Source organism: Fischerella muscicola PCC 7414, assembly GCF_000317205.1.
Classification (GTDB): Bacteria; Cyanobacteriota; Cyanobacteriia; order Cyanobacteriales; family Nostocaceae; genus Fischerella; species Fischerella muscicola.
Genome location: NZ_AJLK01000127.1, coordinates 1 through 53,944, shown reverse-complemented (window position 1 = coordinate 53,944; position 53,944 = coordinate 1). Strand labels below are relative to the sequence as shown.

49 protein-coding genes and 1 pseudogene are annotated in these 53,944 nt (G+C 40.4%); 28 read left to right on the top strand and 22 right to left on the bottom strand.

The annotated features are described in order from the left end of the window. Positions 1–143: 143 nt before the first annotated feature. A complete protein-coding gene (gene gloB / locus UYI_RS0120840; protein ID WP_016868608.1) occupies positions 144–917 on the bottom strand; it encodes a hydroxyacylglutathione hydrolase in 774 nt (257 codons plus the stop codon). Positions 918–1,320: 403 nt separating this feature from the next. On the opposite strand from gloB, the gene UYI_RS0120835 reads away from it, so the two are divergent. From UYI_RS0120835 to UYI_RS0120800, 8 genes are all read left to right on the top strand, one after another. Next, entirely contained in the window at positions 1,321–1,548 is a 228-nt protein-coding gene (locus UYI_RS0120835; protein ID WP_016868607.1) for a hypothetical protein, read from the top strand. Between the two features lie 141 nt (positions 1,549–1,689). Next, positions 1,690–2,532, top strand: coding sequence for a putative nucleotide-diphospho-sugar transferase (locus UYI_RS0120830; protein ID WP_016868606.1), 843 nt, complete (start codon positions 1,690–1,692; stop codon positions 2,530–2,532). Between the two features lie 191 nt (positions 2,533–2,723). Then, the gene (locus UYI_RS0120825) at positions 2,724–3,896 is read left to right on the top strand and encodes a glycosyltransferase family 4 protein (RefSeq protein ID WP_016868605.1); all 1,173 of its coding nucleotides are present in this window, start codon (positions 2,724–2,726) and stop codon (positions 3,894–3,896) included. A 199-nt stretch (positions 3,897–4,095) separates the two neighbouring features. Continuing rightward, a complete protein-coding gene (locus UYI_RS0120820; protein WP_016868604.1) occupies positions 4,096–6,312 on the top strand; it encodes an ATP-binding cassette domain-containing protein in 2,217 nt (738 codons plus the stop codon). A 2-nt stretch (positions 6,313–6,314) separates the two neighbouring features. Next, complete coding sequence (locus UYI_RS0120815; RefSeq protein ID WP_016868603.1) at positions 6,315–7,523, top strand: glycosyltransferase; 1,209 nt, start codon at positions 6,315–6,317, stop codon at positions 7,521–7,523. 108 nt (positions 7,524–7,631) lie between these two features. Then, positions 7,632–8,582, top strand: coding sequence for a glycosyltransferase family 10 domain-containing protein (locus tag UYI_RS0120810; RefSeq protein ID WP_016868602.1), 951 nt, complete (start codon positions 7,632–7,634; stop codon positions 8,580–8,582). Positions 8,583–8,586: 4 nt separating this feature from the next. Beyond that, positions 8,587–9,597, top strand: coding sequence for an Npun_R2821/Npun_R2822 family protein (locus UYI_RS0120805; protein ID WP_016868601.1), 1,011 nt, complete (start codon positions 8,587–8,589; stop codon positions 9,595–9,597). 4 nt (positions 9,598–9,601) lie between these two features. Beyond that, positions 9,602–10,534: an Npun_R2821/Npun_R2822 family protein gene (locus UYI_RS0120800; protein ID WP_016868600.1), complete on the top strand. Its 933-nt coding sequence runs from the start codon at positions 9,602–9,604 to the stop codon at positions 10,532–10,534. A 202-nt stretch (positions 10,535–10,736) separates the two neighbouring features. Here the strand turns inward: UYI_RS0120800 and UYI_RS0120795 are convergent, their stop codons facing one another. The 5 genes from UYI_RS0120795 to leuS form a co-directional block, all read right to left on the bottom strand. Further along, positions 10,737–11,888, bottom strand: a complete 1,152-nt coding sequence (locus UYI_RS0120795) for a Gfo/Idh/MocA family protein (RefSeq protein ID WP_016868599.1) — start codon at positions 11,886–11,888, stop codon at positions 10,737–10,739. A 116-nt stretch (positions 11,889–12,004) separates the two neighbouring features. After that, positions 12,005–12,682 carry a hypothetical protein gene (locus UYI_RS0120790; RefSeq protein WP_016868598.1) on the bottom strand — a complete coding sequence of 226 codons (678 nt, stop codon included), beginning with the start codon at positions 12,680–12,682 and terminating at the stop codon, positions 12,005–12,007. Between the two features lie 21 nt (positions 12,683–12,703). Next, a complete protein-coding gene (locus UYI_RS0120785) occupies positions 12,704–13,591 on the bottom strand; it encodes a UTP--glucose-1-phosphate uridylyltransferase (RefSeq protein WP_016868597.1) in 888 nt (295 codons plus the stop codon). Next, positions 13,572–14,633, bottom strand: a complete 1,062-nt coding sequence (locus UYI_RS0120780) for a mevalonate kinase family protein (RefSeq protein WP_016868596.1) — start codon at positions 14,631–14,633, stop codon at positions 13,572–13,574. The genes UYI_RS0120785 and UYI_RS0120780 overlap by 20 nt, the downstream gene beginning before the upstream one ends. A gap of 994 nt (positions 14,634–15,627) precedes the next feature. After that, the gene (gene leuS / locus UYI_RS0120775) at positions 15,628–18,207 is read right to left on the bottom strand and encodes a leucine--tRNA ligase (RefSeq protein ID WP_016868595.1); all 2,580 of its coding nucleotides are present in this window, start codon (positions 18,205–18,207) and stop codon (positions 15,628–15,630) included. Between the two features lie 90 nt (positions 18,208–18,297). Here leuS and UYI_RS0120770 point away from each other — a divergent pair, with 90 nt between their 5' ends. Next, a complete protein-coding gene (locus tag UYI_RS0120770; protein WP_016868594.1) occupies positions 18,298–18,738 on the top strand; it encodes a gamma-glutamylcyclotransferase family protein in 441 nt (146 codons plus the stop codon). A 44-nt stretch (positions 18,739–18,782) separates the two neighbouring features. Here the strand turns inward: UYI_RS0120770 and UYI_RS0120765 are convergent, their stop codons facing one another. After that, on the bottom strand, positions 18,783–19,400 hold the full coding sequence (locus UYI_RS0120765; RefSeq protein WP_016868593.1) for an anti-sigma factor family protein: 618 nt from the start codon (positions 19,398–19,400) through the stop codon (positions 18,783–18,785). Positions 19,401–19,562: 162 nt separating this feature from the next. Next, positions 19,563–20,219 (bottom strand): sigma-70 family RNA polymerase sigma factor, encoded by a 657-nt coding sequence (locus UYI_RS0120760; RefSeq protein WP_016868592.1) that lies wholly within the window; start codon positions 20,217–20,219, stop codon positions 19,563–19,565. Positions 20,220–20,283: 64 nt separating this feature from the next. On the opposite strand from UYI_RS0120760, the gene UYI_RS37015 reads away from it, so the two are divergent. Next, positions 20,284–20,424: a hypothetical protein gene (locus UYI_RS37015; RefSeq protein ID WP_157226372.1), complete on the top strand. Its 141-nt coding sequence runs from the start codon at positions 20,284–20,286 to the stop codon at positions 20,422–20,424. A gap of 114 nt (positions 20,425–20,538) precedes the next feature. Here the strand turns inward: UYI_RS37015 and UYI_RS38080 are convergent, their stop codons facing one another. Then, positions 20,539–20,691, bottom strand: a complete 153-nt coding sequence (locus UYI_RS38080) for a hypothetical protein (RefSeq protein ID WP_167325074.1) — start codon at positions 20,689–20,691, stop codon at positions 20,539–20,541. Between the two features lie 462 nt (positions 20,692–21,153). Between UYI_RS38080 and UYI_RS33035 the strand changes: the two genes are divergently transcribed. Both UYI_RS33035 and UYI_RS0120745 read left to right on the top strand, forming a co-directional pair. Further along, positions 21,154–22,098: an RNA-guided endonuclease InsQ/TnpB family protein gene (locus UYI_RS33035; protein WP_162140412.1), complete on the top strand. Its 945-nt coding sequence runs from the start codon at positions 21,154–21,156 to the stop codon at positions 22,096–22,098. 152 nt (positions 22,099–22,250) lie between these two features. Next, positions 22,251–22,925: a L,D-transpeptidase gene (locus UYI_RS0120745; protein ID WP_026086076.1), complete on the top strand. Its 675-nt coding sequence runs from the start codon at positions 22,251–22,253 to the stop codon at positions 22,923–22,925. Positions 22,926–23,024: 99 nt separating this feature from the next. On the opposite strand, the gene UYI_RS0120740 is transcribed toward UYI_RS0120745, so the two are convergent. The 5 genes from UYI_RS0120740 to UYI_RS0120720 all read right to left on the bottom strand — a co-directional run bounded on the left by UYI_RS0120740 (position 23,025) and on the right by UYI_RS0120720 (position 28,111). Further along, positions 23,025–23,570, bottom strand: a complete 546-nt coding sequence (locus tag UYI_RS0120740; RefSeq protein WP_016868588.1) for a late competence development ComFB family protein — start codon at positions 23,568–23,570, stop codon at positions 23,025–23,027. A 92-nt stretch (positions 23,571–23,662) separates the two neighbouring features. After that, positions 23,663–24,586: a M23 family metallopeptidase gene (locus tag UYI_RS0120735; protein ID WP_016868587.1), complete on the bottom strand. Its 924-nt coding sequence runs from the start codon at positions 24,584–24,586 to the stop codon at positions 23,663–23,665. Positions 24,587–24,683: 97 nt separating this feature from the next. After that, on the bottom strand, positions 24,684–24,881 hold the full coding sequence (locus UYI_RS37725) for a hypothetical protein (RefSeq protein WP_162140411.1): 198 nt from the start codon (positions 24,879–24,881) through the stop codon (positions 24,684–24,686). 42 nt (positions 24,882–24,923) lie between these two features. Continuing rightward, a complete protein-coding gene (locus UYI_RS0120725; RefSeq protein ID WP_016868585.1) occupies positions 24,924–25,895 on the bottom strand; it encodes a glutathione S-transferase family protein in 972 nt (323 codons plus the stop codon). 131 nt (positions 25,896–26,026) lie between these two features. After that, positions 26,027–28,111: a HAMP domain-containing sensor histidine kinase gene (locus tag UYI_RS0120720; RefSeq protein ID WP_016868584.1), complete on the bottom strand. Its 2,085-nt coding sequence runs from the start codon at positions 28,109–28,111 to the stop codon at positions 26,027–26,029. Positions 28,112–28,759: 648 nt separating this feature from the next. Between UYI_RS0120720 and UYI_RS0120715 the strand changes: the two genes are divergently transcribed. The 7 genes from UYI_RS0120715 to UYI_RS0120685 all read left to right on the top strand — a co-directional run bounded on the left by UYI_RS0120715 (position 28,760) and on the right by UYI_RS0120685 (position 34,317). After that, positions 28,760–28,969 carry a hypothetical protein gene (locus UYI_RS0120715; RefSeq protein WP_016868583.1) on the top strand — a complete coding sequence of 70 codons (210 nt, stop codon included), beginning with the start codon at positions 28,760–28,762 and terminating at the stop codon, positions 28,967–28,969. A gap of 196 nt (positions 28,970–29,165) precedes the next feature. Then, entirely contained in the window at positions 29,166–30,428 is a 1,263-nt protein-coding gene (locus UYI_RS0120710) for a GNAT family N-acetyltransferase (protein WP_016868582.1), read from the top strand. A gap of 121 nt (positions 30,429–30,549) precedes the next feature. Beyond that, positions 30,550–31,017: a Holliday junction resolvase RuvX gene (ruvX, locus tag UYI_RS0120705; protein ID WP_016868581.1), complete on the top strand. Its 468-nt coding sequence runs from the start codon at positions 30,550–30,552 to the stop codon at positions 31,015–31,017. Between the two features lie 200 nt (positions 31,018–31,217). Next, positions 31,218–31,790, top strand: coding sequence for a DUF3727 domain-containing protein (locus UYI_RS0120700; protein WP_016868580.1), 573 nt, complete (start codon positions 31,218–31,220; stop codon positions 31,788–31,790). A gap of 252 nt (positions 31,791–32,042) precedes the next feature. After that, a complete protein-coding gene (locus UYI_RS0120695; protein WP_016868579.1) occupies positions 32,043–32,588 on the top strand; it encodes a YqeG family HAD IIIA-type phosphatase in 546 nt (181 codons plus the stop codon). A gap of 386 nt (positions 32,589–32,974) precedes the next feature. Beyond that, the gene (gene bluB / locus UYI_RS0120690) at positions 32,975–33,583 is read left to right on the top strand and encodes a 5,6-dimethylbenzimidazole synthase (protein WP_016868578.1); all 609 of its coding nucleotides are present in this window, start codon (positions 32,975–32,977) and stop codon (positions 33,581–33,583) included. 125 nt (positions 33,584–33,708) lie between these two features. Continuing rightward, positions 33,709–34,317 carry a class I SAM-dependent methyltransferase gene (locus UYI_RS0120685; protein WP_016868577.1) on the top strand — a complete coding sequence of 203 codons (609 nt, stop codon included), beginning with the start codon at positions 33,709–33,711 and terminating at the stop codon, positions 34,315–34,317. A gap of 106 nt (positions 34,318–34,423) precedes the next feature. Here UYI_RS0120685 and UYI_RS33030 read toward each other — a convergent pair. From UYI_RS33030 to topA, 5 genes and pseudogenes are all read right to left on the bottom strand, one after another. Next, positions 34,424–36,939: pseudogene (locus tag UYI_RS33030) on the bottom strand (HD family phosphohydrolase). Between the two features lie 301 nt (positions 36,940–37,240). Further along, complete coding sequence (locus tag UYI_RS0120675; protein ID WP_016868576.1) at positions 37,241–38,170, bottom strand: ADP-ribosylglycohydrolase family protein; 930 nt, start codon at positions 38,168–38,170, stop codon at positions 37,241–37,243. A gap of 122 nt (positions 38,171–38,292) precedes the next feature. Further along, positions 38,293–38,757, bottom strand: a complete 465-nt coding sequence (gene aroQ, locus UYI_RS0120670; RefSeq protein WP_016868575.1) for a type II 3-dehydroquinate dehydratase — start codon at positions 38,755–38,757, stop codon at positions 38,293–38,295. Between the two features lie 10 nt (positions 38,758–38,767). Continuing rightward, positions 38,768–38,905 (bottom strand): hypothetical protein, encoded by a 138-nt coding sequence (locus UYI_RS38075; RefSeq protein ID WP_016868574.1) that lies wholly within the window; start codon positions 38,903–38,905, stop codon positions 38,768–38,770. An 859-nt stretch (positions 38,906–39,764) separates the two neighbouring features. Continuing rightward, positions 39,765–42,425 carry a type I DNA topoisomerase gene (gene topA / locus UYI_RS0120660; protein WP_016868573.1) on the bottom strand — a complete coding sequence of 887 codons (2,661 nt, stop codon included), beginning with the start codon at positions 42,423–42,425 and terminating at the stop codon, positions 39,765–39,767. A gap of 482 nt (positions 42,426–42,907) precedes the next feature. Here topA and UYI_RS0120655 point away from each other — a divergent pair, with 482 nt between their 5' ends. The 5 genes from UYI_RS0120655 (at position 42,908) to rbsK (ending at position 47,285) form a co-directional block, all read left to right on the top strand. Beyond that, positions 42,908–43,222 carry an RNA recognition motif domain-containing protein gene (locus UYI_RS0120655; RefSeq protein WP_009459299.1) on the top strand — a complete coding sequence of 105 codons (315 nt, stop codon included), beginning with the start codon at positions 42,908–42,910 and terminating at the stop codon, positions 43,220–43,222. A 331-nt stretch (positions 43,223–43,553) separates the two neighbouring features. Continuing rightward, complete coding sequence (locus tag UYI_RS0120650; RefSeq protein WP_016868572.1) at positions 43,554–45,116, top strand: NAD(P)H-quinone oxidoreductase subunit N; 1,563 nt, start codon at positions 43,554–43,556, stop codon at positions 45,114–45,116. Between the two features lie 406 nt (positions 45,117–45,522). Beyond that, entirely contained in the window at positions 45,523–45,717 is a 195-nt protein-coding gene (locus tag UYI_RS39115) for a hypothetical protein (protein WP_235147985.1), read from the top strand. Continuing rightward, a complete protein-coding gene (locus tag UYI_RS33025; protein ID WP_016868571.1) occupies positions 45,653–46,234 on the top strand; it encodes a hypothetical protein in 582 nt (193 codons plus the stop codon). The genes UYI_RS39115 and UYI_RS33025 overlap by 65 nt, the downstream gene beginning before the upstream one ends. Before the next feature lie 127 nt (positions 46,235–46,361). After that, positions 46,362–47,285 carry a ribokinase gene (gene rbsK, locus UYI_RS0120640; RefSeq protein WP_016868570.1) on the top strand — a complete coding sequence of 308 codons (924 nt, stop codon included), beginning with the start codon at positions 46,362–46,364 and terminating at the stop codon, positions 47,283–47,285. Positions 47,286–47,400: 115 nt separating this feature from the next. On the opposite strand, the gene UYI_RS0120635 is transcribed toward rbsK, so the two are convergent. Next, complete coding sequence (locus UYI_RS0120635) at positions 47,401–48,018, bottom strand: methyltransferase domain-containing protein (RefSeq protein ID WP_016868569.1); 618 nt, start codon at positions 48,016–48,018, stop codon at positions 47,401–47,403. A 536-nt stretch (positions 48,019–48,554) separates the two neighbouring features. Between UYI_RS0120635 and UYI_RS0120630 the strand changes: the two genes are divergently transcribed. The 3 genes from UYI_RS0120630 to UYI_RS38360 all read left to right on the top strand — a co-directional run bounded on the left by UYI_RS0120630 (position 48,555) and on the right by UYI_RS38360 (position 50,954). Next, positions 48,555–48,947 (top strand): hypothetical protein, encoded by a 393-nt coding sequence (locus UYI_RS0120630; RefSeq protein ID WP_016868568.1) that lies wholly within the window; start codon positions 48,555–48,557, stop codon positions 48,945–48,947. Between the two features lie 591 nt (positions 48,948–49,538). Continuing rightward, complete coding sequence (locus UYI_RS0120625; protein ID WP_016868567.1) at positions 49,539–50,627, top strand: potassium channel family protein; 1,089 nt, start codon at positions 49,539–49,541, stop codon at positions 50,625–50,627. Between the two features lie 90 nt (positions 50,628–50,717). Further along, positions 50,718–50,954 (top strand): hypothetical protein, encoded by a 237-nt coding sequence (locus UYI_RS38360; RefSeq protein WP_016868566.1) that lies wholly within the window; start codon positions 50,718–50,720, stop codon positions 50,952–50,954. Between the two features lie 70 nt (positions 50,955–51,024). On the opposite strand, the gene UYI_RS0120615 is transcribed toward UYI_RS38360, so the two are convergent. Then, positions 51,025–51,573 carry a CAP domain-containing protein gene (locus UYI_RS0120615; RefSeq protein ID WP_016868565.1) on the bottom strand — a complete coding sequence of 183 codons (549 nt, stop codon included), beginning with the start codon at positions 51,571–51,573 and terminating at the stop codon, positions 51,025–51,027. 613 nt (positions 51,574–52,186) lie between these two features. On the opposite strand from UYI_RS0120615, the gene UYI_RS0120610 reads away from it, so the two are divergent. Then, positions 52,187–52,573 (top strand): hypothetical protein, encoded by a 387-nt coding sequence (locus tag UYI_RS0120610; RefSeq protein WP_026086075.1) that lies wholly within the window; start codon positions 52,187–52,189, stop codon positions 52,571–52,573. 125 nt (positions 52,574–52,698) lie between these two features. Here the strand turns inward: UYI_RS0120610 and UYI_RS0120605 are convergent, their stop codons facing one another. Continuing rightward, positions 52,699–53,817: a ferrochelatase gene (locus UYI_RS0120605; RefSeq protein ID WP_016868563.1), complete on the bottom strand. Its 1,119-nt coding sequence runs from the start codon at positions 53,815–53,817 to the stop codon at positions 52,699–52,701. Positions 53,818–53,944 lie beyond the last annotated feature (127 nt).

The following is a 53,944-nucleotide window of genomic DNA, read 5'->3' as shown; positions in this document are numbered from 1 at the left end:
AAACACAGATGGGTTATCGGTGTGAATCGGTGTTTATCGGTGGTCGAGTTTTTTTCAGATTGCGGGGAAGCCGGAGGAATAAGAATGACGAACACAGATGCACACAGATAAACACAGATGGATACAGATAGAATGACAATTGATTAAAATCTATCTTTCATACCTCGCAAACGTGCAAAGGTTTGTATCGAGTCGTGACTGTTAACTGCTAATTGTAATGCTGGCTGTTCCCAACGTAAAAAGGGATTTGTGCGTTTTTCGACTCCTAACAGGGAAGGAACTGTTGCTTGTCCTTTGCTGCGAGAGGTTTTTACTTGTTCGTAACGAGTTTGTAGATCGGGGTTGTCAGGATCTACGGTGAGAGCAAATTGTAAATTTTTTAAGGTGTATTCGTGGGCGCACCACACTCGCGTAGAATCTGGTAGAGAACGTAGTTTACTCAGCGAGTCTACCATCTGTGTAGGCGTACCTTCAAATAAGCGACCGCATCCACCCGCAAACAGGGTATCGCCGCAGAACAATTCCCCTGTATCGTCTGGGTGCTGAGGAGGAAAGTAGTAGGCGATATGTGCGCGGGTATGTCCGGGTACAAAGATTACTTCCCCTACTCTATCTGCAAACTGAACGCGATCGCCTGGTTGCAAAAATATCTGTTGTCCTGGAATTCTACCCTGGTCTTCGGCTCCGCCATATACTTTCACTTGTGGAAATGTTTGTATCAATTCTTTGTTACCACCGACGTGATCAGAATGATGGTGTGTATTAAAAATTGCTACGAGTTCTGCCTGTAATTCGTAAAGTTTTGTTAAAACTGGTTTTGCCTCGGCAGGATCGACAACGGCAGCGATATTTTGTTGGCGATCGTGTAATAGAAAGATGTAATTGTCTGAAAGTGCCTCTAGACGGATTACTTGCATTAACTGTGCCTCCCTCACAAATCGTTGTTAATATTCACTAGCAATTCTATGCCTAGCAAAAGCTTGAGGCGATCAGCACAAGATTTATATTTTTCTGATTATAGCTTGAAAATTTCTTGAAAAATAAAAGCTGACAACCGTACTTTTACGGTAATTAGTTTTTTTACTAGAAACCAGGTATCAATTTATCAGTAATTTTTCTCTGGGTAGAAAAGCAAATACAAAGTTAGATTTATTTTGGTTATTTTGCGTATTCAAAACACAAAAAGGTTTAGATAAAGCAAAAAAACATTTGCTTTATTTTATTTAGCACTATAGTTTTCTATGTTGATAATCGCTCTCTTTAATTAATAGAAGATAGAGCAAAGATTGACATGAAAATTTGCATCTACCAGAGAAAAAGATGATTAAATACAACCCCATCTACAAAACTCTTGGCAATCAATCTGAATTAGCTGTAGAGGCAATTGTAAATCGAATTATTACATCAGGAGAAATGAGTCGTCAAGACCATGCATTACTCACATCTACCGTACTTAATAACGGTGAAATAAATGAAGGAGGACGTCGTCAAATTAATCGTATTTTTGACCATATACAAACAGGACGGTTAAAATTAGTTAATTGGTAAATTGCACTAATTTTATTTTGGCATTTTATAGAATGCTTAATAGCCAAAAGCTAACTACTGTGCAGGGCAAGATTTGTACCAAAATATTGCTTATGTGCGAATCCTTAGCCCTTACTAAATATTATCTATTTTGGAAAAACAATGTCGAAAGAAACAAGAGGATTTATTACTATTTTAACAGGTCTATACTCATTTCAAGATTGCATTCATTTTTTGGCTGCTATCAGGAAGTTTCATCAAGAACCAATAATTATTTTGATAGACCAGGTTCCAAAAGTTTTTTATCCTTTATTGACAGCTTTTAAAAATGTAATTTTAAAATCAGCACCTGCTAATGAAAATACTGTTTTAGCATCACGTTTAGCAAAAGTTGCTTTATATTCATTCTCAGAATTTGATAGAACGATTTTTTTGGATTCGGATATTTGCTTACTTACTAATCTTAATGATGTATTTGAGTATTTAAATGAATTTGATTTGTTATTAACAGAAGATGTACAACCTGTTATTAGTAAAGCTACAAACTTATTGCGAGGTAATCAGCAAGAAAATTTACCAAAAGTTTTGCAGATTTTACAATCAGTAGGTCTACCATTACAAGAAAATAGTATTCAATATAATAGTGGCTTGATAGCTTTTCGTAAAAATGAGAAAATCAAAAGCTTTTTTAATGAATTTCAAAAGTATTTTGAAATTATTCAAAGTAATCAAGATAAGTTGTTATTAAGAGATCAAGGAGCTTTTGCAGCTGCGATTGAAACTGTACGTCCCAATTTGAAAGTTTTGCCACCCGCCTATAACTATTTAAGTAAATGGAAAGATTGCTACGAAATTGAAGAAGAAATTAAGGTTCTTCATTGTACTTATGCTTATAGACCTCAATATGCGAAAAATATTACTAGGTCATTATACACAAGGGTGTTTGATAAGTTTGCTCAAGTTTTTATGCCTAATCAAGTTACTAATCCTTGGCGGGGAAAATGAATATATTTACGTTGGTTCTGGATTTAATCTGTGATGAAAATTGTGTATATTTTATCGAACACAGATGGACACAGATGTAGACGTCCGTAAGGGCGGCTTCCCGCAGGGTAAACAGATGGACGCAGATGGATTATTCATGTGATGCTTATTCAAAAACAATTAATCGGTTGCTATAAGATGTGCTATTTATTATGAAGCAGAAAGATAAATTAAAAATATCAATACTAGTTTGGAATTTGTCAACTAATGATGGTTATATCCGAGCATCATTATTACAAAAATCATTAATACAGTTAGGATATGAGGTAGAAATTTTAGGTTTTTTATTTGGAAAGGAATTATATGCAGCTATTCCTCCTAATACTAAATTACAGGCTAGAGAGGGTGCTAATTATCCAAAGTTTTTTAAGTCCATTGGTGAATTAATAAAACGTATTGATGGAGATATTATTTACGCAATTAAGCCTCAACCTGCTAGTTATGGTGTTGCACTTTTAAAAAAACTCTATACTCGACGACCTGTAATTGTAGATATTGATGATTGGGAAATGAGTTGGCACGGTGGCGATAGTTGGCAATATCGTCCTACGCTCAAACAGTTTGCTAGAGATTTATTGAAATCAAATGGTGCTTTAAGATCACCTTATCATCCTTTGTATTTGAAATGGATGGAAGCTTTGATTAATCAGGCTGATGCTGTAACTGTACATAATCAATTTTTGCAGCAACGATTTGGAGGTACGTTTGTTCCTAATGGAAAAGATACCTCTTTATTTGATCCATCCCGATATGACAGTAATGCTAGTAGAAATCGTTATGGTTTATCAGGATATAAAATTTTGATGTTTCCTGGTGCGCCAAGACCTTATAAAGGTCTAGAAGATATTCTTATGGCACTAGAAAAAATCAATCAGTCTGATTTAAAACTTGTAATTGTGGGTGGTAGTCCCTACGATGATTACGATCGCCAACTTCAACAGCAATGGGGACGTTGGATGATTAAACTACCAAAATTTTCCGCAGATGTGATGCCAGATGTAGTAGCTGCTGCTGATATTGTGGTTGTTCCCCAACGAGATACTCCAGAAACTCGCGCTCAATTCCCTCTGAAAATAACAGATGGAATGGCAATGGCTAAACCAGTATTATCAACAAAAGTAGGAGATATTCCCAATATTTTAGGGGGAACAGGTTATTTAGCTGCGCCTGGTTCTCCCGAAGAAATTGCCGAGCAAATTCAATTGATATTTCAAGATTTAGATGCAGCAAATGAACGTGGAAAAAGAGCCAGACAAAGGTGTATAGAAAAATATAGTTTAGAGGCAATGGCATCTAGCTTAAAATCGGTAATTGCTCGGTTGTAGTTATTTATAGTAGGCATTTTAAAATTTGATGAGGTTTGGAATTATTCAATCCAAAATCTAAAATTGATTAGGGTGCAACCGTATAAATACGGAACAGCAACATCATAATTATTTTTTTGATTATTTTCACTTTTTAGCTGTTTCAAAAATTCAATCAGAAATCATGTTAAGAATGAGTATATTTTAATTTAAGTCCCCAATGTCTACTCGTAAACTACTACTCAGATTTGCTAAACCCTATCCAGGTCTGATTTTCCTAACAATAATATTAGGATTTTCTGGAGCTTTGTTTAACGGGGTAGGTACAGCTTTAATTGTGCCTGTAATTTTAAAAATTGTGGGACAAGAAGTAGACTTTAGCAGCGCTCCTCCCATTCTCAAAGCGATTACTTCTCCGTTTGATAACATGTCAGAAAATAATCGCTTGTGGCTAATGGCTGGGGTAATTATACTAATAATTTTTTTAAAAAATTTAGCTAGTTACGCTAGTTCCTTGACATCTAGCTATTTATCACGTCGCTTGACTTCTGACATGCGAGAAGCAGGTGTACAGCTATTACTAGAAATAGACATAGATTATTACGCCAAGATGAAAGTTGGTGATTTAATTAATCGACTTGGTGGAGAAATTGGTCGCGCTGCTACTACGATTAGCAATACAGTTAAGTTAGTGATTCTAGGAATTACTATTTTAGTTTTTGTCGCTTTACTAATCTCGATTTCTTGGCAATTAACTATTGCTGCTACGATTTTGTTGTCTTTTGTGACGTTGATTAATCAGTATGTAATTGCTCGTTCTCGAACTTTTGGTAAACTACTGAGTGAAATGTCAAAAGCGTATTCAATTGCGATTCTAGAAATTCTCAGTGGTATTAGATTAGTTAAAGCAACAGGTAATGAAAAAAGAGAATATCAACGCATTAAAGAATTTATTCGGGAACGTGAAAAAGCTGACTTTCGCTCTCAAATGAATTCCGAGGCGATCGCACCGATTAGTGAGGTGATGGGAGTTGTTGCTCTCTTGTTAATAGTGATTTTAAGTCGCACATTTTTTCAAGAAAAAATTGCTTCACTCTCAACTGTTTTACTCACTTATTTATTAATCTTACTGCGATTATTACCACTCATTTCTCAGTTAAATACTCTCCGCAATAGTTTTGCTAATGCAACCAGCAGCGTTGAAGTAACTGCCGATTTTCTCCGTCGGGATGATAAGCCTTTAATGAAAAATGGTAGTATTACTTATAAAAATTTAAATAAAGGTATTAGTTTTAACCATATTTCTTTTGCCTACCCTGGTCATGAAAAAATGGTACTCAAGGACGTAGATTTATATCTACCGCGTGGCACAACTTTAGCTTTAGTAGGTAGTTCTGGAGCAGGAAAATCAACTGTAGCAGACCTTTTACCGAGATTTTATGATCCGATTTCCGGTTCTATAACCATTGATGACATTGATATACGGGAATTTGAAATTACATCTCTACGCAAAGGGATGGGAATTGTTAGTCAAGACACGTTTTTGTTTAATGATTCGGTGCGAAACAACATTGCTTACGGACGTACTGATGCCACCGATGATGAAATTGTTACTGCCACTAAGCAGGCTAATGCTTACGAATTTATTAGTAAATTACCTCAAGGATTTGATACATTGATTGGTGATCGCGGTGTGATGTTATCAGGAGGACAAAAACAGCGTCTGGCGATCGCCAGGGCCTTATTACAAAATCCCGAAATACTCATTTTAGATGAAGCTACCAGCGCCTTAGATACAGTTTCTGAACGTTTAGTACAGGAAGCGATAGATGATTTAAGTCGCGATCGTACCACCTTGGTAATTGCACACCGCTTGTCTACCGTGCAAAAAGCTGATCAAATCGCCGTCTTAGATCAAGGACGAGTAGTAGAGGTGGGAACTCATGAAGAACTTTTACAAAAAAATGGTCATTACTCCCGCCTATACTCAATGCAGTTTGGTGAACAACAAGAATCTACCAGCAAACACCAAGAAGGTTTAATTCGCATCTCCCACGAAATTCGCACACGTCTCAATTCAATGATTGGGTTTCTGCTGTTATTGGTTGACAACTTAGCAGACAACCCCCAAGAAAGACAGGAATTAATTGCAGATGCTTATAAATCTGCTTTGAAAATTCTCAATATTATTGATGTGATTGACGATATGGTTAGCCTAGAAACAAAATGGCAAACCCAAGATGCAAATACCCAATATCCCAACATAGTTCATATTGCCAAAGAGTTTCATACAGATAGCGATCAAATAGTTAATTATTTGCGTTTACTAGACAATAATTCTCATAGAGAAAATGAATTTATTGAAAAAGCGCTGCAATCTGCCATACATTTTCTGAATAATTTAGAAAATTTTGAAAATACAATTAAAGTTAAATAATTATGGAAAATACTCAAAAATATTACGTCTTTTTTTTAGTAGATGAAATTCCCAAACCAGGAGCGAGTTTAGTTCAATCTACCAACGCAGCTAATGGAGCAGCTAATTTGGGTTATGCAACTGTTTTAGCTTATCCCTCTAAAGGATTATCTGCACTCAATCCTTTAAATTTAATTCGTCCTTTCCGACCCAGAAAAGCATCAGCAAAACTGATTAAATACTACAACCTACAAGAAAGGCTAAAAATAGCACCTTTGCCAATGCCTTGGCCTGTAGATCATATCAAAGGAAAATTAACTAATTCTAATACCATCGCCACCAAATACTATTTTCCATTTCATATTCTTTCCCAAACTAAACTTGTTCATGCTTGGAACTGGAATTTTATCAAAGCTGCCATCAAACATGGCATCCCAGTTATTTACGAACACCATCATCATGAGGATAAAAAATTTGAACCAGAAATCGTGAGTCATCCGTTATTTCAATTAGCCATCACAGTAGCCGATACCATCCGCGACGACATGATTGTCAAAGGAATGCCGCCAGAAAAAGTAATTAAATTACATAATGGCTATAACCGCTTTTTTATGGAAAGGCAACCAGAAAAAGCTGCTCTCTGGCGACAAAAACTACTCAAAAATGGGCGAAAACAACTAGTAGTTTATTCGGGAGCATTAAGACAATTTAAAGGCATTGATATTTTAATTGATGTTGCTAAAGAATTAACTAATATTGAATTTGTCTGTGCCGGAGGCGATGAAAAAGAAGTTGCTTACTATCAGCAATTAGCGCAACAAAAACAGGTAGATAACATTAGCTTTTTAGGTTATATTCTGCACAAAGATTTAGCATCCTTACTGCAAGCAGCTGATGTTTTAGCTCATCCCCACTGTTCTGGGCCTGCTGCAACTTTTACATCTCCAATGAAGTTATTTGATTATTTAGCCTCTGGCAATCCGATTGTGGCAACAGAAATTCCTTCATTAATGGAGTTTAAAAATACTAACGCGATCGCTGCTTGGTGTGAACCAGATAATCCAAGTAAATTTGCCGCAGCATTAAAGCAGGTACTAGAAACATATCCTCGCAAAGAAAAAGGATACCCAGAAATTATCGAGTTTGTTAAACAATTTTCCTGGGAAAATCGTGCTGCCAAAATCCTGAGTTACGTTGACGAATCTCTACACCCTGAATTAGTTACTCACTAACTCTTACCTCTGCGTTCTCTCTTGCCTCATGTGGTTCAATAAATAAATTTTAAACCGCAGAGAAACAGAGGACACAGAGAGAAAATATTTACTAATCTACTAACTACTATGAAAACAATTGGCATGATTAGCAGCTATCGCGCACTAGAAAAACAAGGCGATTGGCTATGGCAACAAACACCCCATCCATTTGGTGTTTGGGGAAATATACAAATGCAAGCACTGGCAACCCAACCAGATTTTTTATTAATGTATCAGTTTAATTTTCCCAAAACTCCCCCAAAAAAATCTTGGTTAGATAGATTTCGTAAACCACAAAAATCAGAAGTCAAAATCGAAACTTTTCTGCGTGGAGTTCCCAAAGAGCGAATCATTTATTTACTACGTGAACCACCTTTAGATGAAGTTGTAGAAAAACACAAATTAGCTTACCAAGAAGCGCAAAAGTATTGTGGTTACGTATCAGGGCCTGATGATTTTGCTCCAACTCCTGATTATATGCATGCTATTTGGTATCATGCCAATTCTTTTCGAGATTTGCATGAAATGCCACCACCAGAAAAAATATCTAGTTGCAGTTGGATTACTTCTGGAATTAGCCGTACTGCTAACCATCGCCAGCGCTTAGAATTTTTAAAGTCTTTACAATCAAGTGGAATTAAAGTAGATTTCTACGGACGAGATTTACCTAACTGGACAAAATCATCAGGCGAGTTAGGTAACAAATGGTATGGTATGGCTCCGTACTATTACAATCTGGCGATTGAAAATTATAGTGGCAATAATTGGTATGTAAGTGAAAAATTATGGGACGCACTTTTAGCGTGGTGTTTACCAATTTATTACGGTGGTTCAGCTGCCGATAAGTTATTACCACCCGGTAGTTTTTTACGCTTACCTAGCTTAGATGAAAAAGGTATTGCCTATATTCAAGAAATCACCGCAACTCCTGATGCTTGGTATGAAGCAAAAGAGGCTATCGCTGAGGCTCGTCAAATTATTTTACACGAATTAAATTTGCTCAATTGGATATCGAATTTTGTGAAACAACAAGGCTAAAAAAATGAAAAATGGAATTTATACTTTAGCTAATGATGTAGTTTATAACCAATTGGTGGCATTACTTAACAGCATAGAAGTTAACGCTGGTGCAGATGTGCCTGTATGTGTGATTGCTTATAATGATCAAGTAGATAAAGTCCGGAGCGAAGTTGCATCGCGAAAGAATGTTACTCTGCTAGAAGATCCTGATATTTTTGCTTGTTGGGAAGAATTTTCTTTGCAAGTATGGCAATCTCATCCAACTGCTATCCAAACTTGGCAAGAACGAGGGATTAAAAAGTTTTACAGAGTGGGAGAAAATCGCCGTTACTGTGCTTTTGATCCAGAGAGCATATTTGAAAAGTTTATCTATTTAGATGCTGATACGTTGGTCATGCAGCCTCTAGATTTTATTTTTGAGCAGTTGGATCATCATGATTTTGTTGTTTATGACTTTCAGTATAAAGACCCTGCTCATATCTACAACTTAAAATCTCCCAAACTTTTAGAGATATTTAGTCAACAGCAGATTGACTCAGAAATTTTCTGTTCTGGTTTTTACGCTTCTAAGCGAGGGATATTTCCCCCAGAACAAAGAGATTGGTTGCTGACTAAATTAAATGAAGGGGAATCAGATGTTTTATATATGGCTGCTCCCAATCAATCTGTTCTCAACTATATGAGAATGAGAGCAAATGTCTCATTTTATAACTTTTCGCTCAATTTACCTGCAACTCAAGCTACTGGCTGTTGCGTAACTTCTCCACAATTTGAGAATCGCAATAATGTTCTCTATGATCAGGGCAATAGATTAACTTATCTGCATTATATTGGTTTATCTTCCAAACTTTTTAATAGAGTTTGTGATGGTGAAAATATTGATTTTCCCTATCGGGATATTTTCTTACACTATCGCTATTTGCATGAGCCAGAACAACAACCCAAGTTTACTACTAAAGCCAGAGCTTACAATGCACCACCAAGTTTAACAACACGATTTTTAAGAAAGTTAGGTATAAAAGTTGAGGTGTAATTTCATGACTCGGGGAATTTATATTATTGCCAATGATAAGGTCATTGATTATGCGATCGCACTCCTCAATAGTATTAGATTATATGACCAAGAAACACCAATTATCATGATTCCTTATGATGAAAATTATCACAATATCGCTAACACTCTCAGCAAACATTATCAAGTTGGAATCTACGAAGATTTAGAGTTTATCGACCGACTTTCTAATAAATTACATGAAACCTTTGGAGATAAATTTTTTGCTCGTCCTAATCAATTCCGGAAGCAGGCTTGTTGGTTTGGTCCCTTTGATGAATTTTTGTACATTGATACAGATATTGTCGTCTTTGAAAAAATTATTGATAATCTCAAATATTTAAATCATGTAGATTTTATTTGTTGTGATTATCAACACTTGGGCGGTATTCAGAATGTCTTTACTTCCAAAGTAATAGAAGAAAAAGTATTTACTGAAAATGAACTAAAAGACATTTTTAATGGTGGTTTCTGGGGCGCTAAAAAAAATTTCATTTCCAAACAGGATTTATATGAAACTTTCGTTGAATGTGCAGTTCATCCAGAATACTTTGATTTCTCTCAAAAAACTTCTGATCAACCAATCATTAACTACATGCTCCTCAAGCGAATTCCTCGCCGTTTTAACATCGTCCGCCGTGAGGGCAAAGCACCAGGAAATTGGGCAGGAACTCCCAATTTTCAAATTAAGGAACACGTACTATTTGATCCGACATTAAATCAACCACTACAATATCTACATTGGGCAGGTATTCGCATCCAACCTGGTTGTCCTTATTGGGAAATTTGGCAATATTACCGCAACTTAAATCCAGCTTTACCCCTAGCAGATATCCCCGCACCTGTTAGGAAAAATCAATGGCAAAGTAGATTGGATCATTTGAAGAGTCAATTGCGCCAACTCAAGGCTAGTTTGTAACTAAAAATAGGCATTATAGGGTGGCAAGAAAATTTGATTTTTGTTGAAATCAAACACCGATAACCCATCTGTGTTTATCGCCTTGCACGGTGTTCGATAATTCTTATTCCTCCAACTTCCCCACAATCTGAAAAAACTCGAACACAGATAAACACCGATGAACACCGATAACCCATCTGTGTGAATCTGTGTTCGTAAGCCATCAAATCCCCAAAATCTCTTCCAAACTAGGCACATCAACCCAGTTTGATTTCATATTTGATTCATGGGATAAATCCATCAATAATTGAGAATAAACACCTTCTCGCAAGGACGGAACTACTTCTTCTCCTTGATCAATTCCTTGTACCCATTGATCTACAACTCTCAGGAATGCAGAAATCCGACCATCGGCATAATTTTTCGGAAAGATTAATCTATTAGGAATTTCGATTTCTGTTAATTGTTTACCAGGCTGAGATGCCCAAACACGAAAACCATGAATGTAGTCTTTTTGATTTTCGCTACCTAAAACTAGAGTACCGCGATCGCCATACACTTCCAACCAATGAGTACGGGGTGCATGTACAACCGCACTGATAGAAATTTGGCAAGGTGTCCCATCTGCTAATTCCAGCATCAACATGCAGGTGTCATCGCTATTTACTGGCTGTAATTCACCTGTATTGCTGTCTGGACGTTGGGGTATTGCAGTAGTCAAATGGGCGCTTAATCTGCGTACAGGGCCAAATAACCAGTTAATATAATCAAAAGTATGGGAACCCAAAGAACCTAACGCACCACCACCCTTATCTTTTTGTGAATACCAGTTCCAAGGACGAGAAGCATCAGCGCGGGAGGAACCCAACCAATCAATTCTAATTAAACGTTTGTTGCCAACATAGTCTTGTGATAACAGTTCCGAGAATAATTGCCAACCGGGTACAAACCGAAATTCAAAATCTACAGTGGCAATCACGCCTTTTGATTTTGCTAAAAAATAAAGTTCTTTAGCTTCGTCTACGTTTAAAGTTACAGGTTTTTCTAGTAATAAATGTTTCCCAGCTTGCAAAACTTCCTTAGCCATTTCGTAGTGGAGAAACGGTGGTGTCGCGATGCTGACTGCTTGGACTTCCTTTAAAGAAACAATATCTGCGATCGCATCACAAGCATAGGGGATATTTTGGGCTTGGGCGATCGCTTGGGCTTTTTCTGTATTTCGGTGATAAACAGCAACCACTTGGGTACGGGGATGTGCTTGGAATCCGGGGATATGAACTTTTTGACCGAACCCTGTACCGACAACTGCAATGCCAATGGTTTGCTGATTTGCTGGACTGGGGCTAAAAGGTGCAACTTGGGGTGTAGATGACATACGTTTATTTGAATAACTTCATTTGATAGTTTGCCTTGGACTTAAGTCAATACAAGCCTTTGAGGTCTATTTAGTATATTCGTACAGGGAGAAGTTCAATAGTAATGCCCTTGTATTTACCGAATCCACAACATTTCATTGCCACCTTTTTGTAGTTCGTATTCTACTTTGACAATTGAAACTGTATATCCTAGTTCTTGTAATTCTTGGGTGATGCGATCGAGATATGGCGAACGTTGCAACATCAGAGTCAGCAGAGGAAAAATCCGTACTTCTTGACTAACTCTCAACATCTCCTTAATGGCATCAAAGTGGAATTGGTAATCATGATGATCTGAGTACAAAAAGAGAAAATGTGAACATAAAGCTATATCATATTCTTTCTCTTGAAAATTCAGTTTTGGTAGTTCACCAACTTGATATCTTTTTTCTTGTTTTCCCTGCTCATAATCACTGATAAATTTATTGATTGCTCGTACTCGATTCCATCGTAAATCTTCAGGGGATTTGTGATAAGACCAAATCCAGTCATCAGGACTTGCTTTTACTTGGTCAATGATATTATCAACAACTTCATTAAATCTTTTTAGTATTTCATCACTACTAAATTGATATATTGGGTCAATAGAAGTGACGTGTACACCTATTTTTGTAGCTTCTGCATTGAAACTAGCTGGGCCATCGCCGACACCCAAAATTCGCTTGTGCAAATCTGATTTCGTGAGATTGAACATTTGCACATATTCATCAAGCGATCGCCCGAAGGGAACGACTTTTGCTAACTTCATTGCCATTGTTGATTACCACTTTTATTATTACCTATTTCTAAAATCAATTAGCGTCTGTAAATAAGCATCAGGCATCCCAATATCAAAACTTTTTCCTTGCACAACATATCCGATCATTCCCTCTACTTGACGTACTTTTTCTAGACAGGTTGTTAATTGAAATTCGCCACGTTCTCGAAAGTTATTATTAATATTATCTTCGAGAAAATCAAAAATCCTTGGTGTCAGTGCATACAACCCAAAAATAGATAAAAATTCATTCTCTGCTATTCCTTCCACACGCAAATGCTGACGCGCGTATTCAACAGTTGGTTTTTCGTAAACTTGTGTTAACGAAAGAATAGAATTATGTTTTTGCCAAACTCCTGTGACACAACCAGCTTTATGAATAATTTCTGCTGGTATTGTTGTTAAACCAACAACACTTTGATTTTGCTGTGCATAAACCTCTAAGACTTGACGCGCACAAGATTTCTTGATATCTGATGCGTAAATATGGTCGCCTAACATCAGTAAAAATGGTTGATCATTTACCCATTCTTTAGCACAATATACAGCATGTCCATAGCCTGCTTGTTCTTTTTGTGACAAAAATTTGATTCTGTCACCTAAATCTACAATGTGTTTACTATGTTTTTGATTTTCTGGTGATAGTTTTTCAAACAGTTCAGCTTTGGGTGGATATTTAAATAAATCAATAAAAACTCTTTTGTCTTCCGGTTGTACAACAATGCCAATTTCTTCGATTCCAGCACTAATTGCTTCTTCAACTATTAGCTGAATTACAGGTTTGGCCCTACCATCTTTATCAACTATAGGGAAAAGTTCTTTTTTCACAACTTTAGTAGCAGGAAATAAGCGAGTACCAAACCCAGCAGCAGGTATTACAGCTTTTTTAATTTGATTTTTCGGCATAAATAGTCAGTTGTAAACATTGCATGTGTGGGAAATATCTTTCAATGATTTCAATTACTTTTTGTTGATTTTCTTTGTCTTTGACAATAAATTGTGCTGTGCCATCACCTTGGGAACCAACACCTTTCCCACCTAAAATATAAGGTTGAATCGGTGCATAATTCAGCAATTGATGTAAGACTGGTGCTGTTAACTCCTCAGGACAAGCCGGAATCAAATGCTTGTCAAATTCTACCTGTGCTTGTCTCATTAGAGTACCAATTTGTTCTGCATCGCCTGTTTGTAAGGCGTTAATGGCGGCTTGAGTAATTTGATAGCTGATAGAACCCAGATATTTTTGCACATTCGCTTGCACTGTATTGGTGGCGAAAGGATAACACTGATTAAGTTTGCTAAGAATTACTTGAGTATTTTTGCTAGCACCAAGATCCACTATGACAAAAAACAAATCCTTGGGAACACTAAGTTCGATGATCTCTGTACGGGTACCATCAAAGATCATAGCAATGGGACGATTACCGTAAGCACAAGCTTGATCCATCCGTCCGCAACAAGAAGGGGTGGTAATCTCTCCGAGATAGGCAAACTCCATCTCTTCTTGGATCGACATCTTTAAGTCATATACCAGATTAAAAGCCCTCGCCACTAATACGCAAATAGCTGCACTCGATGACAGCCCTTTTTGAATCGGTAAATCAGTTAGGTAATTGTCAATTTCTATTCCCCCAGTACAGTTATGCGCCCCTACTAAAAATTGATAAGCAACACCAGCAGCATAACTAAAAAATCCACCCTTTCTAGCTTCTGCTAGCAAAGCCTGCGCTTCCATTGGTAGAGTTAGGGATTTACGAGTTCCATCACCAAGGGAGGTACCAAGAATTAATTGATTGGGATGAGGCTTCACTTGTGCATACAGCCCCTGATTCGTACCTACCAGCAACGTGTAGCCTATTTCCAATTCAGGGTTGAGATGGCGGTATCCTCCCGCCCAATCACTATGTTCACCAAATATACACAGGCGTCCTGGTACAAAAATTTTCATATGGGTTTCTGATCTTACTCACGAAGGCTCACACTTTTTGTAACAATTGACAATGGTTACGAGCATGTTCTTATACCATATTGTGCTGAGGGTCAAGCGGGGTAATGCCATACATTTGGCTTAATTTGCAATCATTTGCTGCTTAGTTATACTAGTGTCAGTTTAGAAACTGTCACTTACCCAAGACCGCGTTTTATACCAGAAAAGATATTCTTATTTTGTGCAAGGAGTGATACCACTTCACCATATGTTTGCCACAAGTCATTTTCGTAATACCCCTTAAATTAAAGGTTATTACGAATATCAAATGTTGCATCAAATAAGTGATTTGGTATAGAAATATATAAAAGGCGCTTGAGTTCGCAAAATTACTCAAGCGCTTTTACGTATCATAAATTGTTGGTTGTTGGTGAGACCAGCCCCCCAAAAAGGCGGTCTCCGTCACGTAGACGCGAAGCGGTGAGACAGCGACTCTTACGCAGGGGGTTCTCCCCCAATCCCCACTCCCTGTCGGTCGTGGGGGCCGGTGAGTCCCCCATGAGCCACTGCGAACCCGGAGGGCTTAAGGTAAGGGTAGGGGGACTGGCGAACCCGTAGACACGTAGACGCGAAGCGGTGAGGGGGTCGCAGTCTTGGCGGTTTCCGTCACGATTGCGAACCCCCGTAGACGGGCGAAGCCCGGCTTCTCGTAGAGTACCCGGAGGGCTTAAGGCAGGGTAGTGGCTTCCCGTCAGGGTAGGGTTGTTGGTTGTTAGGTATAGCAGTTTTGGATTGGATGCAATACAAGATCAAAAACGAACACAGATGAACACAGATACACACCGATTAAGCTGTACTTCACCAATACGAGAAAGCGCTATATCGATTTTTCCAAACAACCACCAACCATCAACGAAAAACTTAGTAGTTGATTGTTGATTTTTCCAAACAACCACCAACCATCAACGAAAAACTTAGTAGTTGATTGTTGATTTTTCCAAACAACCACCAACCATCAACTAAGAACAAAATTAATTAACTTACCAGGTACTACAATCACCTTTTTAATTTCTTTGCCTTCGAGGTAGCGCTTGCCAACTTCGGATTCCAGCGCATACTTTTCCAACTCTGCTTTGTCTGCTTGTGCAGGAACTGGAATCGCACCGCGAGTTTTACCCATAATCTGAATCACTAAGTTAATTTCATCGGCAACCAATGCTGCTGAATCATACTTAGGCCAGGTTTGGGTATGAACTGAGTTGGTGTTACCCAATAAATGCCATAATTCATCGGCGATGTGGGGTGCAAAAGGTGCCAGCAGGACAACTAAAGTCTGAATACCTTCTGTGTATACTGGCGAGTCTTTACAATTAGCATCAGTGAGGGCATTACTCAGCTTCATCAATTCTGAAATGGCGGTGTTGAATTGATACTCGTCCTCTACGTCTTCACTGACTTCTTTGATCGCCGTGTGAATTGCCCGTCGCAAGTCTTTTTCGATTTTGGATTTTGGATTTTGGATTTTTGATTGATCTATTTTTGCTGATGACTGATTGCCAGCAAACTCTGTCACCAAGCGCCAAACTCGATTCAAAAAACGGAATTGCCCTTCTACGTCTGCTTCATCCCACTCCAAGTCTTTTTCTGGTGGTGCTTTGAACAAGATGAACATCCGGGCGGTATCAACACCGTATTTATTAATCACATCTTCCGGCGCTACACCATTGCCTTTTGATTTGGACATAGTGGCGTAGATGCGTTGGAGTGGTTCACCGGTTTGGGGATCGCGGGGATCGTTAGGATCAACAAGATGGGAGGGAACCCATTTATCTTTACCAGATTTATTGGGATTGAAGTAAGTCAAACCCTGCACCATTCCTTGAGTTAACAAGCGTTGGAAGGGTTCGTCAAAGTTCAACAAGCCTCTATCCCGTAATACTTTGGTAAAGAACCGCGAATACAACAAATGCAAAATCGCGTGTTCAATTCCACCCACATATTGATCCACGGGCATTAAGTCGTTTACCTTAGCAGAGTCGAAAATTTGCTGTTCGTTCTTAGCATCAGTAAACCGCAAGAAATACCATGATGAATCAATAAACGTATCCATCGTGTCGGTTTCCCGCTTGGCTGGTGTACCGCAGTTGGGACAAGGTACATTCACCCAGCTTGACAATTTAGCCAAAGGCGAACCACCACGTCCGGTAAATTCTACATCTTCTGGTAATTTTACGGGCAAGTCTTGATCGGGAACAGGTACTGCACCACAGTTGGGACAGTGGATGATGGGGATGGGCGCGCCCCAGTAACGTTGTCGGGAAATCAACCAATCCCGCAAGCGATACTGTACCCGTTCTTTGCCAAAGCCTTGTTTTTCGGCATATTCTACTATTGCTTTTTTGCCATCGGTGGAATTCATGCCATTGAATTGACTAGAATTCACCAAAATTCCTGGTTCGGTGTAAGCTGCCTCTAATGGTGCTGATGCATCGCCTCCTTCTGGAACAATTACCACTTTGATGGGTAAATTCTGTTCCTTGGCAAATTTAAAATCTCGGGCATCGTGCGCTGGTACACCCATGACTGCACCTGTACCGTACTCGTACAGGACATAATCAGCGATCCAAATGGGAATTTCTTCCCCTGTAAAGGGGTTAATTGCTTTACCACCTGTAGGAATACCCCGCTTGGGCTTATCTTCAGCAGTGCGTTCCAATTCGCTTTGGTTGCTGACTTCCTTGACAAACGCTGCTACTGCTGCTTGCTGTTGAGCTGTTGTCACCAATTGTGTCAACGGGTGTTCTGGTGCTAATACTACGTAACTAACGCCGTAAACTGTATCTGGACGGGTAGTATACACACCAATTTTTTCGGAACTACCCACAATGGGAAATTCTAAATACGCGCCTGTAGATTTGCCAATCCAGTTGGCTTGCATCAATTTGACACGTTCCGGCCAACCTGGTAATTTTTCCAAGTCATTCAACAATTCTTCGGCGTAGTCAGTAATTTTGAAAAACCACTGCCGCAACAATTTGCGTTCAACTTTCGCCCCACTACGCCAGGAACGTCCTTCGCTGTCTACTTGTTCGTTTGCCAATACTGTTTGATCGATGGGGTCCCAATTCACGGCTGCTTCTTTTTGGTAAGCTAACCCTGCTTGGTAAAACTGTAAGAAAATCCACTGTGTCCATTTGTAATAGTCTGGTGAACAGGTGGCAACTTCACAATCCCAATCAATTGATAAACCCAGACATTGCAATTGCTGCCGCATCTGGTCAATATTTTGATAAGTCCACTTCAAGGGGGGAACACCCCGATCAATGGCGGCGTTTTCTGCGGGCAAACCAAAGGCATCCCAACCCATCGGATGCAATACCCGATACCCTTGCATTCGCTTGAGGCGGGCAATCACATCGGTAATTGTATAATTACGGACGTGACCCATATGCAGGCTGCCCGATGGATAGGGGAACATGGACAGGGCGTAGTATTTTGGCTTATTGGTGTCTGGGGAAGTTTTATCTAAGCCAAGTTCATTCCATGTCTTTTGCCATTTTTCCTCAATCGCGGTTGGGTTATATCGGGAATCCACAACAAAAACTCTCCTACTGGACTTTAACCATAGTCTGCCTACATATTTTAGATGATGGTAAGCAGACGAACAGGTTGGTTGAAATAAGCAATGATTGAATTAGAGGAAAAATCTTCTGATTTGCTACGGGTGTTTGTTTATGGCACCCTCAAACCAGGAGAAGCTAATTATAATATCTACTGCGATCGCAAAGTGGTAAATGCGACTAAAGCTTATGCACTAGGCAGATTGTTTGCTCTACCCCAAGGCTACCCAGCCATGACATCGGGGGATAATTATGTCTACGGGTATTTACTAGAATTTAATTGTCCAGATGTTCTAGTTGAACTAGATGAACTGGAAGATTACCACCCCACCAGACCTGTTTCGGAAAATTTATATAATCGCCAACAAATACAAATATATGATTTACAAGGACGCTTTCTTGGTTGGGCTTGGGTTTACTTGATGACACCAGAAATGGTTGATCAGTTGGGAGGTATTTACCAAGCCGATGGTTGGTGGACTAACCAAATAAATTATGAATTCTAAATTATGAATTTTTTTTATCATTCATAATTCATCATTCATAATTCTTAATGATATTCGTTTTCTATACTTAACGGTTGTAACTGCTTATCCAGGTTAGCTGGCTCTTCTGGAGCAGTTTCTGCTGCTTTTGGAATTGGCAGAATAGGATTGTTAATAGAAACAATTAATGGTGCAGCAGCAATATTTTCTGGCTTGGCTAGTTGCGCCTGTTCTGTTGCAGGCGCTTTTGCTAGTTGTGGGGTTAATTTCCCACCTGGTAATAACCCAGATACTGCACCAATCAGCATCGCAGCGATCGCTGTACCTCCCCAGATCAAGCCCAAACGCGCACGGCGACGACGTAAACGAGATAGAACTCGTTCAACAGTTTCTTCCACTGGCTGTGACTGCGGTACGGGCATAGTTCGTAAGCCCTGACGCAATTTCAAAAGCCGTGCATACAAGCACTTCACCGCCTGATCGTTTGCCAGTAGTTCTTCTACTTGCCTACGTTCGGCAGCTGTCACTTCTCCATCAAGATAAGCACTCAATAACTCGAAGCGATCGCGCTTCACCATATCCATAGCACCCGTTAATTCATTGGTATGCTCTGCCTCCCCATCTGGCAAATCGATATTTAATTGCAAGTGGGAATGGTCGTTCAAATGAGAATCAGTAGTCATCTTAACATTATTACCAATTCATGCACGGGTAAACATAGCGTACTCGGCCCCAGTTGATCATTATTTCTCCTGTTTTTCTTGATGGCAGAAGCAGTTTCCATAATCTTAATAAACCTTAATGAAATATAAAAATCTGCCATTAATCAAAGGTAGAACTTTAAACTAGGAACCAAGATAAGGTTGTAACTGCGATTGCAACCTGGCTCTAGCTCTGGCGATTCTCGATTTGACTGTTCCTAAGGAAACTCCTGTGATTTCGGCAATTTCTTCGTATGCCATACCCTCAATTTCCCTTAGCACTATAGTTGTACGGAATACCTCAGGCAAATCCGCGATCGCATCTCGCAATTGCTCATAAAACTCCCTAGTTGTGAGTTCTTCCTCTGGTCCAGGAGTATCTCCTGCAATTTCCCAATCCATTTCGCCGTCGTCTACCGAACGGGGAGCATCCAGCGAAACAGGACTGACAACTCGCTTACGTTTGCGTAACTCGTCGTAGAACAAGTTAGTGGCAATGCGGCTTAACCAACCCCGAAATTTAGACGGTTCTTGCAATCGGTGAATATTGCGATAGACCCGAATCCAAACTTCTTGAGCGAGATCCGCTCTGTCAGACCAATCAGGGGCCAAATGATACAATACCCTATCGACTTGGGATTGATAACGACGCAGTAGTTCTGCAAATGCAGCACGATCTGGGCGCAGTCCAGTCTGACAGCGTAAAATTAAATCGTGGTTAGAAAGTTTGTCAACTTGCACTGATGCTTCCGAAAGTCTTGCATCAACAGTTGACCAGGATACAGTAATCGATTCGCTCATAGATCGTACTGGCTGTAAATCATCCCTATCTATTAGACCTACTTATCTGCCGGAAGTTCCTTGTATGAGTGACGGATTTATGACTGGAACACAGGATACCTTTGCAGATACATCTTTGTTAGACACAGTGACGTTACGTATCTTTGTGACACCAATCATCACTGAATACCTACTATTGCCAAAAATATTTTTTTATGATATATGAAATCAGGGATCAGGGATCGGGGACAAGGGAGACAACTAAATTCAGTTATCAAATAAAACTGGTCACTGTTAACTGATTCATACCCATTACCCATTTCCCATTACCTATTACCCATCACTTTTGTGGCAACCTCACCAAAATAACAGGTGCTGATTCTTTTAACTGCTGTAAATTAGCGCCACTATTAGACTCTTCTGGTGGGCGAACTTGCAGAAATAAATTGAGGGAAAACGTAATCGTTATTGCTAACAATAGTTTTTCTAACATAATATTTACTCCCAACCACACCATGAACACCACTTAAAATGATTGCCTGTTGTACCTATTCGGTTCCAGGGAGTATCTATGAAATTCTCACCCGGATTTTTGCAAAATTAGGCAATGGCAATATCTGTATAGCCCTAGTTTGCCCATGAGTATGAACAAATTCATAATGGAACTGCTAAATGTTTGTAAATTTTTGGTAATTGATTTACAAGAGAATCTGAAAAGTTTTTCAGTAATTAACTAACTGTAAATACATCAGGACTTACGCATGAAAACCAAAAATCAATGGTATGGGCAAGGAGTTCAAGCAAGGTGTCAATAACCTTTATATCCCTATACCCCTACACCCTTACACCCTGCCACGAACGTTGCACTCTTGTTATAGAAAATAGCGTGGGAAGCCTAAAATGCCTGACTATCGCACGAAAGGAGGTTTGGCAGTAGTCAGACCCGAATCCGGCATTGAGACTGGAAGATGGCATGATTCGGGTTCCGTTAGGCAAGCTCTGTAAAGTCTGGTTTGGTATTGATTCCTTCACCATCCCGATGCCGTCTAACCTGAAGTTTGACAGCATCAAGGAACTACGAATCTTGCCTCGCAATGGATGTTTCTATGCTGAGTTCGCCTATCGGTTGCAACCTAAGAAGGCGGAAATTAAGCCCAATAAAGTGCTAGGCATTGACCCAGGTTTGAATAACTGGCTGACCTGTGTAAGTAATATCGGCAAGTCATTCATTATTGATGGGCGTAGGCTCAAGAGTCTGAATCAGTTCTATAACAAACGAGTTGCAACGCTGAAAGAAGGCAAGCCCCAAGACTATTGGGATGATGAGTTAGCAGGCATCTGTGAGAAGCGAAACCGACAGATGCGCGATGCCATCAATAAGGCTGCAAGATTTGTGGTCAACTGGTGCCTGAAGAATCGAATTGGGACGGTTGTATTTGGTTGGAATGTTGGCATTAAAGACGGCATCAATATTGGTGCCAAGAACAACCAGCAGTTTGTGCAAATCCCTACGGCAAGGCTGAAAAACAGACTGGCTGATTTACTGCAACAGTACGGCATCGCATTTGTAGAAACGGAAGAAGCCTATACCTCTGCTGCATCGTTTCTAGATGGTGACAGCCTACCTGCATTCGGTGAGAAACCCGAAGGGTGGGCAGCAGCATCAGGGAAACGGGTAAAGCGTGGCTTGTACCGCAGTGCATTCATGTTGGCTCCGCCATCGGCTGATGCCAATGGCGGAGCTAACATCATGGCAAAAGTAGCAACACAGCTAGGGTTTTCCCTAGCCGAGGTTGGTAGGGCAGCTTTGACTCTGCCGCAACGATATGACGTATTCAGCGACCTGAGTAAAGCATATCGTGAGAAGTGTGAAGCAACGTGCATTCATGCCGTTGCGTAACATCCTCTCAGAATCCCCTCTCTTTCAAGGAGGGGAGAAGTCAAGTAAGTCCTGTAAATACCCAGCACAATCGCTTCTATTAAAGTTAGAGTAGGTAAGAAAAGTTGTGATCTGATGGCTCAGTCAACGGGGAATTTTGGAGAAAATAAACGATGGCGACGGTAAGAAATGAATCTGTAACGCGTATGGCGATGTTACTTTGTTTTGGCACAGGCTTCTTATCTCTCGCTGTCCATTGGCATGTTTCTGATTTGATGAAACCTCCCACAAATCAAGACACCAGTGGAATTTATGTAGCAACGGCAACAGATACATCGACAAAGCCAAAAAGTTTCATACCCAATGAAACACACAAAGCTAATGTCTCTCGCCCGATTCAGTCCCTGTTGGCTAAGGTTTCGACGCCACAAAAACCTTCTACTGTTCTGGCATCAGCCAATCAGACACATGTAATAGTTGATTTAAGCGATCGCCGCGTTTATGTTCACCGTCAAGATCAAGTTATCGCCAGTTATCCCACTGGCATAGGTAAAAAAGGCTGGGAAACACCCACAGGTACTTTTGAAATTCAAAACATGCGACGCAACCCTGTTTGGCGTCACCCGATCACAGGTAAAGTATTCCCAGCAGGTATAGATAGTCCTCTAGGAGATAGATGGATAGGTTTTTGGTCAGATGGCCACAACAAAATAGGTTTTCACGGTACACCAGATGACAGCTTAGTCGGTAGTGCTGTTTCCCACGGTTGCTTACGTATGCGTACTCCCGATGTGCGTATGTTGTACCAACAGGTGCGCGTAGGCACAAAAGTGGAAGTTCGTCAATAGTTATGTGTTGGTTGTTTGTTGTTGGTTGTTGGTTGTTGGTTGTTAGTTGTTGGTTGTTGATTTTTCCAAACAACCACGAACTAATAACTACCAACTATTTTAAGATTGTGATTTCTGCTCAAAATTGGGCGCGTAGGCTTGCAGCAAAGTACTGACTTGGCGCAAAACTTCATTACCAGTATTTTTACCCAATACTTGCCGTTCTGGAAAGAAATTCGGTCTATCCAGGTAACGGCTGATTGCTTCACTGACTTGTTGGGCAATTAATTCTTGTAGTTCTGCCTTGGCGTGTTGGCGCTGATAGCTAGCACCTTCTTCGGTAGTTGCGTATAGAGGGGGTAGCCGATTGAGGGCGTAAGCGGCAATATCTCCAACATCCAAGGAAGTTTCGCTAGTAGCTTCAATTTCCGCTACGCGGGCGATCGCTTCTGTCAGTACCAACTCTTCCATAACATTAATAAACTGTTTGCGTGGTACCGCGATCACCTCACCAGTCAACAGCGCCCCCATCAGTCGATCGAGTGCCATGTACTCTTCGATCGAGAGTTCGTTGGCATTGTCACAGATTCGCCCGACTTCTGCTTCCATTGCTGGTGTTAAATAACCATCCTGGAGAGACTGTTGCACAATTTTTTCGATACTCATAATGCTCATATTTTATAAGCCATCCAAGCAAGGAGGGACGGTACCAATCCAGTTTATTTTGCCCAATTTGGGCAAAAATACACAAGAATTTACTATTTAAATTCTTGATATCGCCAAGGTGTTGGGTCAACAGATTGACCGTTGACATATAATCCCCAGTGCAAGTGAGGCCCTGTAGAAGCACCTGTAGAACCCACTGCGCCAATCAGTTGACCGGGTTTGACCATATCGCCTTCTTTGACATTAATGCGACTCAGATGCATAAAAATACTGGTTACTCCTTGACCGTGGTCAATGCCAACAACGTTACCATGAACCCGAAATCCTTCGGATACCCTTCCTACTAAAGCAACTTTTCCTGCCGCTGGAGCCACTACAGGTGAACCCGTAGGACCAGCGTAGTCAACACCGCGATGGTAGTAATCCTTAGCAAATTTACCATTATAGTAACGACGTACACCATAGATAGTAGAGATTCGCCCCGTATTTGGTTTGATAAAAATACCATTCCAGTATTTTTGCGGTGTTTGTAGAGCTTTAAATTCTGATACACGCTTGAGTTCGTATGCTGTGGCTTTTACTCCTGCTTTACCTGGGGGTAAATTGATTCGCTGTACAGGGAACTTGCGTGAGTTCACCTGCACCAACAAGTTCCTTACCTGACCATTTCCGCTGACTCGAATTGTTCTTTTTCCAGCCTTTTGCAATGGTGTAGTGGGAATAAAAGCCCGATACTGATTAGGAGCAACTTCAAACGCTGGGTAAGTTTGATCAGAAGAAGTGACTGTTGGACTCGCACCAGCCCCAGGATTATCTACACTAATGAAAACCGATAATGTATCCCCTAATTTTGGATTAGCTGGAGTCATCCTTACCTGTAAAGCTTCTGCCGGTAGTGCTAAGGCTACAGGTAAAGCGGCTAAGATTCCGGCTACCATTCTGGTGGCCAGACGGTTAACTTGCAAATTAGATACAGCTGCTGGAACCAACTTTTGAGTGCGATCTACGGTAGTCATAGAGATACAAAAAAACCTATCTGCTGATGAACAACAGACTATCTTACGGGCTGTAGTGTTTCTACCTCCCTAAGCTAATTTTATGAAACAACACTTTTTAGTGTAATATTTGTGACTTGTCAAGTGCTAGCCCTACACTAATATTAATTTTGCTTGGTGGTTTTAAATTAAGCCAAAAGTGCTTTGTATATGGGGAATCGGTTTGACAAACTCTACGTAAATTTTGATTAATTCTTTTTAATTCAAACAGATCAGTCAAAAATGCAAAATTAATAACTTCTTGTGCTTCAAGCACAGGCCTAGCATGTTCGATCACGGAAATAGGGAGTGATCGCAACTAAGGCTTACCAAAGCGATGGCGATCACTTCGTTCGTCAAAATCGATGATTGGGCCCTTTGGCACAATTCGATTGGGATTAATATCGGTCATACTCATGTAATAGCCGCGCTTGATATGGTCGAGATTGCAGGTTGCTTTGAACTCAGGAATCTGATATAGATCCTTGAGATAATTCCACAGGTTTGGATAGTCGAGAATTCGCCGCAAATTGCACTTAAAATGACCGTAATATACGCAGTCGAAGCGATACAGCGTTACAAACATACAAATATCAGCTACGGTGAGTTGCTCTCCACATAAGTAGTGCTGCTGGCTGAGAATGGTTTCCCATCGATCTAAATTCTCGAACAGTTCACTCACCGCCTGTTCGTAGGCTGCTTGCTTTGTCGCAAAACCAGCGCGATATACACCAGCATTGATTGGCAGATAAATTGCATCAATCGTTTCATCAATCTGCTGTTGTAGGTGGCGTGGGTATAAGTCAATTTTGTGCGTAGCCAAACAAGCAAACTCTACATCAAACATTCGCATGATTTCACGAGATTCGTTGTTGACGATAGTTTGAGTTTGCTTATCCCACAAAACCGGAACAGTGACTCGCCCTGTGTAGTTGGGATTAGCTTTGAGGTAGATATCTTGTAAATATTGTGCGTGATTTACCAAATCTGGAATCGCCCCCGGCGCTTGAGAAAACATCCAGCCTTTGTCGCTCATAATCGGATCGACGATAGAGACTGAGATGACATCATTCAACCCTTTGAGTTCTCGCATAATTAAGGTGCGATGCGCCCAGGGACACGCCAAGGAAACGTAGAGGTGATAGCGTCCTACTTCTGCCTTAAACCCACTACTCCCATCTGTACTCACGCGATCGCGAAACGTTGTTGGTATCTCATGGAACTCACCGCTTTGATTTTGCTCATTCTCACGAGTTATCCATTTACCTGCAACCATCATTCCTGATGCCATAATTGTCTCCTAAGCGTGATGGTGTAATTATGCCTTTGCTGCTCTAGTTAATTTCGATGCAGGTTAGATAAGGAATGCCATAATCATAATTAAGTGCGATCGCACTCACACTTAGTAAAAAGCTATCGCACTTATGATTTTTGTACAATCGGGAGTGTCACGGTAACAGTAGTTCCTTCACCAAGTAACGAATTGATTTCAATCTTACCCTGATGTTTTTGGATAATCTGATAGCAAATCCACAATCCTAACCCAGTACCTTTACCCACTTCTTTAGTTGTAAAGAAAGGGTCAAAAATTTTATCCTGGTTTTTTGGTTCAATTCCGCAGCCATTATCCGTAATTCGTATGTAAATGCGATTACCTGCTGCTTTGTTTGTGTGAATCAGTATTTGGGGATTGACTTTATTATCTACAGACGACAAATTACTAAAAAATGACTCTTCTAAAGCATCAATTGCATTACTCAGAAGATTCAAAAATACTTGATTTAATTGTGCTGGATAACACTCAATTAATGGTAACGCTTCGTATTCTTTGATTACTTGAATTCCTTCTTTTAAGCGATGATTGAGAATTAATAAAGTACTGTCAATTCCCTCGTGGATATTCACAGCTTTTTTCTGAGACTCGTCCAATCGTGAGAAATTTCGTAGAGACAAAACAATTTCCCGAATTCGCTGCGCTCCCATTTTCATTGAGGATAAAATTTTGGGCAAATCTTCGCTAATATAATCTAGCTCTGTCTTTTCTAGATAAGTTTGAATCGCAGCGGTTGGTTGAGGATATTCTTTTCTGTATAAATGAAGTAATTCTAATAGTTGTTCAATATATTCCTTGGCATAGCTAATATTGCCATAGATAAAACTAATGGGATTATTTATCTCATGAGCAACCCCCGCTACCATATTACCAAGTGAAGACATTTTTTCAGTTTGAATCAACTGTGCTTGAGTTTGCTGGAGTTCTTGAATTGCATAACTAAGTTGATCGTAAGCTAGATTTAATTCCTGATTTTTTTGTAAAAGTTGGTGAGTGCGTTCTTCAACTCGCTTTTCTAAAGTTGTCCGAGCTTGTTCTAATTCTTGAGTGTATTCTGCAACTCGCCGAATTAAACTATTGAGAGAAGTAGCTAAAATTCCAACTTCATCATTTCTTGTGACAGGAGCTTGCAAATCAAAATTTCCTTCTTGAGTAGCTTTTTGAGCAACTCTCGCTACAGTCAATAAAGGCCCGGAAATATTTCGCGCTATATTCTTACCCACCAAGGTACAAATCAAACCCCCCAGTAGGAAAAAACCCCACAATCTTAACCATAGATACTGCACAGTATGGTTGAGTTCAGCAAGCGACTTTAGCAATACCACAGTCAAAGAGGTATTACTTAATCCTGGCAGAAAAATACTTTTGGCAACATAGTGTTTATTTGTGAGTAAGATGCGTATTGGTGGAACAGAAGTAGGTGGTAACTGCCAATTTCTATTAGTAACTGCTGTTAATGTAGAAACAACAACTGTTTTATCTTTGTTAAATACAATCAAATACTCATCTTTGGCTGCTATTAGACTTTTGAGTAATTCATTATTGATGAGAATACCAATTTCGACCGCGCCAATTACTTCTTCATTAGATTTAATTGGAGCTGTACCCACCAGAACTAACTGTGGTTGTCCTCGTTGTTTTTCAAGATTTACTACATCTAAAGGGTACATCCCAGCAAGTGCTTGAGAAATACTGGTTCTATCTTCTAAATATGATTCATTTAATCTTGGCTCTCTCAGTTCTAGCACTACTCCACCATTTTGGTTGACAACCTTGATCAGGTCTAATTCCAAATTAGTCTTGTGCGACACTAATATTTTCAGTAGTGCTTGAGTATCTTTCTGTTGCAGTGCGGTACGCACATCATTTCGTTCTGCTATTAGCTGTACCCAAGAACCTAAGTCTTGTTTTTCTGTTTGCAACTCTTGCAAAATCACTGCTGCACCTGATGCAACAGAATTTTTCATCTGGTATTCCATTCTGCTGGTAAACCAGAAAGCAAAGCTAATCACCGCCACTACCATAATGCTAAAGAATACCAGCATAAAGGGCATAATAATTCTTTGGCTTAAAGGTAGTTTTGAGTAACTAGCTTGCAACCTTACACCCCGTCCTACTATTTGGGGGCTAGATTGTTGCTCGGTACTTTGATTGAAAAAGCTGAAGAGTGGCATTTGTGTATTAGTATAATTCAGCACCAGCAAAATCGGTAGCTAGAAGTTATAGAGCCGCAACTCCAACTCCTTAAATTGTTACTTTTTTATCACCTTATTTTTGCTACTATTGTTGTAAAACAAGGGTTTTGTTGTAAGCATTAGCATTTTAATTTGAGTAAAGAAATTTTGGATTCCAAAATTAATTTTTATACTTAAATCAATTAAGTTTTAGATAATATTGTAAAAATGTCTTCGGTGTCAAACTTAACGTTTAAAAAAGTAAATTTTAATACTTCTTAATCACCGGACACCAAGTTTATTTAGGGAACGGTGAACAGGGAAGGGGGACGACTTGGAGGACAAGGAGGACAGGGGAGTATGGGAAGTGTGGAAAACAGGGGAGTGTGGGGAGTAGTAAAGCAGTAACCACTAACCAATGTACCAAACGCACCATGGCACGTCTGGTACAACTACTAATAACCACTAACTACTAACAACCAACCACCAACAACCAACACTATTTACTATAATTTACATTTCTCCATAATCTTTGTAAAAATCGTTAAACTTCATTGCAAACTAAGAAGCCAGGTAAAACGACATGATAAGTTTTGATAATGTGAATCAGTAACTAGGGATTAATAAACAAAGGAGAATATAGTGGCGATGGAATCACAGTTCCTCAAGGGTACAAATGTAGTCGTTGAAGAAGACTTTAGTGAATATGTTGCCCACCTCCAAATGCACATGGCTCTGCAAGCTCGTAATCTGGTTCCATCCCTGAAGCAGACACAGGTAGACAGCCGAGAGCAATTACTCCATCAAACCCAAGCAAATTTTGAAAAACTCATTTCTCGTTCTCGCCGAGCTATATAGTTCACAATCTATACAAATCTTCAATAAAATTTAAATAAAATTAAAGCAGAACTTGTTGAGTCCAAGCTAATGTAGTCATCAACGAGTCTGCTTTTTAATATTGAGTTGTGAAAATCACTCTTTTGGAGCAATAGAAAGGGGTGGAAAGCCGTTAATATTAATGCAGCAGTACCTCTGTTTCTGTTATTAAGGCGCAATGGCGGCTCGAATGAAAATGAATTCATTACTTCAAAAAAATCTTAGCGTTGTCATCCGACCAATCCAATATCGAGACTTGGATGGTATAGGACGTCTAGCTTTAGATTCATTCGCAGCTAAAACCAGAAAAGGAGCCGATTTTGCCATGCGGCAAATGCAATGGCTGCGCCGCTGGTATGGATTGTTGAAATTTTTAAGTTGGTTTCCTAACCCATTACAGTATATTTTTTGTGGTTATGTAGCAGAACAGGGGCGATCGCTCTTAGGAATGATCCAAGTATCGCCATTTAATCGTACGCGTAGCACTTGGCGCGTAGACCGTGTGATCCTAGAGCGTGCTGCCGATAAGCAAGGAATTGGCTCACAGCTTTTGCGTTACTGCTTTGAGTCAATTTTAGAGGCTCGTACTTGGATATTAGAAGTAAACATTAACGATACAGAAGCATTGGCACTGTATCGGCAAAACGGTTTTCAGCGTCTGGCTGAAATGACCTATTGGGAAATTAAACCAGAACTGCTAGCTGAATTGGCACAGGTTAACCCAGACTTGCCTAATTTGCTGCCTATAAGTAACGCTGATGCTCAGCTGTTATATCAACTAGATACGGCATCAATGCCGCCTTTGGTGCGGCAGGTATTTGACCGCCAAACCGATGACTTTAAAACCAACTTATTTAACGCCTTGGTTGATGCTGTCAAACAGTGGGTGACTAAAACAGAAGTAGTAAGCGGTTACGTATTTGAACCCCAACGTAAAGCAGCGATCGGTTATTTTCAGATTACGCTAGACCGCAAAGGGGAAGAACCACACTGGGCGACGCTCACAGTCCACCCAGCATACACTTGGCTGTATCCAGAGCTATTGACTCAACTTGCTCGTATTGCCCAGGATTTCCCCCAACAACCATTGCAACTAGCTTCAGCAGATTATCAACCAGAAGGAGAAGAGTATTTAGAACAAATTGGAGCAGGTCGTATAGAACACACTCTAATTATGTCTCGCTCGGTGTGGCATAAAGTACGAGAATCTAAATTTGTCTCTTTAGAAGGAATTCAGTTACCCGAAGTACTACAAGGTCTACAACCAGCACGTAAACCCATACCAGGGGGAATGTCATGGTTGCCACCACATCAGCAAACTTCTCCAGATAGGTCAACACAACCCAATCCATCAAAAGAAACTATTTCCTTTTCTTGCAAAAATTCTCACCTAGAACCATTTTGTCAGCCAGACTCAGCTGATGGACAACAGCAGGAGTAGTTGTGTGGATATGGAACAAGGACAAGGAGGACACGGAGGACAAGGGGGACGACGACTAGGAGGACAAGGAAGTAATCTTTCTCCCTTGTCTTTCCCCTCTCCATAGTCTTCCCGCTCTTGTATGTCCTACCTTACTTCTAAATATGTTTCTGCTTTAGGGTTAGATGTCGGTCGTAAACGTATTGGTGTGGCGGGGTGCGATCGCTTGGGGTTGATAGCCACTGGCATTACTACTGTCGAACGCACATCTTTTAGGCAAGATGTAGAACAAATACAAAAACTGGTCAATGAACGAGAAGTAGAAGTTTTAGTCGTCGGTTTACCTTATTCAATGGACGGTTCTTTGGGGTTTCAAGCCAAACAAGTGCAAAAGTTTGCCACACGACTAGGCAAAGTTCTGAAGCTGCCTGTGGAGTATGTAGATGAGCGATTAACTTCTTTTCAAGCAGAGCAGTTGCTCATTGCTGAAAACCGCTCTCCATCACGCCATAAAGCTTTGATTGACCGTAAAGCAGCAGCTTTAATTTTGCAGCAATGGTTAGATACACGGCGAACTGGCTTACAAGCTACAGAATTATCTGCTGAGTAAGCACACCTTGTCGCATGATATTCTGAAATCTGTTAGCCAGCAAAGGTAGAAAATAATTGAAGGTTAAAGAGAAACAGGGAACGGGGAAAGGGTTATTAGGATATCGCTCATTTTTTCAGCCCCAATCCCTAATCCCTAATCCCTAATCCTCTTTCCCCCTCTATCAAGTAGCTGGTAGTCATACAGTTTATATCTCGGCTATGTCTTTTTCTTATTTTTCGGACGAACACGATCGCGGATCTGCTGGTACCATCACTTTGAGCGATGACAAAGGGCGATCGCTCGAATGTTACATTGAGCATTCACTAGAAGTGGATGGACAAGGCTACTTTTTGCTTCTTCCAGTTGACTCACCTGTAGAAATCTTCGCTTGGCAGGGTGAGGATGAAGAAGAAGAGGCTGTTCTCGTAGAAGATGATGCCACTATCGAGCAAATTTTTAGCACTGCCCAAGCTGTGCTATCGGAACAAAATCTAGTCCTTAAAAATACAGCTTATGCTTTAACTGTTGCAGGTGAATTACCACCAGTTGAAGAATCAGAATTGTTCACTTTAGAAATCGAAGACGAACAGTCAGATTTGGAACCAGAGCAATTACAATTGCTAGCTAGCTTTTACTATGAAGAGCAGGAGTATGCAATTTATACCCCTCTTGATCCACTGCTGTTTTTTGCACGGATATCTAAAAGTGGTAAACCTGAATTACTTTCTCCAGAAGAATTCCGTCAAGTACAACCGCTTTTAGAAGAGCATTTGTTTAATGGAGTTGAATAAAATTAAAAATTCAAAACAAAAAATGGCAGTATTTAATTTCTACATGAGGAATTTTTAATTGTTATTAGCTATGGACATAAGCATTTGGCAGTCTTTTTGTCAAATGTTTTAGCTATTGCTATAGATTTCTGAGAAATATGTCTATAGTTAAGTTTCCATAGTCAAGTGTTAATTGTCAAGGTTTCTTTAATAATGACGATTGACCATTGACGATTGACCATTGACGATTGACCATTGACTTCTGCCTAAACTATGCGCTGGAACAACCTCCTACAGCCTGATTTAATTTTGGAAGGTTCAGTGTTGAATCTCACACCTGGTATGATCCAACAATATGGGCTGAAGGGGCTGGTGTTGGATGTAGATGAAACCTTAGTACCAATTAGAGTAGTATCGGCTTCAGCAGAACTACAAAACTGGGTTAAGGAAATCCGTCAGGTAGCAACTCTGTATCTTGTAAGCAATAATTTAAGCGAAATCCGCATCGGTAATATTGCTCGTTCTTTGGATTTACCTTACTACTTGGGCGCTGCTAAACCCTCGCGACGTAAGATCAAAGCAGCACTCAATGCCATGAATTTGCCCGCAGAACAAGTCGCCATGGTGGGCGATCGCTTATTTACCGATGTGTTAGCTGGCAATCGGCTGGGAATGTTTACCATTTTGGTTGAACCAATTGTTCATCCTGATGTTGCTTTGCGCTCCCACCCAGTCCGTAACTTTGAAGTTTGGGTATCTGAATTTATGGGAGCCTCCATCAGCCCCAAAAAACGTAGATTTACAAAGCTTCACAAATAGTCAGGAAAATAAATCTAAAGAAAAAATTAAAAAAACTTTGTTTACTACAAAAGTAGGGGATTATTTAAGTATAGATAACATTGGGGTCAGCAAAATAAAGACCCTAAATATAACAACGAAGTTACAAAGCAATAAAGTGTCAGCCCATGTTTTTCATATGGGCTGACACTTTATATTATTTAAGTAGTAATTACATTGATTTCTAAATATAACATCAACACTGTTTTACATTCGTTACATATCTTGAGCGTGATTACAAGATTTACCGGATAATTATTTGGCTATATGCTTAGTAATATGCTCAAGTTGTTAGAGTTGTGAAAGTGCAACTAGATAACTGCTCGGTTAAGCTATTGTTGATGAGTGTTTAGGGGAAGTAGAGCTTTATGGAACTGGAACAGTGTTTGAGGCTGAGGCGTGATACACGACATTTCCTGAAAGACGATGTCCCTGAAACTGTATTGAAAAAAGCGCTAACAGCCGCTCACTGTGCTCCCTCAGTTGGTTTGAGTGAACCTTGGCGATTTGTGGTAGTTCGTAATCAACAGACTAAGGCAATACTCAAACAATCTTTCTTGAAAATCAGGGCAAAAGCAGAAGCGAATTTGACCAATGATCAAGACAAACTAAAGCTTCATAAAAGTTTGAAACTGGAAGCGATTGAAGATGCTCCGATTGGTTTGGCAGTATTTTGCGAATACCCTAAAGAAAACTACACAATAGGCACTGTTTGGACAGATGAAACATTGAAATGGAGCTGTGTGTGCGCGATCCAAAATCTTTGGCTGTCCTTAACAGAACAAGGCTACAGTGCGGGTTGGGTTTCCATTCTCGATTACGATCAGCTCAAACAAGTACTTAGTGTTCCTGATGATTGGGAACCGTTAGGTTATCTTTGTATAGGAAAACCTGCTACAGACTATGATGGACAACCAATGCTGGAACAAGTTGGTTGGAAACAACGCTGTTCAGAGCCTGTAGTGATTTACAGATAATCAGTTATCAGTGATCAGGTAATTTTAAGTGTACTCATTGTTGATCAGTGAGGGCAAGTTGAAAGGTGATCGGTTATGGCTCAACGTTAAGCTAGTGTTGAACTAAAAGCTAGAGATTCTCTGCTATGACACAAAGTGGATTACGGGCACAACCTGGAAAGCCAACAGGAATAGTCGGTAGAATAGTCGGCTATTTGATGGACATCTACAACCGAGAGGATAATCATTGGACTGTCTCATTACTGAATATTGGCGAAACGAGCAAAGTGCTTGAAATTGGTTTTGGGACAGGTTTAGCGATCGCTGACGCTGCGAAGATAGCAACACACGGGTGTGTTTACGGTATTGACCATTCTGAAACTATGCTGAAAGTAGCTCAAAAAAGAAATCAGAGCGCTGTTAAGTCTGATCGTGTGAGGCTTCAGCTTGGTAACGTGATGGCATTGCCCTTTGAGGACAATTATTTTGACATAGTTTATTCAATTAACTGCATTTACTTTTGGGAACCACCAACTGAAGGTTTAGCTGAAATATATCGCGTCTTAAAACCAGAAGGAACTGTAGCGATTACTGCGCGTAATAGAGATGATGAGATTTACGCTCGATGGAAACCCAACATCGTCAGAGATTTACTTCTATCTTCTGGATTTGTAAATGTAAAAATCCTTGATGGGCCGAACCCCAAGCATCCTATTTATTGTGCAATTGGTAATAAGCTTGTGAACCAGAAGTAATCAACATGTCCAGTAGTATAACAACACCCATGCACCCGACCGTATAGAAATTATTGGTTGAGTTTGAGAGGTAATCTGTGACGGTTGATGGACAAGGTTCCCTGATTTAATTCCCAGCCTTTAACTTGGGATATGCAATACGTTTGTGATGAAATTGTTGCCAAACTTCTACGAAAATTTCGGCAATTTTGCTCATTTCTTCTCGTGTTAATCCTGAGTCTACTAATTGGTTGTCTTGCCATCTGGCACGAAGAATATTGTTAACCATCACCAACGCTTGTTCACAACTAGCATCTTTGAGCGATCGCAATGCTGCTTCGCAGGAATCTGCTAGCATCACAATTCCTGTTTCCCGTGATTGAGGAATTGGCCCATCGTAGCGAAAGTCTGCCTCATCTACTGTCAAACTCGGATCTTCTTTAGCCATCTGTTGAGCTTGGTGGTAGAAATAAGCAATTTGCATAGTGCCTTGATGCTCTGGAATAAAAGCTTGAATAGAAGAAGGCAAACTGTGTTTTTTTGCCATTACTAAGCCTGCGCTGACATGCTTTTTAATGATGTCAGCACTATGCCAAGGGTCTTTAATTTCTGTATCATGCTTGTTTGGCCCCCCCATTTGATTTTCAATAAAGGCTTGGGGGTCGTGCATTTTACCAATATCGTGATATAATGTACCAGCTCTCACTAATTCAATGTTGCATCCTAATTCTTTGGCGGCAGCCTCAGCCAGAGTAGCGACAAATAGCGTATGCTGAAAAGTCCCAGGGGCAACTGTTGCCAGTTTTTTTAATAAAGAACGGTTAGGGTTTGCCAGTTCTGCCAAGCGAATCGGAGTAACTAAATCAAATAATTTTTCTAAATAAGGGCTTAACCCCAAGGCTACAATACTCCAAGCTAAACCAGATAAAGCAAAAATCCCTGCTTCTTTGAGGACAACGTAAAAAGAAGGACCAAATGCTGCCCCCAAAAAGATTTGAATGAGTAGGTAAACACCACCCTCAGTTAAAGCGATCGCTACGCTTAATAATGCTAATTCCTCACGCGATCGCAATCTATGGGCCATACAACTGCCCAATATTCCCCCAGCGGCACCTGCCAACAGCGAAATTTTACTGATTTCTAGGCTCATGCATAACAACGCTACCAGCAGCCCTACCACTGTGACACCCGCAGTCGCTCCGTAAAAGCTACCCAGCAATAAACCTACACCACTCCAGGTAGTATAAGGTGTACCCATCGTGACTACCAAAGGCGTACTCAAAGTCAGCAATAATACTAACAGGCGATCGCTTTGTCGCCATCGATACTTAATGCTCCGTTCAACAAAAGTAAAAATTCCTATAGAAAAGCTGACAGTTCCCGCCAAATACATCAATCCCAACCAGTTAATTTCTCGGCGTAGCAGGTGGTAGTTTTCCAGTACATCTAAATGCCAAGATGTAATGCGATCGCCCTTGCGGATAATTACCTCACCTTGCTCCACTGCCACAATTACAGGCTTGACTTCTGCCGCTGCCATTGCTGCTTGTAATTTAGTTTGTTCTTCATCTTGTTTAAGATTAGGTTCCAAAACCTCCAACAGCAGTTTCTTAGCAAAAGATTCTGCTGGTTGTGGCACTAAGTTATGCATATGCAGATTGACTGCATTTTGTAAAACACTAGGGGGTAGTCCTTGGGGAATACCTTGAGCCAAAATCCGCTCAGCACTCAGCTGCACCCCCATTTGGGTTTTTGCCCAGTCTTGATCAGATAAATTCAGGAAAGAAGTTGTCTCATAAGCTGTTTGGGGATTTTCACTCAGCAGTTGTGACAACTTGATGATGGCTTGGGTATAACCTTGGCGTGCTTGAGCAACTTTACCCAATAGTGAAACCAAGTTTTGCGTAGAAGTCTTGAGGCGATAAGCTTCTAATTCTGCCATTGCTTGGGCAAATTCCGCATTTTGGAACGAATCATTGGGTTTTACTTCTGGAGTGGAGGAAACGCTGAGTAAGGAAGGCTGTGACTTCGATGAAGAGGATGCGGGGACATCCAAACGTGATGGCACGGAAACATTCTCCGTATCTCCAACTCTTTGCTTATTTGCGTTTTGATTCTGCTGTTTAGTTTTAATGAAAATGCTTCTGAGGTTTTGAGTTAATACTCCTGATTTTTGTTGATTGGTATGTTCTAGAGCCACCAATAAGTCTTCCCATTCCGAGTCAGCACAGGAGCGCAGATAACGCTGACTAGAAACTGACAAAACAAAAGTATCAAAAAAGGAAAAGAACCAGCAGCAGCTCGAATTTCATTACCCTGCGCTAGAAGCGTTCGTAATTTTTGCTTGATTTGTTTATTAATGTTTTCATCAACCATTAACACAGGCACAAATCTTTTGCTAACATCTTTGCGCTGTGCTTCTGTTTTTTTTGTATCTTCAATCAGGCTACTATAGGGCGCTCTAATAGTCTCTGGTGCGGTGGTTCCTATTTTTAATTGGGGCTGATTGTATAAATTTTGCCCCATTATCCCCGTAAGAGAGACTACTGCAATCACGAAAACAACAGGAGAAGGTTTTCCAGGTAAACTACCACTATTTACCTTTGGGTTTGGCGCTCTTTGTTTTTTATGCTTGCCTTTCACAATTGGTTTCGATAAATGTAAACGGCGTAGGGCTTTGGTAAAGTTGCTTCCAGTGAATAAATTGCTTAAGTCAACGATTAAAAAAATGACTGCGTTTTCATCGTCTATAATCGCAGTTTCTTGCTTGATTGCTTTAAGTCAAAACACTTGAAGCCTGTTTGCCACAATTGCTACCTACAGAACCCGATTGAATTTTAATGTTTTCCCAAAAAATAGTATATTTTTTTACTAAAAATTAATTTATTGTAATAGAAAATTTCTATATTTTATACTTTGTATCATTAGTAAGGTAGAAGTGAAATTAACGCAGCCGGATCACGCGGGGAGCTGCGATCGCCTCTGGAGGTATATCGCTCAGAGTAATGGCCCATTCTGCTCTCACGTCGCCTTGATGCAAAGTAGGATCATACACTCCCGACCAGGTAGCCACAAGTGTATCTGCTAATTTTACCATCTGGGATAAATCCGTTGGTTGCCATTGTGCCGCCCTATTTTTAGCAAGTAAAAACCGCCAACTTACAGGAATACCTGCTGTAGCGTTATAAGCTCCTGATAAAGCAGCAGTAATTGTACTGATATAAATTGAGCGCGAGGTAACTTGAGTAGACCGTAAGACTGAAAGGCGAAAGTCTTCTAAACTACTAACAAAGCAATAAAAAGCAATTGCTAGGGCATGACTTAGCTTTTCTTCTGTGCAGAATTCGGCTTGTGTTATTTCTAATCCAGCCTGTTTTTCTAACAAATTGTGTAATTTTAATAATGTCTGTGGCACAGATGTGGGTGTTTCTCCCACAAAGCTAATTATTTGGGGGATGAGAGTAGCTGGAGTAAGTTTTTCTGTCAGAGACAGAGCGATCGCATAACCTACTGCCAGTGTCCAATCTTCTACAACTGGGTTATTTTGCCAAATTTTAACTACATGTAGCAAGCTTTGTCGTAGTTTGACAGCATGTTCATGAAAAAACAACGCTACTGGTAGTGTGGCCAAAATTAATTGTAATGCAGCGTCTGTATTATTCTCTAAAATAATTCCTGATTGTTGCTGACGCCTACTCCAATCTCCTAAGTCAAATCTACCCACCTCGATTAAACTTTCAGCACTCAAAATCGCCATTTTTTGCCAATAGCTAGATGCAAAGTTTGGCACCTGTTCACCTTTTAAGGCTAAAATTTCCCCAATTAAAGCTCCTAATATAGTCCCTCTAGTGCGGCTGACAAGAGAATAATGCATAATTTCGGGATCGGGGCTTGAGAGTGTGGGGAGTGGGCATTGGAAATTACCAACAACCAATAACTAACAACTAACAACTAACAACCAACAACCAACAACCAACAACCAACCACTAACTAATCTTACATATTCTGTCTTAAATAAAGCACTAATGCTTGTAATCCTAAGATATAACTTTGTACCCCAAAACCACTGATTTGACCAATGGCAATGGGAGCTATGTAAGAGTGATGACGGAACTCTTCTCGCTTATAAATGTTACTTAAATGTACCTCTACTGTAGGCAGACTCACAGCAGCGATCGCATCTCGCAATGCTATACTGGTGTGGGTATAAGCTCCAGCATTAATTAAGATACCTTGGTGTTTTCCCAAGGCATCATGAATTGCATCAACCAATACCCCCTCATGATTTGACTGCATGGTAAATACTTTCACTGCCAGTTTTTGTCCTTCCGTTTCTAACTGGCGGTTAATTTGACTCAGAGTCAGGGAGCCATAAATACCAGGCTCTCGCTGTCCTAGCAGATTCAGGTTTGGACCATGCAGCACCAGAACGCTTAAGGGGTCTAATATCAACTCCTGCACTTTTGCTCTCTTAGCGACGACGTGAGCGATCGTTTACAGGAATTGGAATTAGCTCCGGTTCCGGCTCAGCTTCTGGCCCTAAAAGGGCTTCAATCAGCTTGCGTGCCAATTCCTTAAGCTTTTCTAGCACCTTTTCAATATAGTCCATTGGACTGACCGCTCCTGAAATACTAACTCGATTTTTCGCTTATCAGCTACGGAGAAACTAGCTTTTTTGCACTCTGGTTTTTGAACGGCTAATTTTTGTTCCCGTGTTCCGGGCTTGAGCCATTTATTAAAATTATAGTGTTATTTTCTCCCTTAATTTTTAGAGTATCACATCCCTTACCTAGACAACTCATCTTACTAAAGATAGCTTTTTGAAAAAAAGGACTAGGATTAGAGGTTGATAACAACTCTCTGTTGTCAGTCTGAATAGATTTGGCGACCAGACAACAAGGGGGAGAATTTGTATCAGGAATTGTGTGAAGTGGTGTATGGGTATAGCAGAAAATATTTTTTATCAGTAACTATTATAAAAAACAGAGTAAGAATAACAAGACAAAAACGTCTATTTTTGGCAAATAAAACTGTAATTCTCTGCTCACAGACTTTTTGCAAATAAATAATTTTATATAAGTTTTTTCAATACATTTCTGATTAGCAATAATTCCTCGCAGGAAGCCCCCAGATTTATTTGTGAAAATTCGTCATTTAAAAGCTTTCAGTCTCGCGATCGCTTTCGGATCTGACGCTAACAGAGGAGCCAGGGCGCTTATGGGATGAGAACTCCCCTTTTGCGCACTGCCTCGTCTACAAACTTTTCGCAAAACCCAAAATCGAAGAACCCTAGTTGTAGAAGTTTTGTTTGTGTATCGATAGCAATAGTCGTTAGGGGCGAAGCATTTGATTTAAGTAATAAATATTCTCAGCCAGTTAATAAAATATTACCTAATAGCTTCGCCCATACAATAAATAGTCAATTGTAAAACTGTGGACTTTGTCCTATTGACTATTAGCTATTGCTTTTAGCTAGTTTTTTTGGCAGCAGTAGTTGATGATTTGGCTTTTGTTGATTTGCTACGCGAACTAGTTGTGGATTTAGTGGTTTTGCGAGTGGATTTACCGCTTGATATTTTGCTTGCTAGCAACTCCAATGCTGTATCCAGCGTTATATTTTCTGGTGATGTACCTTCTGGAAGACTGACATTGGTTTTGCCGTGCTTGATATAAGGCCCATATGGTCCATCATAGATATTTACAGGTTCGCCATCTTCAGGGTGAGTTCCCAATTCTCGTAAAGCCGCCTTAGATTTGCTACTGGTGCTGCGTCCTTTTTTCGGTTCAGACAATAATTCTAAAGCACGTTCCAAGGAAATTGTCAATACATCGTCACCTGCTTTGAGGGAACGATAGTCTTTGCCTTCCTTGGCGTTATGCACGATATAAGGCCCGAAGCGTCCCAAATTTGCTTGAATGGTTGCGCCTGTTTCTGGATGTGTGCCTAGTGTCCGGGGTAGGGATAAAAGACCAATAGCCATGTCTAAGGTGACATCTTCTGGCTTGACACCCTTGGGTAGAGAAGCTTGTTTAGGTTTAGGATTTTCATCAGACTTATCACCCAATTGCACGTAAGGTCCATAGGGGCCTATGAGTACGTAAATTGGTTCACCTGTTTCGGGGTGACGTCCTACCTCGTCCGGGCCAGAGGTTTTTTGCTTGAGCAAGGTTTCTACCTTTTGGGGATCGAGATCAGCAGGCGTCAAATCTCTAGGAATTGATGCTGTAACGACACCATCACCATTTTCAACTTCAATGTAGGGGCCAAATTTACCGATGCGGATTTTGGCGTTTAAGTTTTCTAGTTCTACAGTTCTAGCTTGGTTGGCATCAATTTGATCTTCTTTTTGCTTGACCAGGGTTTCTAGACCATTATCTCCTAGATAAAATTTCCGCAAATATGGTAGCCACTCAGCTTCACCAGCAGCGATATCATCGAGAGTTTGCTCCATTTTGGAAGTAAAACTGGGATCAACGACATCATAGAAGTATTTTTCTAGCAGTTCAGTTACAGCAAAAGCAGTGAAACTGGGAATGAGGGCATTATTAGTCAGTTGGGCGTACCCTTTGTCAATAATCGTGCCAATAATGCTGGCATAGGTACTAGGACGTCCAATACCTTCGCTTTCTAAGGTTTTTACTAAAGTAGCTTCAGTAAACCTGGCTGGGGGTTGGGTTTCGTGCTTGACTGTTTCCAATTCTTGACAGTCAGGATGATCCCCGACTTTGAGGTCAGGTAAAATGATTTCTTGGTCTTCTAATGCAGCTTCGGGATCGTCAGATCCTTCGACATATGCCCTTAGGTAGCCAGGAAAATCGATGCGTTTACCAGAAGAACGGAAACCAGCATCTTCCACTTGCAGTTGCACGGTGATTTGGGTTTGGCGAGAGTCAGCCATTTGACAGGCGACGGTACGCTTCCAAATTAAGTCGTAGAGTTTGAGTTCGCGATCGCTCAAGCCTGTTTCTTGGGGAGTACGGAAGCTACTACCCGCCGGACGAATCGCTTCGTGAGCTTCTTGTGCGCCTTTAGATTTGGTGGTGTACTGTCGGGGTTGGGGGCTGAGGTATTGCTTACCGTAAAGTTGTTCTACACAGCTACGGGCAGCTGCTATAGCCTGTTCCGATAAATGTACCGAGTCTGTACGCATGTAGGTAATATACCCCTGCTCATACAAACTTTGGGCAATTCGCATGGTATCCCGTGCTGAAAGCCGCAATTTGCGGTTAGCTTCCTGTTGCAGCGTGGAAGTGGTAAATGGCGGTGCTGGTTTGCGCGTTACTGGACGTTCTTCAATATCTGTAACTTTCCAAATTTTATCACTCAGGCGTTGTTTGAGGGCTTCTGCTTCGGCTTGATTGAGCAGCACGACTTTGCGATCAGCGACTATTTTCCCTGTGGTAGGGTCAAAATCACTACCAGTTGCTAGTCTAGTTCCTGCTAAGGTGACAAGTACAGCAGTGAAGGACTGCTCTTTGCTCTTTCCAGTTTGCGGTGGGGTTAAAGTAGCTTTCAAATCCCAGTATGTCGCTTGTTTGAAAGCACGGCGTTCTCGTTCTCGGTTCACCAGCAACCGCACTGCTACCGACTGTACACGACCCGCAGATAATCCCCAAGCGATTTTTTTCCACAGCAGAGGAGACAGAGTATAACCCACAAGTCGATCCAATATTCGCCGTGTTTCTTGGGCGCGAACTAACTGCTCATCGATACTGCGACAGTTTTGCAGAGCTTTTTTGATGGCTTCTTGAGTAATTTCGTGAAACACCATCCGCTTAGTTGGGACTTTGGGCTTGAGCAACTGGTACAAATGCCAACTAATGCTTTCACCTTCTCGGTCTTCGTCTGTTGCCAAAATCAGTTCAGAAGCGTCTTTGAGAGCTTCTTTGAGCTGAGTGACAACTTTCTTTTTGTCCTTGGGAACGACATACAGTGGTTCAAAGTCGGCGTCTACATTTACCCCGAGCTGCGCCCATTTTTCCCCTTTGACATTGGCGGGAATTTCGCTAGCCGACTGGGGTAGGTCACGTACATGACCCATAGATGCTTCTACCCGATAGTTTTTTGGCAGGTAGTTGCGAATGGTACGAGCTTTGGTCGGAGATTCGACGATGACAAGAGTTGACATGGAAATTTCAAAAAAAAGAATAGCTGCTAAGCTAGACAGTCACCTTTAATTTGAAATAAGTAAACTAAAGGAAATTGATGAATACATAAAGTTTATATATTTAGCATCTTGCTTAAGACATAATTTTAGGTTTTCACTTTAGTAGATTAAGTTTGGCGATCGCTCTCAAAGTTTCTATAAGAAATCAAACTAATAATAATTATAAAATATAATATTTCTATTTATTAAGACCTAGTATAGAGACAAATTATTGCGTCAGTTGAAGCATAAGCAACAATAATAGGATTGACCGTAAAAAATGATACATTTTGCTCAAAAATATGGCATAAAAGGGCAAATATAGCCTTGCTGGAATAAGATATATGTTAAAATAAGCTTGGAGAATGAAGTTCGGCGGTGGTGTTCTTGTTTTTGTTGAAAACTGCAAGTGGCTCTCCGGATGAACGGCTCTGCATATGCATAACTGAATTCTGGAGAGATTAATGTCAATTTACGTAGGCAACCTATCCTACAGTGTTAGCCAAGAAGAGCTAAGCGACGTATTTTCAGAGTATGGCACTGTGACGCGAGTTCAACTTCCCACAGATCGGGAAACGGGTCGCTCACGAGGTTTTGGTTTCGTAGAAATGGAATCAGAAGCAGCAGAAACGGCTGCCATTAATGCTTTGGATGGCGCCGAATGGAAAGGTCGCGTAATGAAAGTTAATAAAGCAAGACCTCGGGAGGAAAAAAGCGGACGCTCCGGCGGTGGTAGCTGGGGAAAAAGTAACAGCGGTGGATACTCTCGACGTTATTAAGGCTTGAATGAACTTATAAAGCTCAATCTCAAGAGCAATTGCTAGAAGGCATAAATAATAAATATTTGCCAAGCGCAATATAATACTTAAGAAGAGCAGATTCAGTATGTTACTGAATCTGCTTATTGTTTTGAAATGTGTTGGTGGTTCATGGTTGATAGTTGGTAGGTGGTTTTTGCAACGAACAATCAACAACCAACTATCAACAATCAACTAATTTGATGCTATTAATCCCGTAATACAGACAGATTTAGGAAACTTTAGTTAAAAACACAATAGAATTAACACAGTTGGTTCCTTAAATGTCTAATAGCCAAAACCTATACAGCTCATGGATTTTGCTAATGTTGCATCCCAGTTGAATGCTGGAACGATATTACCAGAGGGAATTGTGGTCTTAACCCTCTTGGGGGTTTTGATAGTGGACTTGATTTTGGGGCGCAATTCTTCACGCTGGATTGGGTATCTAGCGATCGCAGGTTTGTTAGCCTCCATAGTCGCCCTCTATTTTGAATGGGATAATGCCAATCCCCTGTTTTTTGCCGGTGCTTTTAACGGTGACAACCTCAGTATTGTCTTTCGCGGTATTGTGGCTTTGTCCGCAGCTGTGACAATTTTGATGTCAATTCGCTACGTTGAACAAAGTGGCACCGCCTTAGCAGAATTCATAGCGATTTTGCTAACAGCTACCTTGGGAGGAATGTTTTTATCAGGCGCTAGTGAGTTAGTGATGATTTTCGTCTCGCTAGAAACCTTGAGTATTTCCTCTTATTTGCTGACTGGTTATACCAAGCGCGATCCCCGTTCTAATGAAGCAGCACTGAAGTACCTGTTAATTGGTGCTGCAAGTACGGCGGTATTTTTGTATGGCGTCTCTCTGCTGTACGGTTTGTCTGGTGGACAAACGGAACTCAATGCGATCGCTAATGGTATTGCTAGTGCTAACCTATCTCAATCATTGGGTATAGTGATTGCCCTGGTATTTGCCATTGCAGGTGTTGGCTTCAAAATCTCCGCAGCACCCTTCCACCAGTGGACACCAGACGTTTACGAAGGCGCACCCACCCCAGTCATTGCCTTTTTGTCTGTTGGTTCCAAAGCTGCTGGATTTGCCCTTGCTATTCGTTTGCTGACAACTGTTTTTCCTCTTGTCGCCGAAGAGTGGAAGTTTGTCTTCACCGCCTTAGCAGTGCTGAGTATGGTGTTGGGTAACGTCGTCGCCTTAGCACAAACCAGCATGAAACGGATGTTAGCTTATTCATCCATTGCCCAAGCGGGGTTTGTGATGATTGGCTTGATTGCCGACACCCAAGCCGGATATGCCAGCATGATATTTTATTTGTTGGTCTATCTGTTTATGAACCTGTGCGGCTTTACTTGCGTGATTCTCTTCTCTCTGCGGACGGGAACTGACCAAATTGCCGAGTACTCTGGTTTATATCAGAAAGATCCCCTGTTGACTTTGGGATTGAGTATTTCCCTGTTGTCCTTGGGTGGTATTCCGCCCTTAGCTGGGTTCTTCGGAAAGATTTACCTATTCTGGGCTGGTTGGCAAGCAGGTCTTTACTGGTTAGTTTTGTTGGGGTTAATTACTAGTGTTGTCTCCATCTACTACTACATTCGCGTAGTGAAAATGATGGTGGTCAAAGAACCCCAAGAAATGTCCGACGCTGTGAAGAATTATCCCGAAATTAGTTGGAATTTGCCTGGGTTTAGGCCTTTACAAGTGGGTTTGATAACTACTTTGATCGCCACTTCGATTGCCGGAATTTTGTCGAATCCATTATTTACCCTGGCTAACAATTCTGTGACCGACATCCCTACTTTGCAAGCTAAAACAGTTGATAGCACACAAGTAAGTGCGATTTCTACTGAGCAAACCGACAGACCGTAGATTTAATTGCAAATACTTGTTCTGTTTACAATTTTGCAACTAGGACGCCTGGCATTTTTGTCAGGCGTTTTTGCGTGTTTAGATTCTATAAGTTCTACCTGGACTTTAATTCTCCAACTCGCCAATTCTATGCGATCGCATACTTGCACATGAAAAATACCAATTTTTTAGATCAGCTTTCCACTTAAATCTGAGTATTAAAAACTACTTCAAACAGAATTATAAATAAAATTTTTACTTAATCTATGCCTTTAGTTTCAGCAATATACCATTTTTGACGGATAATCTTTATACCGTAGTGTTAACTTCTTTCCTTAGACAGTAGTGGTTAAGTATCAGGAATGATTTAGTTTACATGTGTTACTTACATGATAAATATACAAGCAATCAACTTAAGATTTGATTTATGGCATACCAAAATCAACAATCTAATCAACCAACACAAGCGGCAACAGGAAATAGAGGTAACGGTGTGAGTACATTTCTGTCTAGTATGGCAGTGCTACTTTCTACCTTGGCTTTGGTGTGCGGTGGCTATGCAATTTACCAAGTTCGTTCTCACACTACAAAGAACACTGGATGCTTTAAACACAAAAATTAGTAGTAGTGCGATCGCTCCTAGCCAAATCGATAATACTCCTGCTGCCAATACTAACCAAACATCTACACCAGCACCTGAAGTATTCTCATCTCCCGAGGTAACAGCACAATCAGCAACTACTTCCAGTGAAACAATCCAACCTGGTCAATTTGTCCAGCCTGCCTTTGGCAAAAAAGCTGAAGTAGAGTTACTTTCAGTTAAACGGATTAAAGATCCAGAAACCGGAAACCGTGATGTCGTGAATGTACAAATGCGTATCCGGAGGCTAGCTGCGGACAGGGTAAGTCCTGCTGAATTAATAGGGGTTTCCAACACCACAGCCCGCAATCCTGAAACGAGTGAAACTTATAAACCTATTAGCTTTGACCGTTCTACTGGTAGTGTTTCTTTATTTTCGCTGCGTCCCAATGCTTCGGCTGATGCCTACGTTTGGTTGAGAATTCCTCAAGATGTCAATACCCTAGACATCTTTGTGCCAGATACAGCTGCATTTAAAAATGTGCCAATTTCCAATTAAAAATTAGCTAGATCCCCACAGGGGATAGCCCACAAAGAGGACATGAAAACCTTTTTCCCATAACCCCTAATCCCCAGAGGGGACCGATGAGTTCCCCGATCCCCGATTCCCTATTTCCAAGACAGCCATGACAGTTATCGTCTTCGGTAGTATCAATCTAGATTTGGTGGCAACTGCACCCCATTTACCACTTCCAGGAGAAACACTGTTAGGACATGATTTTTTGAAAGTCCCTGGAGGTAAAGGTGCAAATCAAGCGGTAGCATTAGCACGACTGGGAATTCCTACACAAATGGTGGGACGTGTAGGCGCACAAAGTTTTAGTGCAGAACTGATTGATAGTTTGCAGGCTGCTGGTGTACAAACAGAAAATGTGTTGCTAGACGAAACTGTTAGTTCTGGTGTTGCGATCATTATCATTGACGATGCAGGTCAAAATCAAATAGTCGTCATTCCAGGTGCCAATGGATGTGTTAATCAAGAAGATGTGACTAGAATGTCGCGTCTATTGCCAGAAAGCTCTGCACTTCTTTTACAATTAGAAATTCCCATATCTACGGTACTTGCAGCAGCACAAGCAGCAACAACAGCAGGAGTAACGGTAATTCTTGATCCTGCACCTGCCCAGTCTAATTTACCAAATGAACTTTACTCTTTGGTAGATATCATCACTCCCAATGAAGTGGAAGCAGGGCAATTAGTGGGTTTTGCTGTCGATGGACAAGAGTCGGCAAAAAAAGCAGCCGAAGCTTTGCTAAACAGGGGTGTGAAAAATGCGATCGTGAAATTAGGTGCCCAAGGTGTAGTTTGTGCCACATCTACTGAAACCTTTTTTGTTCCTGCATTTCCCGTCAAGGCGGTAGACACGGTTGCAGCGGGAGATGCATTTAATGGTGGTTTAGCCGCTGCACTTTCTCAAGGACTTCCTTTACGTCAGGCGATAGTTTGGGGTGCAGCAGCAGGTGCAATAGCAGCGACTAAATTAGGCGCACAAACTTCGCTTCCAGATCGGTTAACGTTTGATACGTTTCTCAAGGAAAGGGGAATTTGACTTAGCACAGCTTTGCGTAAAATTGTAACTTTTTTAAACGCAGAGGAGCGCGGAGTCAACGCAGAGAAACGCAGAGTCTTTTCTATGAAATACTGTACTTAGGAGAGAATAGCATTTAGTCATCTAGGTTGGCTGGTACATTTTTCGGCACAATCCACAAGTAAACATATTTATTATCTACCTGCGCCACTTGTTGTGGTTTCCACTTACCCATATTAAACCTGTGGGAAACGATGCGAGTACCTGGTTTGAGTTCTTTTAACAGCTTAGGTCGTAGTTTTAAATTGATATCGGGTAGTAAGTAGAGTGTTACTACTGTGGCATCTGTTAAATTAGTTTGGAATAAGTCTTGCTGACGAAACTCAACGCGATCGCTCACTTCTGCTTTTTGAGCATTGTTACGGCTTTGTTGCACGAGTCGAGGATTAATTTCCACACCTACAGCACGACGAGCATTATATTTCTGCACAGCAGTAATAGGAATTCGCCCATCACCACTACCCAAGTCATAAACAACATCATTGCTGTTGACTTTTGCTAGTTCCAACATTGTGTTCACTACTCGTTGTGGTGTTGGCACATAGGGTACATCTGCTTGATTTTCTTGAGATTTCTTGACAGGAATAGGAACTTGTGCATCTACTTCAAAATCACCTGTTAAAGTGCTTCCTGTCACACCAAATACAGCACTAACTCCAGTGATTAGTAACAACAAAATTCTTTGATCAATCATTATAGATATGCCCCGCTCCAACTAGTTGATATTTAAACTAGACTATGCATCAAAAAACTTCTCATAGCACAACTTTTCTATTCCAACCAAGCAAACCGCTAGCAAAGCGATCGCTAAGTGATTAATAAGGGAACTCTTAACGGTCAACCGAGGATAATGGTAAGGGGGACTATTAGCCCAACCAAAACTTGTCATTTATAGAAGTGAGAGTCTCTTACTTCCAAATAAAGCGCAGGAAATAGGGAAATCTATTCCCTATTCCCAATTTCCTGTTCTCTTCTTCAATGATTGTCTATAACAAATCACAAGAATTTAATCTTATTCCTTTTGGCATAAATCTATTATCTATAAGCAAATCTCTTGACAGAGATATTCTTATATAAAGTTTGCTACATCTATAATATTGGTTTTGTCTAGTAATGAATATTGAAACATAACTCTCTACCCAGAGAGTCGAGATTTTGCCATTATGTATTTGTCAGCTTTATGCTAATCATTCAACAATGCTTAAATAAATTTCACAAAGGGTTATCTATATGTATAATCAGGAAAAATTTATACAACATCTAGCAGCTGCAACAAATTTAAATCAGAATCTTCAGGGTGAAGTAAAAGTAGATAATAGTCAAGTTGATGGAGGAAGCATCCCCGATGCAAAAATTATTCTTGCTGGAGGTTCTTTTGGCTTCATCATCATTTGGGCAGTATTTTTAGTATTTTTGTCTAGAATGAGGAGATTAGCACAAGATAATAAATTAATTTTCTCCATCCAACCTTCACATAAAGTTCCCTGTAGAAACTGTCATTATTTTTCACACAACCATCATCTCAAGTGTGCAGTACAACCTTCAATCGTTTTGACAGAAGAAGCAATCAATTGCACTGACTACTGCCCCAAACATGAAAAAAATACCAACAAAAATCACTGAAGTTATGAAACTAATATTTCCATCTTTTCAGACTATAAGCTTCTAATTGTTTTGAGTAGTTTTCATTACTTTCAGTTCACCATTGCCATTTATTTATATTATTGCTGGACTTACGCACAACTAACAAAAAATTTGAACCGCAGAGGACGCATACACGGAGAAATAGGAGTTTGAGAGTTTTGTTGCGTAAGTCCTATATTGTTGTAATAGTTATCATTATGCTTTACTGTATTAGTACAGCACCGCCGAGAAAAATCTTTATTCCTTATGTCTTCTGCCTGCAACATAGCTGTTTTTTTGTCAGAGTATTAAAATACTGATTAAAGCTCAATTAATACCAATAGTTGTAAATTTCAGTAAGTGAGAAAATACCTGAAATCAACTTTCTGAAAGTTCAATTACTCGACTTATAAACCCAGTCGCAGATAGACATCTCAAATGTCATAGACCTCTTGCAAAAGTACCCTTTGCAAGAGTAGGGAAAAGGTTAAAGGGTAAAGGATTTTTTAATTCCTTTAACCCTTCCCCTTTCACCTTTCCCCGACTTCTGCAAGAAGTATAATGTCGTCGTAAATAATATAGCAATTGGCAATGGGATTATTAGTGCAGATAGTAGGTGTGGGGCTAGTAATTTTATCACTTATAGATATTTACCTAACTGTGTTATTTCCTCGCCTTGGCAGTAGCTTACTTAGTCTGTCATTAGGTAAAGGAATGTGGCGATTGTTTCGATTACTGGCGCGTACTGTTCCCTGCAAAGATGAAAAACTACTTTCCCATAGTGGCCCTACATTAATAATCGTCACAGTAACATTATGGGTATCCTTGCTAATCTGTGGATTTGCTTTAATCGTCTGGGTTGATTTGGGTTCGGCTATTCAATCTAATAATGGGTGGACTGATACTGATTTTGTTAGCGCGCTTTACTACAGTGGCTTTTCACTGACGACGCTTGGAACAGGAGATTTGTCACCAAAAACAGACTTTCAACGACTGCTGATGATATTAGAAGCAGCACTTGGCTTTTCGATCTTTACCTTAACTATTACTTATCTATTATCAATTTATAGCGCCCTGATCAGACGCAACACCTTTGCTTTGAGCTTACACCACCGCTCTGCTGGTACAGCAGACGCAGCAGAAATACTAGCCAGGTTGGGAGCTAGTGGCGAACTCAGCGGTGTACAGCAAGATATTTCTGACATGGCAAGAGACTTAATTAATTTGCTGGAGTCACAGCATTCTTACCCAGCGCTACTGTTTTTTCGCTTTCGACAAGCTTATTATGCTCTACCACGAATACTACTTTTAGCAATGGATACAGCTACTTTGATTAAAAGTGCATTGAACACTGAAAAGTATCGTTCACTAGTACATTCCACAGCAGTAGCAGAATTATGGGGTGGAAGTCTACAACTGCTGACTGAGTTATCTAGCTTTTTTTTGCCCAAGAGTCGTTCAAATTTCCATATTAATGAGTCGCTAGAACAGGTGTGGCGAAAGCGATATTATGACGCAGTGGAAAAGTTGAGAGGCGAGGGAATAGAGACAGCAATAGATTTAGAGACAGGTGCTTGTTTGTACATCTCTCTACGCCGCAAGTGGAATCCCTATTTAACTAGGCTGGCTAATTACATGGGCTATAACTGGAGTGAAATAGCTCCCTTTGAAAAGAATTGAGTCTAGCTACGACAATAGCAGCTAACTAAATTAACTGTTCTCCCCCTTGCCCTCTTTGTATCCTTGGTCGCCAAATGTATCAGAATTATAGTGAAACGGTATCAAGGGGTAGTTGGAGTCACCGTTGGAGTTGCTGGCGGAACTCCTGCTGGTGGAGTATCAGCGGGTGGTGGAGAACCAGCTGGTGGTGTAGTTGTTGGGGTTTGTGTAGCAGGCTCACAAGCACCTATAAGTATGCTTATGCCAACAGTTGAAGCTAGAAAAAGTAATTTTTTGTTCACAACTCCTCCTTTAACAATTGAGAGGATGAGCAAAGAAGCTATTTAGAGATTTGCTTTATCCTGAGTGATTTGGTCATCCTTTACATCCACCAATAGTAGTAGCACATGTTTTTGTGCTAACGTCGTAAAAATAATTGTGTAATGTAGTAAGTGTTGTTAACTCGCCAAACTCCGACTCCTGTTTCTGTAAACAATGGACGTAGGATGTTTTCACGATGTTCTGGACTTTTTAACCAACCGTCTACTGCAACTTTGACAGGTTGATTTATATTCGTTCCTTTAAACAGGTTTTCTCCTACCACCCAGTAAACTATTCCCGCAGTTTCAACCCGCTTAGCGGGGGTACTACCATCAGCCCCCGTATGGCTGAAAAAGTTGTTTTCTGCCATCTGGCGGCTATAGTTACGGGCAACCTCTGCCAGTCTTTCATTATTTTGCAGTGGCTGGAGTCCTTCCTTTTGACGCACTTGGTTAATGCTTTGACGGACTCCTGCTTCGATTTTTGCAGTGCTAGCAGACTGAGAAGCAAGTGCAGGTTTTCGAGATTGATTTGAGGGTATTTCGACTCTGGGTAGGGGTGGCAAATACTCTATTGCTCTTTCACACCCATTTGTTAGGAGAGCGATCGCTACCCCTATCAACCAAAATTTTCTAAAAGTAGTCATCGGGTAAGTTTTAATCAGTTTTTACCTTGATCAACAAACACTTGCAGTGGATTCAGATTCACCTCTAATCGAGTTGTTCAACTCTAAGTCTCGACAGCATCTGGCAATAGAAATATTTGCTTATCTGTTCAGAAAAATTGAGGAACAATCAAGTTGATAGTCACAATCAGTATCAAAGATAAATAAATGACTCAATTCAATTTATTTGGTATTTTTTATGTCATTTTTCTGAGGATTTTTATCTTATCTTTTCACAATCTTTAAATTGCATTATCTTAGAGAAATTTACGAGTTATTACTTCAATAGTAAATTAACTTTTGGTTTGAAAATCCAAATCAAACTATAGATAGAGAAATAATAAGATTTCGATTCCTAGACTTGATGAAAAATGTTCGACTCTAATAATTTTTGGCAATCAATTTCTGCATTAAAAACTTAATTTATCAGTCGGCATTTTAAAGATGTAATCTAATGCAAAATTTAACAAATAATTCTTAATCAATTAATCAATTAGTTAATTGATTAATCGATGTTGCTATCTCTGACAAAAGTTCTGAAATTGAGGATAGCAGCAGATTTGTTGTTCAAATTTCTCACATGGAGTTTTCAGCTATGAATACAAAAAATTCCAGGAATTTGTTTAAGAGCATTGCCACTTTGGTTGGCATTGCTAGCGTTAGCGCTTGCTTTAGTCTCCCAGTCAAAGCTCAAGTCAATCCTAATCCTAGCATTTTTGAAGAGTATTCTCATAATCAGGGTAATCTCGCTCAAACTACCCCTGGTGTAGGTCAAGATAGGGATACTTCTCCTGGTACAACTACCCCTGGTGTTACTCAACCAGGTACAACTACCCCTGGCGTCACTCAACCAGGTACAACTACCCCTGGTGTTACTCAACCAGATACAACTACCCCTGGTGTTACTCAACCCGTACAAGACACAACTACACCAGGAACTAATCAACAAAATAATGGTAATGGCGTACGGGCTTTGTGGTAAATCAAAATAATACCCGTGAACTTGCCATCATTATGGAGAATAGGGAGTTGACAATGAGAGTATTCATTAATACTCAAAATTATTAATCTATACCTGTCAGCCCCCTTTTTCCCCTCTTAATTTATTTAATGATGGTGATGGTGATCATGGGCTACTGCTAGTTGTGGGTTAACCGTCATTGCTTCTTCTGCCAACAAATCAGCAATATGAGCATCTGCCCATTGTGCTGCCATTGCTAAAAAGTCTGGGTGATCGTTGACACAAGGCATTTGCACGTAGTTGATCTGAGAATGTTTTTTCTCTAGCGTATGAATAATGTGGTGTACATCTAAGAGAGTTTCGTGGTTTTCTGTAGCAAAGCCGATGGGCATAAACATCACAGCTTTTGCACCCAACTGAATGAGATTTTTCGCTGCTTGTTCGACATTGGGCTGTGTCCATTCAATCAGTGGTGTATCGTGATTTAACCAACCGATGGAAATCAAAGGATAGCGGTTGATTAATTTATCTCGGATCAAGTCGTAGAGTGCTTGACTTTCGGTGATTCCTGAGGTGAAGCCTTTGGCTTTATGGGGACAACCGTGATTCATCAAGACAATACCAATTTCTGCTGGTAGATAGGTAGCAGCTAAATCGCTAGCTATTTTCTCTTCTACAAGACGCACCATCATGTCAATGTAGGCGGCTTCGTTGTAGAAAGAAGGAATGTAGCGTAGGCCTTTTACCCAGTGTTCGCTACCATCAGTCAACTGGGATAAAGCTTTATTGACTTGCTCGATCGCAATCCCACTGGTGAAGATAGAATCAACTACCAACAGTGGGTAAATTAAAAGTTTATCAAAACCTTGATTTTTGATTTCTGCTAGAACCTGATGAGGAAGAAATGGGGCGCAGAAGTTGAAGGCTTTGAAAACTTGGACGCGATCGCCCCACTTTTGCTGTAAATTCTTCTCAATGCCAGCACGCTGCTTTTCAAATATGGCATTGTGGGGAGAAATAAAATCATTGTGTTGGTGGCCCCACTCATGGCGGTCAAATAAAGCCAAAATTCTAGCTAAGGGTGGATAAATCCAAGCTGGTACTGGTGCAAATTTTGCTGTTAGTAAGTGTAATGCTTGTTCGTTATAGTTAGCAAAATCTTCGTAGCTTTCGACTTCGCCATAGCCCATCAGCAACACAGCTACTCGCTGTTGACCTGAGGATTGCTCATGGTTATGTTCTAGTTTTTCCGGTGTGGCAACCACAATTTTATTCCTCAATAAATTTCGGTTGTTGTTTTTCTTACTTATTAATCTATTATCCTATCCCCCTGGATGGGATATATACAAAACGAAATACATTAATTCAAAATTTCATACCTAAGAATGAGTT

Bases quoted from the DNA above. Each gene is read 5' to 3' on its own strand.
- UYI_RS0120710 (WP_016868582.1), top strand. From the start codon at position 29,166: ATGGCGGCTCGAATGAAAATGAATTCATTACTTCAAAAAAATCTTAGC.
- UYI_RS0120650 (WP_016868572.1), top strand. From the start codon at position 43,554: ATGGATTTTGCTAATGTTGCATCCCAGTTGAATGCTGGAACGATATTA.
- UYI_RS0120820 (WP_016868604.1), top strand. From the start codon at position 4,096: ATGTCTACTCGTAAACTACTACTCAGATTTGCTAAACCCTATCCAGGT.
- ruvX (WP_016868581.1), top strand. From the start codon at position 30,550: ATGTCCTACCTTACTTCTAAATATGTTTCTGCTTTAGGGTTAGATGTC.
- UYI_RS0120830 (WP_016868606.1), top strand. From the start codon at position 1,690: ATGTCGAAAGAAACAAGAGGATTTATTACTATTTTAACAGGTCTATAC.
- UYI_RS0120695 (WP_016868579.1), top strand. From the start codon at position 32,043: ATGCGCTGGAACAACCTCCTACAGCCTGATTTAATTTTGGAAGGTTCA.
- UYI_RS0120765 (WP_016868593.1), bottom strand. From the start codon at position 19,400: ATGACTACTGATTCTCATTTGAACGACCATTCCCACTTGCAATTAAAT.
- UYI_RS0120745 (WP_026086076.1), top strand. From the start codon at position 22,251: ATGGCGACGGTAAGAAATGAATCTGTAACGCGTATGGCGATGTTACTT.
- rbsK (WP_016868570.1), top strand. From the start codon at position 46,362: ATGACAGTTATCGTCTTCGGTAGTATCAATCTAGATTTGGTGGCAACT.
- UYI_RS0120815 (WP_016868603.1), top strand. From the start codon at position 6,315: ATGGAAAATACTCAAAAATATTACGTCTTTTTTTTAGTAGATGAAATT.
- UYI_RS0120770 (WP_016868594.1), top strand. From the start codon at position 18,298: ATGATTGAATTAGAGGAAAAATCTTCTGATTTGCTACGGGTGTTTGTT.
- UYI_RS0120790 (WP_016868598.1), bottom strand. From the start codon at position 12,682: ATGGCAATGAAGTTAGCAAAAGTCGTTCCCTTCGGGCGATCGCTTGAT.
- UYI_RS0120655 (WP_009459299.1), top strand. From the start codon at position 42,908: ATGTCAATTTACGTAGGCAACCTATCCTACAGTGTTAGCCAAGAAGAG.
- UYI_RS0120800 (WP_016868600.1), top strand. From the start codon at position 9,602: ATGACTCGGGGAATTTATATTATTGCCAATGATAAGGTCATTGATTAT.
- UYI_RS0120715 (WP_016868583.1), top strand. From the start codon at position 28,760: ATGGAATCACAGTTCCTCAAGGGTACAAATGTAGTCGTTGAAGAAGAC.
- UYI_RS0120835 (WP_016868607.1), top strand. From the start codon at position 1,321: ATGATTAAATACAACCCCATCTACAAAACTCTTGGCAATCAATCTGAA.
- bluB (WP_016868578.1), top strand. From the start codon at position 32,975: ATGGAACTGGAACAGTGTTTGAGGCTGAGGCGTGATACACGACATTTC.
- gloB (WP_016868608.1), bottom strand. From the start codon at position 917: ATGCAAGTAATCCGTCTAGAGGCACTTTCAGACAATTACATCTTTCTA.
- UYI_RS0120735 (WP_016868587.1), bottom strand. From the start codon at position 24,586: ATGACTACCGTAGATCGCACTCAAAAGTTGGTTCCAGCAGCTGTATCT.
- UYI_RS0120785 (WP_016868597.1), bottom strand. From the start codon at position 13,591: ATGCCGAAAAATCAAATTAAAAAAGCTGTAATACCTGCTGCTGGGTTT.
- UYI_RS0120625 (WP_016868567.1), top strand. From the start codon at position 49,539: ATGGGATTATTAGTGCAGATAGTAGGTGTGGGGCTAGTAATTTTATCA.
- UYI_RS38075 (WP_016868574.1), bottom strand. From the start codon at position 38,905: ATGGACTATATTGAAAAGGTGCTAGAAAAGCTTAAGGAATTGGCACGC.
- UYI_RS0120615 (WP_016868565.1), bottom strand. From the start codon at position 51,573: ATGACTACTTTTAGAAAATTTTGGTTGATAGGGGTAGCGATCGCTCTC.
- UYI_RS0120720 (WP_016868584.1), bottom strand. From the start codon at position 28,111: ATGCCACTCTTCAGCTTTTTCAATCAAAGTACCGAGCAACAATCTAGC.
- UYI_RS0120810 (WP_016868602.1), top strand. From the start codon at position 7,632: ATGAAAACAATTGGCATGATTAGCAGCTATCGCGCACTAGAAAAACAA.
- UYI_RS0120630 (WP_016868568.1), top strand. From the start codon at position 48,555: ATGTATAATCAGGAAAAATTTATACAACATCTAGCAGCTGCAACAAAT.
- UYI_RS0120725 (WP_016868585.1), bottom strand. From the start codon at position 25,895: ATGGCATCAGGAATGATGGTTGCAGGTAAATGGATAACTCGTGAGAAT.
- UYI_RS38080 (WP_167325074.1), bottom strand. From the start codon at position 20,691: ATGTTAGAAAAACTATTGTTAGCAATAACGATTACGTTTTCCCTCAAT.
- UYI_RS39115 (WP_235147985.1), top strand. From the start codon at position 45,523: ATGGCATACCAAAATCAACAATCTAATCAACCAACACAAGCGGCAACA.
- UYI_RS33025 (WP_016868571.1), top strand. From the start codon at position 45,653: ATGCAATTTACCAAGTTCGTTCTCACACTACAAAGAACACTGGATGCT.
- UYI_RS0120675 (WP_016868576.1), bottom strand. From the start codon at position 38,170: ATGCATTATTCTCTTGTCAGCCGCACTAGAGGGACTATATTAGGAGCT.
- UYI_RS0120805 (WP_016868601.1), top strand. From the start codon at position 8,587: ATGAAAAATGGAATTTATACTTTAGCTAATGATGTAGTTTATAACCAA.
- UYI_RS0120700 (WP_016868580.1), top strand. From the start codon at position 31,218: ATGTCTTTTTCTTATTTTTCGGACGAACACGATCGCGGATCTGCTGGT.
- UYI_RS0120760 (WP_016868592.1), bottom strand. From the start codon at position 20,219: ATGAGCGAATCGATTACTGTATCCTGGTCAACTGTTGATGCAAGACTT.
- UYI_RS0120795 (WP_016868599.1), bottom strand. From the start codon at position 11,888: ATGTCATCTACACCCCAAGTTGCACCTTTTAGCCCCAGTCCAGCAAAT.
- UYI_RS37015 (WP_157226372.1), top strand. From the start codon at position 20,284: ATGAGTGACGGATTTATGACTGGAACACAGGATACCTTTGCAGATACA.
- UYI_RS0120610 (WP_026086075.1), top strand. From the start codon at position 52,187: ATGAATACAAAAAATTCCAGGAATTTGTTTAAGAGCATTGCCACTTTG.
- UYI_RS0120780 (WP_016868596.1), bottom strand. From the start codon at position 14,633: ATGAAAATTTTTGTACCAGGACGCCTGTGTATATTTGGTGAACATAGT.
- topA (WP_016868573.1), bottom strand. From the start codon at position 42,425: ATGTCAACTCTTGTCATCGTCGAATCTCCGACCAAAGCTCGTACCATT.
- UYI_RS0120740 (WP_016868588.1), bottom strand. From the start codon at position 23,570: ATGAGTATCGAAAAAATTGTGCAACAGTCTCTCCAGGATGGTTATTTA.
- UYI_RS0120685 (WP_016868577.1), top strand. From the start codon at position 33,709: ATGACACAAAGTGGATTACGGGCACAACCTGGAAAGCCAACAGGAATA.
- UYI_RS0120635 (WP_016868569.1), bottom strand. From the start codon at position 48,018: ATGATTGATCAAAGAATTTTGTTGTTACTAATCACTGGAGTTAGTGCT.
- UYI_RS0120825 (WP_016868605.1), top strand. From the start codon at position 2,724: ATGAAGCAGAAAGATAAATTAAAAATATCAATACTAGTTTGGAATTTG.